The sequence below is a fragment of the Amycolatopsis sp. PS_44_ISF1 genome, from assembly GCF_032335455.1.
Taxonomy (GTDB): Bacteria; Actinomycetota; Actinomycetes; order Mycobacteriales; family Pseudonocardiaceae; genus Amycolatopsis.
Genome location: NZ_JANUXO010000003.1, coordinates 285,034 through 342,704 on the forward strand (window position 1 = coordinate 285,034; position 57,671 = coordinate 342,704).

44 protein-coding genes (2 of these 44 only partly in view) are annotated in these 57,671 nt (G+C 73.5%); 31 read left to right on the forward strand and 13 right to left on the reverse strand.

What is annotated here, in order from left to right:
* On the reverse strand, positions 1-52 hold the start of the coding sequence (locus tag NYF13_RS27650) for a S41 family peptidase (protein ID WP_315660698.1). 869 nt of this gene lie to the left of the window's left edge; only the first 52 of its 921 coding nucleotides appear in the window; its start codon is at positions 50-52; its stop codon lies off the left edge, out of view.
* 56 nt (positions 53-108) lie between these two features.
* On the opposite strand from NYF13_RS27650, the gene NYF13_RS27655 reads away from it, so the two are divergent.
* Positions 109-609: a winged helix-turn-helix domain-containing protein gene (locus tag NYF13_RS27655; protein ID WP_315660699.1), complete on the forward strand. Its 501-nt coding sequence runs from the start codon at positions 109-111 to the stop codon at positions 607-609.
* Between the two features lie 268 nt (positions 610-877).
* On the opposite strand, the gene NYF13_RS27660 is transcribed toward NYF13_RS27655, so the two are convergent.
* The gene (locus tag NYF13_RS27660) at positions 878-1,261 is read right to left on the reverse strand and encodes a peptidase inhibitor family I36 protein (RefSeq protein ID WP_315660700.1); all 384 of its coding nucleotides are present in this window, start codon (positions 1,259-1,261) and stop codon (positions 878-880) included.
* A gap of 58 nt (positions 1,262-1,319) precedes the next feature.
* Positions 1,320-1,793, reverse strand: coding sequence for a hypothetical protein (locus NYF13_RS27665; protein WP_315660701.1), 474 nt, complete (start codon positions 1,791-1,793; stop codon positions 1,320-1,322).
* Positions 1,794-2,037: 244 nt separating this feature from the next.
* On the opposite strand from NYF13_RS27665, the gene NYF13_RS27670 reads away from it, so the two are divergent.
* From NYF13_RS27670 to NYF13_RS27680, 3 genes are all read left to right on the forward strand, one after another.
* Positions 2,038-3,651 (forward strand): helix-turn-helix domain-containing protein, encoded by a 1,614-nt coding sequence (locus NYF13_RS27670; protein ID WP_315660702.1) that lies wholly within the window; start codon positions 2,038-2,040, stop codon positions 3,649-3,651.
* Between the two features lie 206 nt (positions 3,652-3,857).
* Positions 3,858-8,546, forward strand: coding sequence for an RHS repeat-associated core domain-containing protein (locus tag NYF13_RS27675; protein ID WP_315660703.1), 4,689 nt, complete (start codon positions 3,858-3,860; stop codon positions 8,544-8,546).
* Positions 8,543-8,833 carry a hypothetical protein gene (locus NYF13_RS27680; protein WP_315660704.1) on the forward strand — a complete coding sequence of 97 codons (291 nt, stop codon included), beginning with the start codon at positions 8,543-8,545 and terminating at the stop codon, positions 8,831-8,833. Before NYF13_RS27675 ends, NYF13_RS27680 begins: the two co-directional genes overlap by 4 nt.
* Before the next feature lie 114 nt (positions 8,834-8,947).
* Here the strand turns inward: NYF13_RS27680 and NYF13_RS27685 are convergent, their stop codons facing one another.
* The 5 genes from NYF13_RS27685 to NYF13_RS27705 all read right to left on the reverse strand — a co-directional run bounded on the left by NYF13_RS27685 (position 8,948) and on the right by NYF13_RS27705 (position 13,100).
* Positions 8,948-9,979: an alpha/beta hydrolase gene (locus tag NYF13_RS27685; RefSeq protein ID WP_315660705.1), complete on the reverse strand. Its 1,032-nt coding sequence runs from the start codon at positions 9,977-9,979 to the stop codon at positions 8,948-8,950.
* A complete protein-coding gene (locus tag NYF13_RS27690) occupies positions 9,976-10,332 on the reverse strand; it encodes a hypothetical protein (protein WP_315660706.1) in 357 nt (118 codons plus the stop codon). Before NYF13_RS27690 ends, NYF13_RS27685 begins: the two co-directional genes overlap by 4 nt.
* A gap of 1 nt (position 10,333) precedes the next feature.
* Positions 10,334-10,717, reverse strand: a complete 384-nt coding sequence (locus tag NYF13_RS27695; protein WP_315660708.1) for a helix-turn-helix domain-containing protein — start codon at positions 10,715-10,717, stop codon at positions 10,334-10,336.
* A 132-nt stretch (positions 10,718-10,849) separates the two neighbouring features.
* Positions 10,850-12,382 (reverse strand): alpha/beta hydrolase, encoded by a 1,533-nt coding sequence (locus tag NYF13_RS27700; RefSeq protein WP_315660710.1) that lies wholly within the window; start codon positions 12,380-12,382, stop codon positions 10,850-10,852.
* Between the two features lie 64 nt (positions 12,383-12,446).
* Positions 12,447-13,100 carry a DUF3159 domain-containing protein gene (locus tag NYF13_RS27705; RefSeq protein WP_315660712.1) on the reverse strand — a complete coding sequence of 218 codons (654 nt, stop codon included), beginning with the start codon at positions 13,098-13,100 and terminating at the stop codon, positions 12,447-12,449.
* A gap of 137 nt (positions 13,101-13,237) precedes the next feature.
* On the opposite strand from NYF13_RS27705, the gene NYF13_RS27710 reads away from it, so the two are divergent.
* Positions 13,238-13,975 carry a MerR family transcriptional regulator gene (locus tag NYF13_RS27710; protein WP_315660714.1) on the forward strand — a complete coding sequence of 246 codons (738 nt, stop codon included), beginning with the start codon at positions 13,238-13,240 and terminating at the stop codon, positions 13,973-13,975.
* 152 nt (positions 13,976-14,127) lie between these two features.
* On the opposite strand, the gene NYF13_RS27715 is transcribed toward NYF13_RS27710, so the two are convergent.
* Positions 14,128-15,324, reverse strand: a complete 1,197-nt coding sequence (locus NYF13_RS27715) for a cytochrome P450 (RefSeq protein WP_315660716.1) — start codon at positions 15,322-15,324, stop codon at positions 14,128-14,130.
* 570 nt (positions 15,325-15,894) lie between these two features.
* Here NYF13_RS27715 and NYF13_RS27720 point away from each other — a divergent pair.
* Genes NYF13_RS27720 through asnB form a run of 8 tightly spaced genes read left to right on the forward strand, consistent with a single transcriptional unit; the run spans position 15,895 to position 28,841 of the window.
* Entirely contained in the window at positions 15,895-19,797 is a 3,903-nt protein-coding gene (locus NYF13_RS27720) for an amino acid adenylation domain-containing protein (protein WP_315660717.1), read from the forward strand.
* 28 nt (positions 19,798-19,825) lie between these two features.
* Positions 19,826-21,121, forward strand: coding sequence for a SidA/IucD/PvdA family monooxygenase (locus NYF13_RS27725; protein ID WP_315660718.1), 1,296 nt, complete (start codon positions 19,826-19,828; stop codon positions 21,119-21,121).
* Entirely contained in the window at positions 21,108-21,776 is a 669-nt protein-coding gene (locus NYF13_RS27730; RefSeq protein ID WP_315660720.1) for an FMN-binding negative transcriptional regulator, read from the forward strand. Before NYF13_RS27725 ends, NYF13_RS27730 begins: the two co-directional genes overlap by 14 nt.
* Positions 21,773-23,623 carry a non-ribosomal peptide synthetase gene (locus tag NYF13_RS27735; protein ID WP_315660721.1) on the forward strand — a complete coding sequence of 617 codons (1,851 nt, stop codon included), beginning with the start codon at positions 21,773-21,775 and terminating at the stop codon, positions 23,621-23,623. Before NYF13_RS27730 ends, NYF13_RS27735 begins: the two co-directional genes overlap by 4 nt.
* Positions 23,614-24,546: an LLM class flavin-dependent oxidoreductase gene (locus tag NYF13_RS27740; RefSeq protein WP_315660722.1), complete on the forward strand. Its 933-nt coding sequence runs from the start codon at positions 23,614-23,616 to the stop codon at positions 24,544-24,546. The genes NYF13_RS27735 and NYF13_RS27740 overlap by 10 nt, the downstream gene beginning before the upstream one ends.
* Positions 24,547-24,568: 22 nt before the next feature.
* Positions 24,569-25,939, forward strand: coding sequence for a DUF6002 family protein (locus NYF13_RS27745; protein ID WP_315660723.1), 1,371 nt, complete (start codon positions 24,569-24,571; stop codon positions 25,937-25,939).
* Positions 25,936-27,051 (forward strand): GNAT family N-acetyltransferase, encoded by a 1,116-nt coding sequence (locus NYF13_RS27750; RefSeq protein ID WP_315660724.1) that lies wholly within the window; start codon positions 25,936-25,938, stop codon positions 27,049-27,051. Before NYF13_RS27745 ends, NYF13_RS27750 begins: the two co-directional genes overlap by 4 nt.
* On the forward strand, positions 27,027-28,841 hold the full coding sequence (asnB, locus tag NYF13_RS27755) for an asparagine synthase (glutamine-hydrolyzing) (protein WP_315660725.1): 1,815 nt from the start codon (positions 27,027-27,029) through the stop codon (positions 28,839-28,841). Before NYF13_RS27750 ends, asnB begins: the two co-directional genes overlap by 25 nt.
* A gap of 80 nt (positions 28,842-28,921) precedes the next feature.
* Here the strand turns inward: asnB and NYF13_RS27760 are convergent, their stop codons facing one another.
* Entirely contained in the window at positions 28,922-29,644 is a 723-nt protein-coding gene (locus NYF13_RS27760; protein WP_315660726.1) for a hypothetical protein, read from the reverse strand.
* Positions 29,645-29,934: 290 nt separating this feature from the next.
* Between NYF13_RS27760 and NYF13_RS27765 the strand changes: the two genes are divergently transcribed.
* The 11 genes from NYF13_RS27765 to NYF13_RS27815 are packed head-to-tail and all read left to right on the forward strand — an operon-like array spanning position 29,935 to position 49,010.
* Positions 29,935-31,410, forward strand: a complete 1,476-nt coding sequence (locus NYF13_RS27765) for a condensation domain-containing protein (RefSeq protein ID WP_315660727.1) — start codon at positions 29,935-29,937, stop codon at positions 31,408-31,410.
* Positions 31,407-32,645: an MFS transporter gene (locus NYF13_RS27770; protein ID WP_315660728.1), complete on the forward strand. Its 1,239-nt coding sequence runs from the start codon at positions 31,407-31,409 to the stop codon at positions 32,643-32,645. Before NYF13_RS27765 ends, NYF13_RS27770 begins: the two co-directional genes overlap by 4 nt.
* Positions 32,642-32,845: an MbtH family protein gene (locus NYF13_RS27775; RefSeq protein ID WP_315660729.1), complete on the forward strand. Its 204-nt coding sequence runs from the start codon at positions 32,642-32,644 to the stop codon at positions 32,843-32,845. The genes NYF13_RS27770 and NYF13_RS27775 overlap by 4 nt, the downstream gene beginning before the upstream one ends.
* A 14-nt stretch (positions 32,846-32,859) precedes the next feature.
* A complete protein-coding gene (locus tag NYF13_RS27780) occupies positions 32,860-42,267 on the forward strand; it encodes a non-ribosomal peptide synthetase (RefSeq protein ID WP_315660731.1) in 9,408 nt (3,135 codons plus the stop codon).
* Between the two features lie 35 nt (positions 42,268-42,302).
* Complete coding sequence (locus tag NYF13_RS27785) at positions 42,303-43,586, forward strand: DegT/DnrJ/EryC1/StrS family aminotransferase (protein WP_315660732.1); 1,284 nt, start codon at positions 42,303-42,305, stop codon at positions 43,584-43,586.
* A gap of 34 nt (positions 43,587-43,620) precedes the next feature.
* Entirely contained in the window at positions 43,621-44,769 is a 1,149-nt protein-coding gene (locus NYF13_RS27790) for an FAD-dependent oxidoreductase (protein WP_315660734.1), read from the forward strand.
* A 25-nt stretch (positions 44,770-44,794) separates the two neighbouring features.
* A complete protein-coding gene (locus NYF13_RS27795; protein WP_315660735.1) occupies positions 44,795-45,778 on the forward strand; it encodes an ornithine cyclodeaminase family protein in 984 nt (327 codons plus the stop codon).
* A 16-nt stretch (positions 45,779-45,794) separates the two neighbouring features.
* Positions 45,795-46,550 carry an alpha/beta fold hydrolase gene (locus NYF13_RS27800; RefSeq protein ID WP_315660736.1) on the forward strand — a complete coding sequence of 252 codons (756 nt, stop codon included), beginning with the start codon at positions 45,795-45,797 and terminating at the stop codon, positions 46,548-46,550.
* Entirely contained in the window at positions 46,547-47,056 is a 510-nt protein-coding gene (locus tag NYF13_RS27805) for a thiamine pyrophosphate-binding protein (RefSeq protein ID WP_315660737.1), read from the forward strand. Before NYF13_RS27800 ends, NYF13_RS27805 begins: the two co-directional genes overlap by 4 nt.
* A complete protein-coding gene (locus NYF13_RS27810; RefSeq protein ID WP_315660739.1) occupies positions 47,053-47,616 on the forward strand; it encodes a thiamine pyrophosphate-dependent enzyme in 564 nt (187 codons plus the stop codon). The genes NYF13_RS27805 and NYF13_RS27810 overlap by 4 nt, the downstream gene beginning before the upstream one ends.
* Complete coding sequence (locus tag NYF13_RS27815; protein ID WP_315660740.1) at positions 47,613-49,010, forward strand: amino acid adenylation domain-containing protein; 1,398 nt, start codon at positions 47,613-47,615, stop codon at positions 49,008-49,010. The genes NYF13_RS27810 and NYF13_RS27815 overlap by 4 nt, the downstream gene beginning before the upstream one ends.
* 140 nt (positions 49,011-49,150) lie before the next feature.
* Here the strand turns inward: NYF13_RS27815 and NYF13_RS27820 are convergent, their stop codons facing one another.
* Positions 49,151-49,996 (reverse strand): helix-turn-helix transcriptional regulator, encoded by an 846-nt coding sequence (locus NYF13_RS27820; RefSeq protein ID WP_315660742.1) that lies wholly within the window; start codon positions 49,994-49,996, stop codon positions 49,151-49,153.
* An 87-nt stretch (positions 49,997-50,083) separates the two neighbouring features.
* On the opposite strand from NYF13_RS27820, the gene NYF13_RS27825 reads away from it, so the two are divergent.
* Positions 50,084-50,764, forward strand: coding sequence for an SDR family NAD(P)-dependent oxidoreductase (locus NYF13_RS27825; RefSeq protein WP_315660743.1), 681 nt, complete (start codon positions 50,084-50,086; stop codon positions 50,762-50,764).
* On the opposite strand, the gene NYF13_RS27830 is transcribed toward NYF13_RS27825, so the two are convergent.
* Entirely contained in the window at positions 50,761-51,396 is a 636-nt protein-coding gene (locus tag NYF13_RS27830) for a TetR/AcrR family transcriptional regulator (RefSeq protein WP_315660744.1), read from the reverse strand. The two genes, NYF13_RS27825 and NYF13_RS27830, sit on opposite strands and share 4 nt — an antisense overlap.
* A 108-nt stretch (positions 51,397-51,504) precedes the next feature.
* Between NYF13_RS27830 and NYF13_RS27835 the strand changes: the two genes are divergently transcribed.
* From NYF13_RS27835 to NYF13_RS27850, 4 genes are all read left to right on the forward strand, one after another.
* Positions 51,505-52,335, forward strand: coding sequence for an alpha/beta hydrolase (locus tag NYF13_RS27835; RefSeq protein ID WP_315660745.1), 831 nt, complete (start codon positions 51,505-51,507; stop codon positions 52,333-52,335).
* A gap of 160 nt (positions 52,336-52,495) precedes the next feature.
* Positions 52,496-52,963, forward strand: a complete 468-nt coding sequence (locus NYF13_RS27840; RefSeq protein ID WP_315660747.1) for a hypothetical protein — start codon at positions 52,496-52,498, stop codon at positions 52,961-52,963.
* Complete coding sequence (locus tag NYF13_RS27845) at positions 52,963-53,364, forward strand: ester cyclase (RefSeq protein ID WP_315660748.1); 402 nt, start codon at positions 52,963-52,965, stop codon at positions 53,362-53,364. Before NYF13_RS27840 ends, NYF13_RS27845 begins: the two co-directional genes overlap by 1 nt.
* A gap of 198 nt (positions 53,365-53,562) precedes the next feature.
* Complete coding sequence (locus NYF13_RS27850; RefSeq protein WP_315660750.1) at positions 53,563-55,572, forward strand: acyltransferase family protein; 2,010 nt, start codon at positions 53,563-53,565, stop codon at positions 55,570-55,572.
* Between the two features lie 43 nt (positions 55,573-55,615).
* Here the strand turns inward: NYF13_RS27850 and NYF13_RS27855 are convergent, their stop codons facing one another.
* Positions 55,616-56,602 (reverse strand): WYL domain-containing protein, encoded by a 987-nt coding sequence (locus NYF13_RS27855; RefSeq protein WP_315660751.1) that lies wholly within the window; start codon positions 56,600-56,602, stop codon positions 55,616-55,618.
* Between the two features lie 111 nt (positions 56,603-56,713).
* Between NYF13_RS27855 and NYF13_RS27860 the strand changes: the two genes are divergently transcribed.
* Together NYF13_RS27860 and NYF13_RS27865 are read left to right on the forward strand one after the other, a co-directional pair.
* Complete coding sequence (locus NYF13_RS27860; protein ID WP_315660752.1) at positions 56,714-57,181, forward strand: VOC family protein; 468 nt, start codon at positions 56,714-56,716, stop codon at positions 57,179-57,181.
* A gap of 64 nt (positions 57,182-57,245) precedes the next feature.
* Positions 57,246-57,671 carry the 5' portion of an aldo/keto reductase gene (locus NYF13_RS27865; RefSeq protein WP_315660753.1) on the forward strand. Its footprint extends 600 nt past the window's final position, so 426 of the gene's 1,026 nt are visible here — the first part of the coding sequence; the start codon lies at positions 57,246-57,248; the stop codon falls past the right edge of the window.

Here is a 57,671-nt window from a genome sequence, read left to right on the forward strand (position 1 = left end):
TCACCAGTTCTTGCACACGGCCGATCAGGTGTGCAGCGTCGTTTTCGGTCATGGCCGTAGCCAAGCAAATCGCTTGACCAAGCGACAACTGTCCTTGACGCTTGATGGATGACGCGCTCATCCCGGTACGAGGTCATCGACGCCACGAGCCCGGCGCAGGCGCGGGCCTTCGCCCACCCGACCCGGCACCGGCTCCTGCGGGGCCTCGGCGAGGACGGGGCCACCATCAGCCAGCTCGCCCACCGGCTCGGCCTCAACAAGGGCAACGTCGCCCACCACCTCGGTGTGCTGGTGCAGGCCGGGCTGGTCCGCAAAGGTCTCACCCGGACCGTCCGCGGTGGTACCGAGCAGTACTTCGTCAAAACGGCCCGCAGGTACAAGTTCAGCGCGGGCGAGAACGGAGAAGCGACGAAGGCGATGCTCGCGACGGTGGCGGAAGAGATCCCCGTCGACGAAGAGCACCTGCTGGCGCACCGCGTCGTCCGGCTCACCGCCGAGCAGGCCCGGGCGCTGCGGGACCACCTGGAAAGCGTGGTGCACAACCTGGTTCCGGCTCATCCCGGAGAGACGGAGCACGGTGTGCTGGTCGGTGTCTACCGCCGCTCCTGATCCGAAACCGGAGCGAGTCACCCGGTGGCCGTTGCCCGATCGGACGCGGCCGGTCGGGCGCGTCGCTAGCCGGGCTGCGGGCCGTGCTGGTGAGCTGAGCCCGTTCGAGCGGCGGCTGCCCGCAGCCTCGACTTGCTCAGCGCTACCGGACACGGGGGACCGACAACCGTGGCTCCCGAGAGGCCACTGCGGTGCCGTTCGCCGCGCCCGGCGACGCCGATCGAGGTGCGGGCAGCCTTCGTGCGCGGCCCACCGATGCCTGGTGCCGTCAGAACTTCAATGATCGCACCGTGTAGTTACCGGCCAGGTTGCCGCTGTTGCCGGCCGTGGTGCTGCCGATCTTGGTGTTGTAGTTCTGCTCGGTGTAGTAGGTAACCTTCTTCGTGGTGCGGTTGCTGATCGACTTCGGGTTGACCAGCCCCCAGCTGCAGATTTCGTTGGCCTTGGGGTTGTTCTGGGAGTACTGACAGCGCTTTCCCGTGCCGTTGGATCCCTGGTAGAAGCACACGTAACCGGCGGTGCACTCGTAGGCCGCCGGTGCGGCGGGAGCCACGGCGGCGTGCGCCATCACCGGCGTGATCGCCACCCCGGCGCAGGTCAGTGCCGCCACCGCGGTGGCCCGCCCGGACTTGATGATTGCCGATACGACCATGGTTTCTCCTCGTGTTCGGATGGTGCCGGGTATCGCGCCGCCGGGAAGCCCCCGCCGGTCAGCTGCTGAACTTCGTCTCGGTCCAGTACGCGGTTCCCGAGACGCAGGCCCGCAGCCCGACCGCTTGCCCGTCTCCGCCCTGGTTGTGCAGGCAGAGACCGGTCGACACATTGGTGAAGCGCTTCTTCGTCCCGGAGGACGTCCGCCAGTCGGTCGCGTTGACCGTGCAGGAGGTGGTGAACACCGACGATTGGCCGCCGGCCAAGCACAGGCCGGTCCTCTTGTTCTTGAACTTCCCGGGGGCGTAGTTGTCCCACTTCTGGTAGTTGTTCCCGTCCTGGCAGTTGTGGGTGTACACGTCGCCCTGGGTGTTGGAGTCCAGGCAGCGGGCGAAGTTGTCCGCGAACCTGATCCAGTACAGCGATTCGGCCTGCGGTGCCGCGGTGGCGACCGCCGGCGCCGCGGTGAACGCCACCGCCGTGGCCGCGACTGATGCCGCGAGCTGAAGCAGCGTCCTGTTGAACGTCGACACCGGAGTCCTCCTGAGTGATCGATGTGCCTCGACCGGGCCGGAACACGCGGCTCCGGGGGGAAGAGGCAGGGGATGAAATCCGCCGGGTGCGGTCGGGATCAACGATGCCGATGAGCCCCGCGGCCGGGCAACGCTTCGGTGTCCTGGGATGGTCTGACAGACCCTGACCAGGCGATATCCAGGGGCGTGGGATGGCTGTCATACTGGCCTGCGACACCGAAGGCCGGGGGAGGAATGGGTGGGGGTGCCGGAGGATAGGGGTCCGCTTGCGCGCCATCTCACGGCGCTCAAGCAGCGCAGCGGGCTGAGTTACGCGGAGTGGGGCCGGGCTTCGCACGTCAGCGGTTCGACCCTGCACCGGTACTGCTCGGGGGCGACGGTTCCGCCGGATTACCGGACCGTGGTCGCGGTCGCCACGGCGTGTTCGGCGGGTGACGGGGAACTGGTCGAGCTGCTGGCGCAGTGGAAGGCGGCGTCCGGGCAGGCCGTGGGGCCGGACCTGGTGGCCCCGGTTGTTCCGGAGGCCGCGCCCCCGGCGTCGCGCTCGCGGCGGCTGCTTCGTCCGGGCACGCTTTCGGCGGTGTCCGCCGGCTTGGTCCTGGTGCTCGTGCTCGCGCTGGTGACGGCCAGCGGCACGGAGATCGGGACCGTGCCCGCCCGGCAGCAGATCACGGGCCCGGCGTGGCAGCGCGAACAGCCGCTGGCGCCGTCGTTGTTCGGGGTGACGGTGTCCTCGGCGAGTGGGGTGATGCCGTCGTTCCAGGTGGGCAGCCTGCGGTTCTGGGACAGCCGCACGCGGTGGGCGAACCTGCAGCCGCGGCGCGACACCTACGACTGGCACGTTCTCGACCGGCTCGCCGACGGTGCGCGGAAATCCGGGCTGCCCTCGACGCTCGTCCTCGGGGGCACACCGGAATGGGCCGCGCCCGAGGGCCGGAAAGCTCCCTACGCCGACGGTTCCCGCAGCGCGCCACCCGGCGACCTGGCCGGGTGGGAGCAGTTCGTCCGCGCGCTGGCGACCCGGTACCGGGGCCGCATCGACGCCTACGAGGTGTGGGCCCACGCCAACGACCAGCGCTACTTCTCCGGTTCGATCGAGACCCTGGTCGAGATGACCCGGCTGGCCGCCCGCGCGATCAAGGCCGCCGACCCGGAGGCGGTCGTGGTGTGCCCGTCGATCGCCCGGCTGTGGACCGACGAGGGCCGCGCCGTGCTGCGCCGGTTCGCCGGGTTGCGCGGGTACGACCACTGCGACGTCGCGGGCATCAACCTGTCCCAGCAGACGGCGGCCGACCCGCCGGAGACCATGCTCGGCCGCCTGCAGCAGATCGACGGGGCCTTCCACGACGTGGGTGTCCACCCGCGCTTGTGGAACACCGGCGTCACCTACGAATACGTGCGCGACGAGCGGCTGGACGAGCGACGAGCGATCGACTACGCCACGCGGTTCTACCTGGTGGCGATCTACGGTTCCGGCTTCGGCCTGGAACGAGCCTATTTCTACAACTGGGGCAGTGGCAGCCTGCCCATCGCGCTGCAGGCCGTGGGCGGTGCGCCCACCCGGGCCGCGCTCGCGGTGCAGGAACTGCAACGGTGGCTGACCCGCACCAGCACCCGGTCCTGCGGTCACGGGCTCGCCCTCGACCTGCCGGCCGCCGTGTGGCAGTGCGAGTTCACCGCCGACGACGGACGACTGCTCACCATCCGCTGGACCGACGAGGGCACCGCGATGACCCCGGCCCCGGCGCACACCCGGGAACTCCGCGAACTCGACGGCACCGGTCGTCCGCTCCACGCCGGCGACACCGTCACCGTCTCCGGAACACCGGTCCTCATCGTCGGGCAGCCGGGAAGCTGAAGCCGCAGGAGGTGCCGGCCGGCGTGGCGCGGGAGCGCGCCGCCGGGGAGGTGGCCGCCCGGTAGCCGAGGACCGCGGTGCTGGGCCGGGCCGGGCACAACTGTGCGCCATTTCGGGCAAGCCCGGGCTCCGGAGTCCGGCCGCGCGCTTATCCTGTCGGTCGCATCAGGAGAGGTCTCCGGATCCGATCATGGGGGATGGTGGGTTTGAGCAATCCGCTGGTTGCGCCGGTGAAGGATTCGACGACGGCGGCGTCGGGGGTGCCGTTGCTGGAGGATGCGACGGGGTTGAAGTCGGCGATCGAGAGCAAGAATTGGGCGGCGGTCGCGATTGGTGCGGTTGGTACTGCGCTGGATGTGCTGACTGCGGTGCTGGACCCGTTCGGGGCGATTTTCGCGGCGGGGGTGGGCTGGCTGATGGAGCACGTCGGTCCGTTGAAGGAGGCGTTGGACGCGCTGACCGGTAATGCGGATGAGATCGAGGCGCACGCTGAGACCTGGGCCAATGTGGCGAAGGAGCTCGAGGGTGTGGCCGCGGAGTTGTCCGATGTGGTGAAGAAGGATCTGCAGAGCTGGTCGGGTGACGCGGCGGATGCGTATCGGGCGCAGGCTGATGATGTGTCGAAGTTGATTTCCAGTGCGCAGAAGGGGTGTGAGGGTGCGGGCAGTGGGGTGAAGACGGCGGGGGAGATCGTGGCGGCGGTGCGGTCGCTGGTGCGGGACACGATCGCGGATTTGGTGGGGCATCTGATTTCGTGGGCGTTGCAGGTGGTGTTCACGCTGGGGATCGGGATGGCGTGGGTGGTGCCGCAGGTGGTGACGGCGGTGGCGAAGACGGCGTCGAAGATCACCAGTGTCACGACCAAGCTGGTGAAGGCGATGAAGGCGTTGATGCCGCTGCTGAAGAAGGCCGGCTCGCTGTTCGAGGACGCCGGGAAGGCGTTGAAGGGCCTCAAGGGCGGCAAGGTCAAGGCCCCGGAAAAGCCCAAGGACATCAAGAGCGGTTCCCCCGACCCCAAGCCGCACCCCAAGGACGAGGGCACCGAGACCGCCGGGGACAAGGGCGGCGGCAGCGGCCCGGGCGGCCCGAACCAGGACACCCACGCTTCCGGCGCCGGCGGCAAGAACGAGAACGACCACAACGGCGGCGGCTCGAACGGCGATCATCACCAGGACGGCGATCACACCTCCACCAGCGGCTCGGAGACCGGCGGCCCCGGCGGAAAGGGGCCCACCGACCCGAAGCGGACGGCGGAGGACCCGGACAACCGCCCGTGCCTCACCGACCCGGTCGACCTCTCCAGCGGTGAGGTCATCTTCGAGGCCATCGACCTCGACCTGCCGGAGCTGCTGGTGGAGCGGGTGCACCTGTCCTCCTACCGGTCCGGGCACTGGTTCGGCCCGTCCTGGGCCTCGACCCTGGACCAGCGGCTGGAAGCCGACGCGGATGGCGTCCGCTACTTCGGCCCCAACGGCGTGATCCTGGTTTACCCGCGCCCGGCGGTGGGCGCGCCGGTGCTGCCGGTCGAGGGCGCGCGGTGGCCGCTGGCCCAGCACGAGGACGGCAGCTTCACCATCGGCCAGGCATCGCTCGGCCGCACGCTGCGGTTCGCCGGACCGGTGCTGCTGCTGCGGGAGATCGACGACGCCGACGGTTCGCAGACCCGGCTGTCCTACGCCGCGAACGGGGCACCGACCCGGCTGGCGCATTCCAGCGGGCTCCAGGTCGGGTTCCGCACCGACGCCGGCCGGGTGACCGAGCTGCGGATGATCGGCGACGGTGAATCCTCCGACGTGGTGGTGCGCAGCTACCGCTACAACGCCGAAGGCCGGCTCGCCGAGGTGGTCAACTCCTCCGGTAAGCCGCTGCGGTTCGACTACGACCGGCAGGGCCGGCTGACCGGCTGGCAGGACCGCAACGGGGTTTGGTACCGCTACGTCTACGACGCCGAGGGCCGGTGCGTGCGCACGGTGGGCGACCGGGGTTTCTTCGACGGGGCGTTCGAGTACGACCGCGAGGCGCGGATCACCCGCTTCACCGACTCCCTCGGGCACGTCTCGGAGTACGAGTGCAACCCGGAGGGCAAGGTCGTTCGCGAGACCGACCCGCTGGGCCACGTGACTCGGTCGACGTGGGAGCGCTACGGCAAGCTGCTGGCCCGCACCGACCCGCTCGGGCAGACGACCTCGTTCGCCTACGACGAGCGGGGCGTGCTCGAATCCGTGACGCGCCCCGACGGTTCGGTCCTGCGCGTCGCCGAGGACGCCGGTGGTCTGACCATCGAGGCCGACGCGGAAGACGGCACGGTGCTTTCCCGCTTCTACCCGGGCGACGAGGCCCCGGACCCGTTCACCGAGACGCTCGGCATCGCCCGGGCGCTGACTTCCGCGCAGGCCGCGTGGACCCGCGGGCCCGAGGCGCCGGCGCCGGCGGACCGGGACGTGTTCGGGCGGCCCCGGTCGGTGCTCAACCGGTCCCAGCGCGACGTCGTGCTCGGCTGGACCGTGGACGGGAGCGAGCGGTTGCGGGTGCGGCCCTCGGGGGTCCGCGAGACCCGCCGCTACGACGCGGAGGGCAACGAGGTCGAGCACGTCAACGGCGCGGGGCTGGCCGAACGGACCGAATACGGCCCGTTCGACCTGGTCACCGCGACGATCGACCCGTCCGGGGCCAGGACGAGCCACACCTACGACACCGAACTGCGGCCGGTCACGGTCACCAACCCGCTCGGGCAGAGCTGGACCTACCGCTACGACCCGGCGGGGCGGCTGGTCGAGGAGACGGACTTCGACGGCCGCACGCTGCGCTTCGGCTACGACGCGGCGGGCCGGCTCGCCTGGTCGGCCGACGGGGCGGGTGAGCGGACCGAATACGGCTACGACGGGCTCGGCAACGTGGTCGAGCGCCGGTGCCCGGCCGGCACGACCCGGTTCGCCTACGACGCGGTCGGCCGGATGACCGGCGCGGGGGAGGCGGACGTCGAGCTTCGCGTCACCTACGACGGCGAGGGCAACGTCCTCAGCGAGTCCGTGGACGGCCGGACCCTGACCTGCACCCACTCCGACGACGGTACGGTGCGGTGGCGGACACCGTCCGGAGTGGACAGTGTGTGGACCTTCGACGGGAACGGGCGCCCGGCGTCGCTCGTCATCGCCGGGCACACCGTGCGCTTCGAGCACGACGCGGGCGGCCGGGAGATCTCCCGCACCGTCGATGCCGGTTTCGCGCTCACGCAGTCCTTCGACGCCGACGACAACCTGGTCGGCCAGTCCGTGCAAGCCGCGGGGGCGCCGCCGCGGCGCCGCCGGTTCAGCTACCGGCCGGACGGGCTGCTCACCGGGATCGACGACGACGTGACCGGCCCGACCCGGCTCGTGCTCGACGCCGCCGGCCGGGTGGCCGAGGTGCACGGCACGACCGGCCGCGAAACCTACCGGTACGACCCGGCCGGGAACGTGCTGGAGACCCGCGAACCCGGCCACGGGCCGAGCGCGGGGGTGCGCCGGTACGAGAAGAACCGGCTGGTGTCCGCGGGGGCCGTCTCGTTCGAGCACGACGTCTGCGGCCGGGTGGTCACCCGCAGCGAGGGCGGCCGGGTCTGGAAGTACCTGTGGGACGGGCAGGACCGGTTGCTCGCGGTCGTGACCCCCGAGGGCGAGCACTGGCGATACCGGTACGACCCGATCGGCCGCCGGATCGGCAAGCAGCGCGTCGTCACCTCGGCCACCGGCGCCCGCGTGGCCGCCGAGTCCTACGAATTCACCTGGAGCGGTGCGCTGCTGGTGGAGCAGGTCTACGTGGACCCGTCGCAGACCCGGCACGTCACCGTCTGGGCGCACCACCCCGACGACGACCGCCCGGTCGTCCAGGTCGAGCGCTCGGCGACGCTGGACGAGCGGTTCTTCGCGATCGTCACCGATCTGATCGGCCGGCCGACCGACCTGGTCGACGCGGCGGGATCGCCGGTGTGGCACGGGAATGCCGGGCTGTGGGGCGGGGAGACCGGTGCGGCCGCCACCCCGCTGCGGTTCCCCGGGCAGTACGCCGACGCCGAATCGGGGCTGCACTACAACCTCTACCGCTACTACGACCCGTCGACCGGCCGGTACCTCAGCCAGGACCCGCTCGGGCTGGGTCCCGCGCCCAACCCGGCCGCCTACGTCGGCAACCCGCTGGCCGACCGGGACCTGCTCGGCCTGGCCTGCGGGAAGAAGGGGGCCGGCGGCAAGGCCAAGACGAAGGACCGGCCGGGGGGCGGCACCAGCGCGGGCAACATCCCCCGCAAGATCCTCGACTGGTTCCGCAAGCCGTTCAAGAAGAAGAACCCGGACCAGCCGCCGCCCCACACGGACCCGAACCCGCCGCCCCCGCCGAAGTCCGGCAACCAGTACTCCAAGGAGCGGCCGATGCGGGACAACTACGAGCACGAGACGGACCCGGCGAGGGAACCCTTCCCCGGCCAGTCGGTGAAGCGCCTGAACGACCAGCAGCGGGAGGAGCACCGCGTCTACCTCGACAGCTCCGGGAAGATGCGCAACGCCAAGGACGGCACCCTCTTCGACACCAGCAACGCCACCGACATTCACCACGAGTCGGGAGACGGCCGGGCGATCTTCACGATGGACCGCCACGGCAACATCTACGCCTCCAACTACCAGGGAGCCGGCGATTTCCACCACTCGACACTGGCCAACGGCCAGCCCGTCTCGGCCGCGGGCGAGCTGACGGTGAAGAACGGCACCGTGACGCACGTCAACAACAACAGCGGGCACTACCAGCCGCAGCTGGACCAGTCGCAGAACATCTACGACGAGTTCAAGAGCCACGGCATCGACCCGCCCAACTTCGGCTTCGGCGGACACCAGCTCAACGGCCCAGGGGGGATCCTTCGATGACCATCGAGCACCGCGGCGAGCTGGACGCGCTCGTCTACCCGCTGTTCAGCGCGCCCGGCCTCGACCGGGACGAGGCCGCGTCCCTGGTGCGGGCGATGACCCGCGGGGAGTACTTCCCGCACAGCATGGCGGCGTATTCCACGGCCATCGAGCAGGCGCTGGCGCAGCCGGACCCGGTGACCGCGGCCTTGGGACCGCCCTACACCGAGACCCAGGTCCGGGATTTCCTGCGTCTCCTGCACGAGGAACTGGAGAAGGTCAAGCCCTGGCCCGACGCCCCTGGCTGATGCGCGCCGCGTTCGCCGGCGACGCCGCGGGGGCCGCACTGCCGACCGCTGCGACGACTCCGTCGGAGGACGGGTCACCCGCGTGCGGGTGGTGGAGGACGACCGGGCGACCGGTCACCAGTGCAGTTCGCCCAGTGCCCTGGTCAGCTCGGTGGAGAGGGCCCCGTCGGCGGTGGTCATCAGGTGGCCGACGCCGGGCAGGACCACGCGGTGGCCGTGCCGGCTGATGGCGGCGGTGAGCTGGTCGGTGGCGGAGCAGGGCACCTGGGGGTCCAGCGCGCCGCAGGTCAGCAGGACGGGCCGGGGCGGCAGCCGCCGGGCGACGTGCGGCGGGGAGACCGCGTCATCGGTCAGCACGAACCGCCGGTTGGGTCCGGCCAGGGCCTGCCACAGCGTGGCGATCGGCGCCGGCATGGCCGAGGTGTCGACCGGACGGCCGCCGCGCAGGTCCGCCACGGCGACGTCGATCGCCCGGTCGAGGGCTTCGGCCTCCGGCGGGGCGAGCTGCCCGGACCCGACGAGCTGCGCGGTCTGGTCGTGCAGCTGCCCGGCCACCACGTCCAGGAACCGCAACGCCTGGGGCTGCAGCAGGACGAGGGCCGCGGCCCGGCGATGGGGCGGGGCCTGCGCGGCCAGCACCAAGGCGGTCATGGCTCCTTCGCTGTGCCCGATCAGCGCCACCCGGCCCGGTGCCACTTCGGCCCGGTGCCGCAGGTGGTCCCGGGCCGCGGCGGCTTGCCGGACGAAGGCCGGGTAGTCGAGCTCCTGCGGGCGTCCCGCCCACACCCCCCAGCCCGTGCGGCCGGTGCCGTACTTGTCGAACCGCAGGGTCACGACCCGGTCGTGGTCCAGCGCCCCGGCCAGAGCGCGGAGGGTGCCGGGCGTGAGCCCGGGCGGCTGGTTGCCGTCACGATCGGTGGGGCCGCTGCCCGGCAGCAGCAGGGCGGCGGGCAGGCGCTCGCCGGGGTGCCGCGCCGGTACGTGGAGCGTGCCGTAGGTGGTGGTGCCCTCCACGACGAACGACACCTGCTCGTCGTGCGCGGGCAGCCAGTTCGCTTCGTGTCCAGGCTTGGCCGCCGCCGGGCCCGCGACCGTGACGGTGGCGGCGGAGATCGCCGCGAGCAGGAACGCTAACCGGCCGATCACCGGCCCGTCGCCCGCTCGACCAGGGCCACGGCCGCGCGCGGGTCGTCCACTTCGATCACCAAGCGGGTGAACCGCTCGTCGCCGGTGAGTTCCACGACCACCGCCTTCTGCGCGTCGTGGACCGCCCAGAACACCTTCTCCCCGTCCTGGCGGAAGGTGCCCGCCGTGATCACCCCCGGCAGGTGCGTGCCCGGAGCCCGGATCCCCTTGGGCTCGTCCAGGATGCCGGGGTCCACCGTGGCGCCCCGCACGTGCGCCAGCGGAATGGTCAGCTTGCTCTTCAGGGTCCAGAACTTGTCCAGGCCCACCAGGTCCACGACCAGGTCCTGGCCCTGCACGCTGAGTACTGCCACGTCAGATCTCCTTCGTCGTCATCGGCCGCCGGCGCAGCCAGCGGCCCAGCAGGGCCTCGGTGGCCCGGGGGTCGCCCGTCGCCCGGTCCAGCTCCTCGAAGACCGCGGACACCAGGGCGGCGACCTCGGAATCCTCGGGCGCCCGATCGACCGCGGCCACGAACAGCAGGTCCCACCCCGGCACGTGACCCGGCCGGGCCGCCTCGTCCAGGTGCGGGCGGACCCCGTGCTCGACGTGGTGGCGCAACGCCGCCAGGTACAGGCCGCGCTTGCTGCCGAACACGCCGTAGAGGCTGTTGCGGTGCACGCCGAGCCGGGTGACCAGGTCGTCGACGGAAACCCCGTCGTAGGCCCGGCGGGCGAACAGCTCCGCTGCTGCCGCCACCACCGCGTCCACCTCGAATGACCGTCGCCGTCCCACCCCCGGAACCTAACGCTTTAAGGAACGATCAGTCAAGAACGATCGGTCAGCAAAATGGGTCCGGCCGGAGCTACCGGGTCGCGGCCGCCCCGATCGTCACGAAGAGCAACGCGTGCCGGCCGGGGGAGCCTGCACGGTGGTCAGATAAGCGGCGACCGCGTCGTTGACGCAGGCGTTGGTGCCGGAGGAGGCGAGGGTGTGCCCGTCGCCGTCGACGGCGAGCAGTCGGCCGCCGAGCGCCCGGGCCATCCGTTCGGCCCCGTCGTAGGGCGTGGCGGGGTCATCGGTGAGGGAGATGGTCAGCGTCGGGGGAAGACCGGCGACCCGGTCGGGGAACGGGTACGTGGGTTTCGGCGCGACCGGCCACGCCTCGCAGGCGTCCCTCGCCCCCGCGCTTCCCCGCCCGGGGTCGGCGAAGGGGGCCGCGCGGTGGATCCGGTCCCGGAACCCCGCGGCCTGCTCGGGACTCATCCGTTGCTCGTCCATGCAGGTGATCGCGAGGTTGGCGCTGTCGAAATCGCTGCCCCGGCCGTCCGGCTCACGGCCGCTGTAGAGCTGGTTGATCTGCGCGAAGCGCGCGGGGTTCCCCGACTGCAACTCGGTGAGCCCCTTGGAGATCCCCGGCCAGCTCTCCTTGTGGTAGAGGGCGCCGACGACGGCGTTGATGGCGTCGTCGTAGGTCAGCTGCCGCCCGTTGCCGTAGGGCACCGGCCGGTCCAGCAGCGGCCGTACGATGGTCTGGAAGCGGTCGGTGGCCCGCGCCGGGTCGGGCCCGAGGGCGCAGTCCGGGCGGGCGGCGCAGTCGGCGGCCATCTTCTCGAAGGTGGCCTGGAAACCGGTGTACTGGGCCAGCCGCCGCTCGGCGCCGGCCTGGGGGTCGACCGCGCCGTCGAGCACCATGGCCCGCACGTGCTGCGGGAACGCGGCGGCGTAGAGGGCGCCGATGCGGGTGCCGTAGCTCTGCCCGAGGAAAGTCAGCTTTTCCGGCCCGAGCGCGGCGCGCAGGCGGTCCAGATCGAGCACCGTGTCCCGGGACGCGAAGCTCTTGAGCGCCGGTTCGCCCCCCGAACCGGCAGCGCACTGCCCGGCGAGCCGGCGAGCGTCCTCGGCGCTCCAGCTTCGAGCGGAGAAGAAGAACTCGGTACGGGTATCGCCCGCGAGGTACTGCTGCGTGGTGAAGCAGCGAGCGGCCGGGGTCGAGGCACCCACTCCGCGGGGATCGAAACCGACCAGGTCGAACCGCTCGGTGACCGGGCTGTGCGCCAACGCGGCCGCCGTGGTGGCGGCGAAGTTCATCCCGGTCCCGCCGGGCCCGCCGGAGTTGAGCACCAGTGTGCCCTGCGACCGGCCCCGGGCGGGCACCCGCAGCATCGCGATCTGCCCGGTTCCAGCTTCGGGGTGGTCGTAGTCCAGCGGCACGGTCATCCGGGCGCACTGGTAGGCCGCGCCGGCGGCGAAGAGCTTTTCGTCGGCCGCGGTCTTCGCGTAGCCGCCGCACGAACCGAACTGCAACTGCTGCGTGGCGTTCTGCTGCGGGCCGGGCGCGGGCGCCGCGCACGCGCCGAGCGCGGCGGCGGCGACCAGCGCCGCGGACCCGAACCGGAACAGTCTTGCCGTTGAGGTGGACATGGGCCCACAAGACACCCGGCCGTGGCGGCACACTCAAGTCCACTGTGGTCTCCGCAACAGTGGGTCAGCGGTCTCCGGCGGGCGGCGCCGGGGTCGCGGCGCGCAGGTGCTTCGTGCTGAGGCGGAAGGCCCACACCACGACGAGCGCGGCCAGCACGGTCAGCGGCGTGCCCATCGCGACGCGGGCGATCCCCAGCCCGCCGGTGCTTTCGGCCAGGTAGAGCCACTGCTGGATCACGAACCGCGCGCCGAAGACCAGCGCGGCGGCCAGGGTGGCCAGGTCGTTCGCGCGCAGCACGGCGCGGTCGGCGCGCCAGGGGTGGTGGCCGCCGTGCACCGCGTTCCAGACGACGCCGGTCAACGGGCGGCGTACCAGCAGCGAACCGGCGGTCACCACGAACCCGGCCAGCGACGCCCAGATCCCGAGCACGAAGAAGTCGCGGGCCGAACCCGTCCAGGCCACGATCCCGGCCGCCACCGCCACCCCGATCACGCTGCCGAGGGCGGAGAGCAGGCGTTCCCCTCGCCAGAGCCGGAACACCAGCAGCGCGAGACCGGTCCCGAGCGCGATGCCGATCGTGAGCGGCAGGGACAGGAAAGCGTTGGCCGCCACGAACACCACCACCGGCACGGTGGAGTAGACGAATCCCAGCGGGCCGCCCAGCTGGTCGAGCACGGTCTGCTTCCCGTCTTCACGGCGCTCAGGGGTGGAGCTCATCGATCCTCCGTCGGTCATGGGTGCGAAGGACGATCGAAACGCGTGACGTAGCGGCACACTCAACCCGAAACGCTCGATCTATGTTCCGCATCACTTTTCGTTGACAATGCCGCAACGGCGCAGTGTTGGCTGAGCCGATGAGCTGGAGCACCCGCGAGATCGCCGAACTGGCCGGACTCAGTCTCCGGGCCGTGCGGCACTACCACGAGGTCAACCTGCTGGACGAGCCCGAGCGCCGCGCCAACGGCTACAAGCAGTACGGGGTGGCGCACCTGGTCCGGCTGCTGCGGATCAAGCGCTTGGTCGACCTGGGATTCTCGCTGGACCGGATCGCGGAAACCATCGACGAGAGCGAGCACCCCGGGCAGGCGCTGCGCACGCTCGACGCGGAGCTGGCCGCGACCATAGAGCGGCTGCAACGGGCCCGCCTCGAACTGGCGGCGATGATCGACCGGCGCGCGCCGGCCGATTTGCCGCCGGAGCTGACCCCGGACGTCGACGCGTCGCTGTCGAAGGCCGACCGGTCGCTGGTGCTCGTGATGACCCGCTTGATGGACGAAGGCCAGCTCGAGGCCTACGGGGAGATGCTGCGCACCCTGCCGGCCCATCCGACCAGCCGCGAGTTCGACGAACTGCCCGCCGACGCCCCCGGGGAACTCCGCCGCGATCTGGCCGGGCGCATGGTGCCCTACCTGCGCCGGCTGTACCGGGACCACCCCGATCTGCCGGACCTGTACGCCCACGCCCCCAAGGGGGCGAAGTTCACCCGGCAAACCACCGAAACCGTCATGCGCGAGCTGTACAACCCGGCCCAGCTGGAAGTCATGTACCGAGCCCAGGAAATGCTTTCCGATTCACCGCCTCACCCCGGGTGAGGCCGCCGCCGGTCGCGGGCGTCCGGCTCGATTCGGGGCGTCCGCAGTGGACAGTGCGGTTTTGCTTCATGCGCAACGAATTCTGACGGTGGGCCGGGTGTGGCGGGCGACCGCCGCCCGCCTCCCGGGGGGATTCGGTGCCGGTCACCGCTTCAGCACGGCTCGAACAGCACGGGCACTTCACGGGGGCTGCGCAGCTTGGGACCCAGCGTCCAGGCGAGGTCTTCGGCGGGCTCGGCCAGCCTGAGGTCGGGCAACCGGCGGAACAGCAGCTCCAGTGCCACTTCCCCCTCCAGCCGGGCCAGGGGCGCGCCGACGCAGAGGTGGATCCCGTGGCCGAAGGCCAGGTGCGACCGCCACTGTTCGACGGTGAACCGTTCCGCGTCGGCGAAGCGGGCCGGGTCGCGGTTGGCCGCGGCGAGGGAGATCACCACCGCGTCGCCCTTCTTGATCGTGGTGTCGCCGAACGTGAGGTCTTCGATGGCCCAGCGGTTCACCGACGTCTGCACCGGCGAGTCGTAGCGCAGCGACTCCTCGACCGCGATCTTCCACGGCAGTGAACCGTCCAGGAGCTTCGCCAGCTCGTCCGGGTGCTGGAGCAGGCGCAGCCCCGCCGCCGCGATCAGCGGGCCGGTGCTGACCATGCCCGCGCCCAGCAGGACGTAGAGCATGCCCTCAAGCTCCGCTTCGCTGTGCACGATCCCGCTTTCGCGGCCCTCGATCATGATCGTCGTGACGTCGTCGTCGCGGTGGTGGCGCTTGTACTCGATCAGGTCGCGGACGTAGGCCATCAGCTCGTCGGTGGCCGGGCCCCCGCCGTAGGGGGCTTCGGTGTAGCCGGCCACCAGGAACCGGTCGATGCAGCGGCTGACCTCCAGCCGCTGGTCCTCGGGGATCCCGTAGTAGTCGTGGATCACCGCCCACGGGATCGGCCAGCTGTAGTCGGCCACCAGATCGGCCCGGCCCCGCCCGGCGAAGGCGTCGATCAGCGCGGTGCACGTCTCGATCACCCTCGGGCGCAGGCGTTCGGTCGCCCCCGGGCTGAGGATGGGGCTGACCAGGTGACGGAGCCGGGTGTGGTCCGGCGGGTCCTTGCCCAGCAGGTCACCGTGGTCCTCGGGGCCGTGGCCCGGCCTGCCCGCGTGCCGCCGGTCGTGGCTCAGCCGCCGGTCGGCCAGGCACGCGCGAGCATCGGAGTGGGTGGTGACGAGCCAGACCGTGCCTTCACCGTCCGGGCCCGGCACCGTCGCCACCGGCATGGCTTCGCGCAGCCACGCCAGGTTCTCGTACGGGTCCGGATCACCGGGCCCCTCCCGCGAGACGAAGTCCGGCAACCGGACGTGCGCCATGGCGAATCCTCCCCCGCTGGTTCTGCCCGCATTCGAGTGGTGCTGCCCGGAAAGCCGTCCCGGCTGGAAATGTCGCGCTCGAGCACATCGGTTCGCGGCGAATCTTGTCGGCTTTTCAAGACCTACCAGTGTCTTCCCATCCGGGCAAGGAAGTTGATTCGAACGGCGGAGGAGGATTGTCGGTCCTCGATGAAATTGGCCGGACGTTGGTTGACAGAGCCCGGGTCCTGGGCCACTCTGGGATGAAGTGCGACGGTGGCGATCACCATCGGATAATAAGATTTACGTTGTCGCACAGTGGAAACTGGGGAAGCAGGGGCAGCGGGGATCAGCGGGGGCAGTGGGGTTACCGGGGCGGGGCGATGGGGCTGGGCCGTGCTCGGCCCGTTCACCGAAATGGACCAACCGGCCGTCGGTCGCCGATTGCCTTCCCGGTCACGATCCGCCGGTACCGGTGTTGTCCCGTTATTCGGAAAACGGATTCTACGGTGCGTGCGCATCGGTGGAAGGACAATTCTTTTCGTGGCCGTTTCCGGTCGGGTGGCGACCGGTGAGGGGGAGGGGACTGGGATGACCGCCGGCCAGACCGTGCTGGACCGGTTCGCCGAGCAGGCGGCCGCGCGCCCGTCGGCGCCCGCGGTGGCGTGCGGCGCCGACCGGCTGACCTACGCCGAGCTGGAGACCCGTTCGACCCGGGTGGCCGCGGGGCTGCGGGCCCGCGGCGCCGGCCCGGAGTCCCGGATCGGCCTGTGCCTCGAGCGGACCGCCGACCTCCCGGTCGCGATGCTGGCGATCCTCAAGACCGGCGCGGCCTTCGTCGCGCTCGACCCCGCCCATCCGGCCGATCGGCTGCGCCGGCTGGTCGAGGATTCCGGTGCGGACTGCGTGATCGCCGAGCCGGGGGCCGCGTGGGCCGGGGACACCACCGCGGTGACGGTCGAAGCCCTGGCCCGCACCGAAAACACCGAGAACGGCAGCCCACTGCCGCGCGCTCGCCCGGGCAACGCGATGTACGTGGTGTTCACCTCCGGCTCCACCGGCCGGCCGAAGGCCGTGGTCATGACCCACGGCCCCACCGCGCGGCTGATGAGCTGGGCCGCTCGCCGCTACGACCTCACCGGTCCGGTGCCGCAGTACTTCCCGGTGACCTCGGACGTCTGCGCGTACGAAATCTTCTCCACCTGGTGGGCGGGTGGCTGCGTGGTCGTCGTCGAGGAGGACGATCGCTACGACGCCGCCCGGCTGGCCGGGCTGATCCGCCGCCACGGCGTCGCCACCGCGCTGCTGCCCGGCGCCGTGCTCGCCGACCTGGCCGCGCATAGCGCCGCCGACCCGGACGCGGTCGCGACGCTGCGCCAGCTGGTCACCACCGGCGACCGGCTCACCGTCGGCGACGACCTGCGCCGCCTGTGCCGCGGGGTGACCCTCGACAACCAGTGGGGATCCACCGAGGTCAACGTGGTCACCGCCGGCCGGCTCAGCGGACCGGCCGACGCTTGGCCGGGCACGCCGTCCATCGGCTCCCCCGTGTCGGGCGGGCGGATCCACGTGCTCGACGAGCACCTGAACCGGGTGCCGGTCAACGTCGCCGGCGACCTCTACGTCGGCGGCGATCAGCTCGCCCGCGGCTACCTCGGCCGCGGCGACCTCACCGCCGCCGCGTTCCGGCCCGACCCGTACGCCCCCGCTCCCGGCGCCCGCATGTACCGCACCGGCGACCGGGGCCGCTGGCGGCCGGACGGCACGCTGGAATTCCTGGGGCGCGGCGACTTCCAGGTGAAGGTGCACGGCTACCGGGTCGAACCGGGTGAGATCGAGGGCGTGCTGCGAGCCCATCCCTCGGTCGCCCGCGCCGCGGTCGTGGCCCGGCGGAGCGCCCACGACGTCCGGCTCGTCGCCTACGTCACCCCGCGTGAGTCCGAAGTGGACACCGCCGGGCTGCGCGAGCACCTGCGCGGCGAGTTGCCGCAGCACATGGTGCCGGCGGTCGTGCTGGCGCTGGCGGAAATGCCGCTGACCGCCACCGGCAAGGTGGACCGGGCGCGCCTGCCCGAGGCCGGTGCGGAGCCGGCGCCGGTGCGCACCGAACCACGCGACGACGTCGAACGGCAGATCATCGAGGTCTGGAAGACCGTGCTGAAACGCGAAGGCATCGGCCCGGAGGACGACTTCTTCTCCCTCGGCGGTCATTCGCTGCTGTGCGTGCAGGTCGTCGCCCGCATCGGCCGCGCCTTCGACGTCGAGCTGCCGCTGCGGGCCATGTTCACCCACCGCACCCCGGCCGAGTTCGCCGAAGTGGTGGCCGGGGCCCGCGCCGGCGGGCAGCCGAAGCTCACCCGGCAGCCGGCCGGGAGCCCCCGGGTGCTGTCGTTCGCGCAGCAGCGGCTGTGGTTCCTCGACCAGTTGCAGCCGGGCATGACCGCCTACAACCTGCCCCGCGCGCACCGCCTCCGCGGTCCGCTGGACGCCGGGGCGCTGCGGCGGGCGTTCGAAACCATCCTCACCCGGCATTCGACGCTGCGCTCGCACTTCGAGGAGGTCGACGGCGAACCCGCGATCGTGCTCGCCGCCCCGGGCGGCATCGCCGTCGAGAGCATCGACCTCTCCGGCGAGCCGGAGCCCGAGCGGGCCGCGCTGGAACTGCTCCGCGGCCGCGCGGAAACCCCGTTCGACCTGGCGGCGGGCCCGCTGGTGCGGGTCGCGCTGGTCCGGCTCGCCGACGAGGACCACATCCTGCAGACCGTCATCCACCACGCCGTCTACGACGGCCTGTCGCAGCAGATCCTCAGCGAGGAGCTGTCCCGCGCCTACCGGGCGGAACTGGCCGGCGAACCGCACGAGCTGCCCGAGCCGGCCGTGGCGTACACCGACTACGCGGCCTGGCAGCGCGCCCTGCTCTCCGGGGACGCGAGCGCCGACCAGGCGGGCTACTGGCGGACCAAGCTCGGCGGCGCGCCCGCGGTGCTGGAGCTGCCCGCCGACCGGCCACGCCCGCCGGTGCCGACCTACCTGGGCGCCGCGGTGCCGTTCTCGGTCCCCGCCGAGGTGGTGGGGCGGCTGCGGGAGATCGCCAACGAGCGGCAGGCCACCACGTTCATGCTCACGCTGGCCGCGTTCCAGGTGCTGCTGGCCCGGTACGCCCGGACCGACGACCTGATCGTCGGCTGCCCGGTCTCCGGCCGCAGCGAACCCGAGCTGGAGGACCTGGTCGGCTTCTTCGTCAACTCGATCGCCCTGCGGGCCCGGGTGTCCGGCGCGCAGCCGTTCACCGGGCTGCTGGACCAGGTGCGGGAGACCACCCTCGACGCCTTCGCCCACCAGGACCTGCCCTTCGAACAGCTCGTGCAGGTGCTGGCGCCGCCGCGGGACCTGAGCCGCAACCCGGTGATCCAGGTGTGGTTCCAGCTGTTCGAAGCCGAGTCGCTGGACCGGTTCGACCTCTCGGGGCTGTCGGTGTCGGAGTTCCTCGACCTCGACACGGCCACCACCACCCGCTTCGACCTCGAGCTACAGCTCCAGGTGGCCGCCGGCGGCGGGCTGAACGGCCAGGTCGTCTACGCCACCGGCCTGTTCGACGAGGCCACCGTCCGCCGCTTCGCCGAGCACTACACCACCCTCCTCGCCGCCGTCGCTGCCGATCCCGCGGCCCGCGTCGAAGAACTGGCCGTGGCGACCGCCGGTGAACGCGAACAGGTGCTGGGGAAGTGGAGCGAGCGCGCGGGCGGTGTGCTCGTGCTCGACGACCGGCTCGAACCGGCGCCCGTCAACGTCCCCGGCGACCTCTACACCGCGGCCGAGACGGACGCGGAACCCGTTGCGGTGCGCGGGAAGTCCTACTACCCGGCCGGGGAGCTGGCCCGGTGGCGGGCGGACGGGTCGCTGGAGCGGCTCGGCCGGCCCGGCCGGCTGCTGCGGGTCCGCGGCTACCGGCTCGACCTGGCCGAGGTGGAAGCCGTGCTGCTGGAGCACCCGGCGATCGCCGCCGCGGCCGTCACCGCGCACGACACCGAGGTGGGCGTCCGCCTGGCCGCCCACCTGGTGGCCGCGGCGGGCGAGACCGTGCCCGAGCCCGCGCCGCTGCGCGACTGGCTGCGCCAGAGCCTGCTCGACCAGTTCGTCCCGCAGGCGTTCACCGTGCTCGACGAGCTGCCGCTCACCGCCTCCGGCGCGGTCGACCTGGCCGCGCTGCCGGAACCGGACCTCGACGTGGCGCACGTGGCGCCGCGCGACGACACCGACCGCGAGATCCTGGCGCTGTGGTGCGAACTGCTCGGCCACACCGACATCGGCATCCACGACAACTTCTTCGACGTCGGCGGCCATTCGCTGCTGGTGCCGCCGGTCGTGCACCGCATCAACAAGGCGTTCGGCACCGCGCTGCCGATGCGGGCGCTGTTCGACGCCCAGACGGTGATGACCCTGGCCGACCGGGTGCGCCTGGGCGTGGCCGGCCGGCACCTCGACCACGCCTGAAACGAAGCCACCGAACCGGGGGGAGCACATGGACGACACCGACGACATCGTGGCGGTCGGCTTCGGGCCCGCCAACCTGGCCCTGGCCATCGCCGTGCACGAGCACAACGCCGCCGCGGCACCGGGCCGGCGGCTGCGGGCGGCGTTCCTGGAGCGCCAGCCGCGCTTCGGCTGGCACCGCGGGATGCTGCTGGCCGACGCCACCATGCAGATCAGCTTCCTCAAGGACCTGGCCACCCTGCGCAACCCGGCCAGCCGGTTCACCTTCCTGACCTACCTGCACCAACGGTCCCGGCTGGTGGACTTCATCAACCACAAGACGCTGTTCCCCACCCGCCTGGAGTTCCACGACTACCTCGAATGGGCCGCGGCCGAGTTCACCGGGCAGGTCGCCTACGGCACGACCGTGACCGGGGTCCGGCCGGTGGTCGACGGTGAGCGGGTCGTCGCGCTGGACGTCGTCGCGGACGGACCGGCCGGCGAAACCGTCCGCCGGGCGCGCAACGTGGTGATCGGCACCGGCATCGAGCCGGTGCTGCCGCCCGGGGTCACCCGTTCGGCGCGGGTGTGGCACAGCAGCGAACTGCTGGGCAACCTGGCCGGGCCGGAGGGCCGCGCCGCCGCCCGCTTCGCGGTGATCGGCGCCGGGCAGAGCAGCGCCGAAGTGACCGCGTACCTGCACCAGCAGGTCCCGGACGCGCAGGTGCACGCCGTGTTCTCCCGCTTCGGCTACAGCCCGGCCGACGACACCCCGTTCGCCAACGGGGTGTTCGACCCGGCCGCGGTCGACGAGTTCTTCGTCGCGCCGGAGTCGGTGAAGGAGAAGTTCCGGTACTACCACGGCAACACCAACTACTCGGTGGTGGACATCGAGCTGATCGAGGACCTCTACCGCCGGGTGTACCGGGAGCGCGTGGCCGGCCGGCCACGGCTGCACCTGCACCACCTGTCCCAGGTGGCCCGGGTGGACGAACGCGACCGGAGCGTGGTGCTGCAGGTGCGGGCGATGGCCGAGGAGACCGTGCACGAGCTGGAAGCCGACGTCGTCGTCTACGCCACCGGCTACCGGCCGATGCAACCGGGCGCGGTGCTCGGCGAAGCGGCCGAGCTGTGCAAGCGCGCCGGGTCCGGGCAGTTCCGGATCGAGCGGGACTACCGGATCACCACCGGCGACAACGTCCACTGTGGAATCTACCTGCAGGGCGGCACCGAGCACTCGCACGGGCTTTCTTCGTCGCTGCTGTCCACCTCCGCCGTGCGGGCCGGGGAGATCGTGGATTCGGTCGCGGCCGGGCGGAAGGAGCGGGCCGGTGTTCGTTCCTGAGATCTACCGGGCGCCGGACCCGGCGTGGCTGATCGAGCTGGTGCGGGCGCACCCGCTGGCGATCCTGGTCACCCCCGGCCCGGCGGGCCCGCTGGCCACCCACCTGCCCATCGTGTTCGCCGCCGACGTCGACGGGACCGAGCCGCCGGGCACCCTCGCGGGGGCCACCCTGTACGGCCACCTCAACCGGGCCAACCCGCACTGGCCCGCGCTGGCCGGCGGCGCGGACGCGCTCGTCGTCTTCCACGGCCCCCACGGGTACGTGTCCCCGGCGGTCTACGGGACCACCCCGGCTTCGCCGACCTGGGACTTCACCGCCGTGCACGTCCGCGGCGCGCTGCGCCCGCTGACCGGCTCCGCCCACACCATGCGGATCGTCCGGGCGACCGCCCGGGTCCTCGAAGACCGCTTCGGCGCGGGCTGGGACCAGACTTCCTCACGGGGCTATTTCGGCACGCTGCTGCCCGGGGTGGGGGCGTTCGAGGTGGCGGTCACCACCGCGGACGGCATGTTCAAGCTCAGCCAGGAACAGGAGCCGGAGGTCTGCGACCGCGTCGTGGAGTCCTTCGCCGGCAGCGACCACGGCCTGCACCGCCGGCTGGCCGCGCTGATCGCCCGGGCCGCCCGCGCACGGATCGGGGTGGGCCGGCGATGACCGCCCTCGGCGTCCGCTTCGCCGCCCGGGTGGCGTCGGCCCCGGACGCGATCGCCGTCGTGGACGGCGCGACGAGGATCACCTACGGCGAGCTCGCGTCCCGAGCCGCCCGCCTCGCCCGCCGCCTCGCCGGGCTGGGCGTCGGCCCGGAGGTGGTCGTGGGGGTGGGCCTGGCCCGCGGGATCCCGGCCATCACCGCGCTGCTGGCCGTCCTCGAAGCCGGCGGGGTCTACCTGCCCCTGGACCCGGCCCACCCGGACGCGCGGCTGAGGAGGATGCTCGCCACCGCGGGGGCCCGGCTGGTCGTCGGCCGCTCGCCCGATCCGCGGCTGCCGACGCTCGACGTTCCCGACGGGTCCGACGGGTCCGACGGGTCCGACGGGTCTGGTGCGTCCGATGTGGACGGTACGGGGGGTGGCCCACGTCCGGCGCACCGGGACGGCCTCGCGTGCGTCCTGTTCACCTCCGGCTCGACCGGAGCGCCCAAGGGGGTCGGGCTCGGTTCGCGGCCGATCGAAAACGTCGCCGACTGGGCGATCGCCGGCTCGGCCGGACCCCTGGTGTGCGCGCACCTGTGCTCACTCGGGTTCGACATGTCGCTGCAGGAGATCTTCGGCACCCTGCTCGGCGGGGGACGGCTGGTGGTCGTCGACGAAGACCGGCGCCGGGACCCCTACCTCCTGATGGACCTCGTCGCGGCCGAGGGCGTCGAACGGCTCTACCTCTCGCCCGGATTCCTGCAGCAGTTCGCGAGCGCCTACCTCGCCCGCGAGCGCACACCCGACCTCGGCTCCCTGCGGCACGTCGTCGCGGCCGGCGAGCGGCTGTGCGTCACCGAGGAGGTGCGGCGATTCTGCGCCGCCACCGGCGCCCGCCTGGAGAACCAGTACGGCCCCACCGAAACCCACCAGGCCACGGCCCACCCGCTCCCGGGCGCGCCGGCGGACTGGCCGGGCGAGCCGCCGCTCGGCCGGCCGATCCCCGCCACCGCGGTGCACCTGCTCGACGAGCACCTGAACCCGGTGCCGGACGGGGAACCGGGCGAGGTGTACATCGGTGGCCGCGGCGTGGCCCGGGGCTACCTCGGCCGGCCGCGGCTGACCGCGGCGAAGTTCCGGCCCGACCCGTTCGACGGCGCGCCCGGCGCCCGCATGTACCGCACCGGCGACCGCGCCCGCCGTGACCGCGGCGGCCGGCTCGAATTCCTGGGCCGGTTCGACAGCCAGGTCAAGGTCCGGGGCTTCCGCGTGGAGCCCGGCGACGCCGAAGCCGTGCTCGCGGCCTGCCCCGGGGTCGCGCAGGCGGTCGTGGTGCCCCGCGAGGACGCCGGGGGGTCCGTACGGCTCGACGGCTACCTGCTGCCCGCCGGGCCCACCCCCGACCTCGCCGCGGTCCGGGCCTTCGCCGCGCACCGGTTGCCGGACTACCTCGTCCCGGCGACGCTGCAGGTCCTGGACGTCCTGCCGCTCAACCGCAACGGCAAGCTCGACCGGGAGGCGCTGCCGCGGCCCGTGGCCGGGCGCCGTCCGGCCACGCCGTACGTCCCGCCGGTCAGCGACCAGGAAGCCGTGCTGTGCCGCCTGATCGCCGAGGTGCTCGGCGCCGGCCGGGTCGGAGCGGTCGACGACTTCCTGGAACTGGGCGGCAACTCGCTGCTCGCGACCCGGCTCGTCACCGCGCTCGTCGGCGAGTTCGGGGTCGAGATCGAAGTCCGGTCCGTGTTCGACGGGCGTACCCCGCGGGCCCTCGCGGCCGTCGTCGAGGACGCGCTCGTCGCCCGCGTGCGGGCGCTCAGCGCCGCTGAGCTGAGCACCGCGCTGGCCACCGGGGAGGGTCCGTGCGAGTAGGGCTGCTCATCCTGCCCGCCCAGCCGTGGCGCGAAACCGCCCGGCTGTGGCGCACCGCCGAAGACCTCGGCTTCGACCACGCCTGGGTGCACGACCACCTCTCCTGGCGCGACCTGGCCGGCCGGCCGTGGTTCGCGGCCGTCCCGACCCTGGCCGCGGCGGCCGCGGTCACCACCCGGATCCGCCTGGGCACCCTCGTGTGCACGCCGAACTACCGCCATCCCGTGCCGCTGGCCCAGGAAGCCGTCGCGCTCGACGACATCTCCGGCGGCCGCCTCGTGCTGGGTCTCGGCGCCGGGGTCGACGGACCCGACAGCCGCGTGCTCGGGCGGCCCCGGCCCGGCCGGGACGAGCGAGCGGCCCGGTTCGCCGAGTTCACCGCCCTCACCGACCGGCTGCTGCGCCAGGACGTCACCGACTTCACCGGCGAGCACTACCGGGCCGTGGAAGCGCGGCTGACACCGGGCTGCACGCAACGGCCGCGAGTGCCGCTGGCCGTCGCGGCACCGAGCCCCCGCACCATGCGCGTCGCCGCGCGCCACGCCGACACCTGGATCACCAACGGCCACACCCCCGAGCCGGGGCTGCGCGCCGCGGTCGTGGACGTCGAGACCGTGCGGGAGCAGTCCGAACGCTTCACCGACGCCTGCCTCGCCGAGGGCCGCGATCCCGCCGAGCCCGCCCGCCTGGTGTTCCACGCCGACCGGACGCGCTCCGCGCTGGCCTCGGCGGGCGAGTTCGCCGAGCTGGCCGCGGCCTACGCCGAAGCGGGCCTGAGCGACCTGGTCGTGCCCTACCCGAGAACCGGGCCACCCCACGTGGCCGACCCGGCGGTGCTCGAACGCGTCGCCGCCGACGTCCTGCCGGACCTGCGGCGCCGAACGGAAAACGGTGAACGGAAAGCGTCGAACGCGAAGCGCTGAGCAGAAAGGGTGCAATCCCGCCATGTCCGTGGAGAACCAGACGACCGACACCCGGATACCCCGGGCGCTCGTCCGCTACTACGCCGGCGTCCGGACGGCCATGCGCCGGGCCGCGGCCCGCCGCGCCGGACGGGACACCCCCGCGGTGGCGCTGGACCTGCCCGAGCACCCCAGCGAGGACTTCCGCCGCTTCGCCGACGTCACCGACATCGGCCTGACCGAGGTCGATCCCGGCCTGCACCTGCTGGACCTGATGCGCAACCCCGGTACCCGCACCACGAAGTCCGTGGCGTCGCTGACCATGGTCGCCCGCGCGGTGCACCACATCCGCACCACCGGCGAACGGCTCGTGCTGCTCACCCCCACCTCGGGCAACAAGGGCACGGCCCTGCGCGACGCGGTGGCCAGGGCCTACGCCAGCGGGCTCGCCACCCCCGACGAGCTGCGGCTGGTAGTGGTGGTGCCGGCCGCCTCGCGGGCCAAGCTGCGCGGCGGGCCGCTGTCGGCGGACCCGCAGCTGCGCGCGGCGAACCCGGTGGTGGTCGCGGCGGTCGAGCGGCCCGCCGGGGTCAAACGGCTGGCCACCGACGTCCTCGCGCAGGTGTCGCCGTGGCTGGCCGGCAAGACCGGTTTCACCTGCTGGTACACCCTGGACCTGGACAACTACCGGGCCGCCGACGTCGTCCGCGCGTTCGTCGAGGCCGAGCTGGCGCCGATCACCCCGGACTCCCCGCCCCGCTGGCACGCCCACGCCGTCTCCAGCGGCTACGGCCTGCTGGGCTACCACTTCGGGCACGAGCTGCTCACCTCCCGCGAGTACCCCGAGTTCGCCGAACCCGCGCGCCACCCGGGGTTCCTGCTGGTGCAGCAGCTGGCCACGGCCGACATGGTGGTCAGCGCCCTCGGCCGCGAACCCCGCCCGTACGCCCCCGGCCCCGGCGGCACCTGGCGGCAGGAGGAGCCGGCCGACCCGGCCTTCCCCGCCGTCACCGACGACCCCGGCGAGGTGCTCGACGCGACGTTCTACACGAAGAACCCGCCGACCTCGGCCGAGATCGACCCGCTCATCGCCCGTCACGGCGGCGGCGGGATCGTGGTGTCCCGCCGGGAATGCCTGGACCGGTTCGGTGAGGTCCGCTCGCTCGCCGCGAACGCCGGGATCGGCATCACCGCCGACCCGGCCCTGATCCGGGAGTGGTCGCTGGTCAAGGTCCTCACCGGCGTGCTCCTCGCCCGCGAGCGCGGCCTCGTCCCGGCGGGCACCGAAATCATCGCCCACGCCTCGGGTTACTACACCGACGAGCTGGTGCCGCCGCTCGACCCCGCCCACACGACCCCCGCGGCGAACGCCGCGGACCTGGCCGAAGCGCTGACCGCGGCGGTACTGGCATGACCGCTGCCCTGCGTGAAGCTCGCTACCGGTGGCACAACAGCACCGATCCGCGGGTCGGCGACTGGCACCGGCGCCTCGACCGGCTGGCCAGCGCGCGTCCCCGGGTGACGGTCTCGTACCCGGCCGGCGACGGACCGGTGCTGGCCTACGCGGGCATCGACGACGGGCTGCGGCACGTCCTGCCCTACGCGGAACAACGGCGGGGGGAGACCCGGCGCCGGCGCCGGCACCGGAGCACGTGGGCGCGGTTGGACGCAGCGGAGGCCGACCTCCTGTTCGTCGGGTACCTGGCCGGGAGCCCGCCCGCCCCGGCCGGGCGGGCGCAGGTCGACCTGCCGTTCCGGGTGCACCTGGTGGTGCGCCCCGGGAACGACCCCGCCGCGGTGCCGGCGCGGCTGTCGCGCAAGGCCCGCCAGCAGTACCAGCGCGAGCAGCGGAGCCGGGACCGCAGCCTGGAGGTCGCGACCGGACGCGCCGACTTCGAGTACTTCTACCACCGGATGCACGTGCCGACCATGCGCCGCCGCCACGGCGACGCGGCCCGCTCGGAGCCCTTCGCCCTCGCCCGGCACAGCCTGTTCGGCCGGGGGGTGCTGTTCTTCCTGCGCGAGCACGGCGAACGCGTCGCCGGGATGCTGTGCCGGCGCGAGCCGGGCGCGCTGGTGCTGAGGCTGGCCGGCGTGCTCGGCGGCGGCGCGGACGCCTACCGCACCGGGACCTACCTCGGGTTGTACGTGGCCATCCTGGCCTGGGCGGCGGACAACGCCGTGCCGGAGGTCGACCTGTCGGGCACGGAACCCTTCCTCAGCAAGGGGATCTTCCAGTTCAAGCGCAAGCTGCACCCGCTGGTCCGGCTGCCGGCCAACCACTTCGCGGGCAAGCGGCTGCGGTTGTGCGTGCGCCGCGACACCCCGGCCGTGCGCGATTTCCTCGTCGCCAACCCGGTCCTGGTGCCCGCGGGCCGCGGGTTCGAGGCGTGGTACTTCCGCGACGCCGGCCGCGCGCCCCGGCTCGACCTGCAGTGGCGGACCGAAGGCGTGCACGGGCACCGGATCGTCGACCTCGGCGGGTTCCTGGGAGGTGCGCCGTGTGCGGCATCGCCGGCTGGATAGCGTTCGACCGGGACCTGACCCGCGAACGGGACACCGTCGCGGCGATGACCCGCACCCTGCACCGCCGCGGTCCCGACGGCGAGGGCGTGTGGCTGTCCCCGCACGCCGCGCTCGGCCACCGCAGGCTCGCCGTGCTCGACCTCGAAGGCGGCGCCCAGCCGATGGTGGCCGCCGGGCCCGCCGGGCGGCCGGTCGTGCTGGTCTACAGCGGCGAGCTGTACAACTTCCGCGAACTGCGCGCGCGGCTGCGCGGGCTCGGGCACCGGTTCACCACGACGTCCGACACCGAGGTGGTGCTGCGGGCCTACCTGGAGTGGGGCCTCGGGTGCGTGGACCGGCTCGCCGGGATGTACGCCTTCGGCGTCTGGGACGTCCACCGCGAGGAACTGCTGCTGGTGCGGGACCGGCTGGGGGTCAAGCCGCTGTACTACCACCCGCGCCCGGACGGCGTGCTGTTCGCGTCCGAGCCCAAGGCGATCCTGGCGAACCCGGGGTTCCGCCCGCGGACCCGGCTCGAAGACCTGCCGATCCTGTTCAACCCCCGCCTCGCCCTGCCCGGTGAGACGCCGCTGACCGGCCTGCACCAGCTTCCGCCCGGTCACCTCGCGCGGATCGACCGGACCGGGACGCACGTGCTGCCGTACTGGCACCTGGTCAGCCACGAGCACCCCGACGACCTCGACACGACCATCGGCACCGTCCGGGAGCTGCTGGAGCAGATCGTCGCCGAACAACTCGTCGCCGACGTGCCGCGCTGCCTGCTGCTGTCCGGCGGCCTGGACTCCACGGCGGTGGCCGCGCTCGCCGCCGCCCGGCAGCCGGAGCGGCTCAGCACGTACTCGGTGGACTTCGCCGGCTCGGCCGGGGACTTCCGGCCCACCCCGCTGCGGCCCGAGCGCGACAGCCCGTTCGCCCTCGCCGCGGCCGCGCACCTGGGCACCGACCACACCGACGTCGTCCTGGACCCGGAGCTGCTGCCGGGGGCGGTGCCCGACGCGCTGGCCGCCCGCGACCTGCCCACCCTCGGGCAGTTCGACACGTCGATGTACCTGCTGTTCCGGCAGGTGCGGGAGCGGTTCACCGTGGCGCTTTCGGGCGAGGGCGCCGACGAGGTGTTCGGCGGGTACCCGTGGTTCCTCGACCCGAAGACCGTCGGCGCGGACACCTTTCCCTGGCTGGGCAACGGCCCCCGGCTCACCGGCTGCCTGGCGCCGGACGTGCTGGCCCGGGTCCGGCCCGCCGAGGACGAGGCGGACCGCTACGCCACCCTGCTCGCCCGCGTCCCCCGCCTGACCGGCGAAACCGGGCTGGCCGCGCGGATGCGCGAAGTGCTCTACCTGAGCCTGCAGGGGCCGCTGACCTACCTGCTCGACCGCAAGGACCGGATGAGCATGGCGGTCGGGCTCGAGGTACGAGTCCCGTTCTGCGACCACCGGCTGCTGTCGTACGTGTGGAACGTGCCGTGGAAGATGAAGACCTTCGACGGCCAGGAGAAGAGCCTGCTGCGTGCGGCCGTGGCCGATCTGCTGCCCGAACCGGTGCTGCGGCGACGCAAGAGCGCCTACCCGTCGACGTTCGCCCCCGCCTACGGCGAGGCCGTGCGCCGCGAGCTCGACGCGCTGCTCGCCGACCCGGATTCGCCACTGACCCCGTTGCTGGACAAGGAGAAGGTGTACGCCCTGCGAGACCGCCGTGGTCCGCTGATGGCCGTCGCCGACACCTTGCACCTGCTGCTGCCACTGCTGGAGGTGGATCGATGGCTGCGTGCCTACGACGTCGCGCTCGGCTGAACGGCGGGCCGATCGGCCGCTCTCGCCTGGCCCCCGAAGCAGCTCTGGCCCCGGCCGGGAGCGGCGGCGAAGACGACGGCTTACGCCCAGGCCACCGGCCTCGCGGCCGGAGCCGGGGCGTCGTCGAACCGCCCTGGGGTGCGCACCAGTTCTTCGTGGTGGAACGCGATTCCCCCGTTCGGGGTGGGTTCGAGGCCGGGGCGGCGGGCCGGGTTGCCGTGGCGGGCGCCGAAGGCAAGCTGCTCGACGTGCACGCCTTCGTGACCGGGACCCAGCCGCCGGCCGAGCGCATCGGACGGCCGAAAGCGCGGCCAGTCTTCGACGGGCTCGGGAACGTACCGGACGCCCGCGTCCCGTTCGCCGAGCACGCCCGGCCGCTCCCGGCCGGTCCGGAACTCCCGCACGGAGGTGAGGCCGTGGCGCGGCCGCTCGATCTGCTCGGCGACCGGAACGCACTGCGGCAGCCGATCCCGAAAGCACCGTCGCAGCACGGCTTTCCCGGTGATCGACCGGGTTCCCCCGGGCCGGGCCGGCTCGAGAATCGGCCCGGCCGGGTCCGGCCCCAGAGCGCCGCGGTGCCGCCGGAACCGCAGGGCGGCGGGGCCGAACGGCGACATCGGGGCGAGCCGGTCGCGGTGTTCCGGCGGCTGCCGTCCCACCCCGGCGAGCGCGTCGACGGCCTTGGCGGTGGCGCGGGCGAAACCGGGCCGGGGATGGCCCGGGAGGCACGAATCGGCCCGCGCCACGACCAGTGCACCGCCCATCTGCGCCGGAGCGGAGAGCATCACTTCGGCGGCGGGCACCGACGAGTGACGGGACCGGCCGACCACGCGCACCGCCACCGGTCCGGCCCGGAGGCCGAGCGCCGCGGGCCGGGTGCGGAAGGCGTGGAGGGCTTCCCGCCGTACCCGGACCGCACCGGCCGGCCCGCCGGCTACCGGGCCCGGGGGTCGCGGCGCCCCCGGCGGTTCGTCGACCGAGCTGGGCTGCGCGCGGCCGTGCCAGGTGTAGACCTCGGCGGCCGGCCCGGCGGCGGACCCGGTCGGGCTTCCTTCCCCTCCGAACTCTCTCTCACGCAGTGGGGTGATCCGCGATGACCAGCGGCATGTCGGGCGAGCGCGAAGAGCTGCTGCGGCGGCGGCTGGCCGGGGCCCGGTCCCGGCCGGACGGACCGGCCGCCGGGGCCCGGGCCGGCCGGCCGGTGCTGTCGCACGGCCAGCGCCGCATCTGGTTCATCGACCGGCTCCAGCCGGGCAGTCCCGGCTACACCATCCCGATCGCCTACCGCCTGCGCGGCGCCCTGCACGTCGGTGCCCTGCACGGTGCGCTGGCCGCGGTGACCCACCGGCACGAAGTGCTGCGGACCCGGTTCCCGGTCGAAGGCGACGAGCCGTACCAGGACATCGCGCCGGACTGGCCCGGTCTGGCGCTCGACGACCTCAGCGGCTCCGGCGACCCGGTGGCCCGGGCCCGGGAGGTGGTGGCCGAAGCGGCGTACAGCACCTTCGACCTGGCCGCCGGACCGCTGCTGCGGGCCAAGCTGCTGCGGCTGGCCGCCACCGACCACGTCCTGCTGATCACCGTGCACCACAGCGTCTTCGACGGCGCCTCCCTGAGCGTGTTCTCCGGCGAGCTGGCCGAGGCGTACTCTGCGATCGCCGGCGGCGGGCGGCCGGAGCTGGGGGAGGAGCCGGTGCAGTACGCGGACTTCGCGGCTTGGCAGCACCGGTACCTCACCGACGAACGCGTGGCCGAAGACCTGGCTTACTGGCGGGAGCGGCTCGACGGCCTCGCCCCCGTCCTCGCCCTGCCCACCGACCGGCCCCGGCCGAAGATCGCGTCCGCCCGCGGCGGCGCCGCCGGGTTCACCGTGCCCGCCGCGACCACCACCGCGCTGCGCGAGCTGGCCCGCGCCCGTTCGGCCAGCCTGTTCCTGGTCACCTTCACCGCGTTCCACGCGGTGATCGGCCGCTACGCCGGCACCACCGACGTGGTGCTGGGCGTGCCGGTCGCCGGGCGCGACCGGCGCGAGCTGGAGAACATGATCGGCTTCTTCGCCCAGACCCTGCCCGTGCGGGTGGACTGCGGCGGCGAGCCGACCTTCGCCGCATTGCTCGACCGGGTCCGCGACCGCTTCTCCGAAGCCACCGCGCACCAGCGCCTGCCGTTCGACCGGCTCGTGGAGCACCTGGCCGATCGCCGGGACCTCTCGCACAACCCGATCGTGCAAGTGCTGTTCAACGTGCTCGGCGCGGGAACCGGGGCCGGCGTGCCCCGGCTGCCCGGGATCGAGGCGGCCGAGTTCGGCGCCGCCGCCGCGACCACCCGCTTCGACCTCGAACTGCACCTGGTCGACGAGGGCGACCGGCTCGACGGACGCGTGGTGTTCGCCGCCGACCTCTTCGACGACCGGACGATGTCCTGGTTCACCGGGCACTTCCTGGCCATGCTGACCGCGGTCGCGGCCGACCCCGGGGTCCGGGTCGGCCGGGTCCCCCTGATCACCCCCGAAGAGCTCGCGCTCATCGAGGCGTGCAATGACCGGTCCGTAGAGAGCGAGTATGCGTGAGCAAGTCCGGAACCACCGAACACCCGCCCACGATGGGAGACCTGTTCCGCGAACCGCGGGCCCGGGCGTACTTCCTCGGGGTGGGGGTGTCCCTGTTCGGGGACAACGTGCTGACCCTCGCCGCCGGCGTCTGGGTCAAGACGCTCACCGGCAACGACGGCGCGGGCGGGCTCGTGTCGTTCTTCCTGCTGCTGCCGACGCTGTTCTCGCCGTTGTTCGGGGTGCTGGCCGACCGGGTGCGCAAGCGGTCGCTGATGATCGCCACCAACGCGTGCCTGGCGGTGATCGTGCCGTCGCTGCTGTTCGTGCACGCCGCGAACGACGTCTGGCTCGTCTACCTCGTGATGCTGGCTTCGGGCGTGGCCATCGCGGTGCTCGCGGCCGCGCAGAGCGGCCTGTTCGTCACGATGCTGCCCGAACGGCTGCTGGGCACGGCCAACAGCACCTACACCTCCATGCAGGAGGGGATGAAGGTGCTCGCGCCCGCCGCCGGGGCCGCCCTGTTCGTCTGGGTCGGCGGTGGCCTGATCGGCCTGCTCGACGGGCTGACGTTCCTGGTCGCGTGCGCGGTGCTGTGGAAGATCAAGGTGCCCGAACCGGCGCCGAAGCCCCGGCACGCCAAGCTGCGCGCCGAACTCACCGAAGGGTTCCGGCACCTGGCGAAGGTCGCCGAGCTGCGCGTGGTCGTCGGCGCCGCCGCGGTGATCATGCTGACCGCCGGGTTCGTCACCACCGCGCTGTTCGGCGTGGTCAGCACCGGTCTCGGCCGGGCTCCGGCGTTCCTCGGCGTGGTGACCAGCATGCAGGGCATCGGCTCGGTCGTCGGCGGGCTGCTCGCGCCGCGGCTGATCGCGAAGCTCGGGGAGGCGCGCACGGTCGGCTGCGCGGCGGTGCTCAACGCCGCCGGCACCGCGCTGCTGGCCGTCCCGTCCGTCGCGGTGGTGCTGCCCGGCAACGCCTTGCGGGGGGTCGGGCTGGCCTGGATGCTGATCGGCGCCATCACGCTGATGCAGCGGCGGACCCCCGGCGAGCTGATGGGCCGGGCCGCCTCCGGGCTCTACATGCTGCTGTTCGGCCCCTCGGTGCTCGCCCTGCTCACCGGGGCGGGACTGACCAATGTGGCCGGTCATCTCACCCTCGTCGTCGTCGCCGCGGTCCTGGCCGCGGTGGCGGGCGCCGCCGTGCTGCTGCGGCGCGATCGTCCGGATCGGATGTCCACAAAGGAGGAATCGTGAACGGGGAAACGCGGTACCGGGTCGTGGTGAACCACGAAGACCAGCACTCGATCTGGCCGGCCGATCGGGACAACCCGCCCGGCTGGTCCGACGAAGGCTTCAGCGGGCCCCAGGACGACTGCCTCGCGCACATCGCCGAGGTGTGGACCGACATCACCCCGCGCAGCGTCCGGGAGGCGCTGGCGCGTCCGCAGTCCTGACCCGAGGAGAGCGCATGTCGACGCGACGCCCGGACCTGTCGGACGAGCAGAACGCCCTGCTCGCCCGGCTGCTGCGCGGCTCGAAGGCGGGCCTGGACCGGCCCACCGGCCCCGCGCTGGAACCGCGCCCGGCCGGATCGGCGCCGGTGTTGTCGTTCGCGCAGCAGCGGCTGTGGTTCCTCGACCGGCTGCAACCCGGCGCGGTCGCCTACGTCATGCCCGAGGCGACGTACCGGATCACCGGTCCCCTCGATCCGGCCGCGCTGGAAACCGCGCTGCGGCTGGTGTTCGACCGGCACCCGGTGCTGCGGTCGCGGTTCCCCGAGGCCGAGGGCGGACCCCGCGTGGAGCACGTGGACGGCATTCCGCTGCGCCGGGTCGACCTCACCGGCGCCCCCGACCCGGTGGCCGCGGCGGCGGAGTTCACCCGCGCCGAAGGGGGCACGCCGTTCGAACTGGCCACCGGCCCGCTGGTGCGCACGACGCTGCTGCGGCTGGGCGCCGAGGACCACGTCCTGCAGACCACCGCGCACCACAGCGTCTTCGACGGCTGGTCGATGGACGTCTACGGCCGCGACCTCGGTCTCGCCTACCGCGCGGTGCTCGGCGGCACGGAACCGGACTGGCCGGATCTGCCCGTGAGCTACGCGGATTTCGCGGCCTGGCAACGAGAAGTGCTTTCCGGGGCCGCCACCGAAGCCGCCTCGCGGCACTGGCGGGAGGTGCTGGCCGGGGCGCCCCCGGTGCTGGAGCTGCTCGCCGACCGGCCTCGTCCGCCGGTGCCTTCACAGCGCGGCGGGACGATCGGGTTCACGGTCCCGGCCGCGACCGCCGAGGCGCTGCGGGCGTTGTCGCGGGAGCACGGCGCGTCGCTGTTCATGACGACGCTCGCCGCGTACCAGGTGCTGCTGGGCCGCTACGGGCAGACTTCGGACGTGGTGGTCGGCATCCCCACCGCCGGCCGTACCCGCCCGGAGCTGGAAGACCTGATCGGCTTCTTCGTGAACTCGCTGCCCCTGCGCGCGGACGTGCGCCGCGAGCGGCGGTTCACCGAACTGCTCGCTTCGACGCGCGAAGCCGTGCTGGACGCGTTCGCCCACCAGGACCTGCCGTTCGACAAACTGGTCGAGGACCTGGCCCCGGAACGCGATCTCAGCCGCAACCCCCTCGTGCAGACCTGGTTCGACCTGTTCACCCCGCGCACCACCCTGCACGTCGACGGCGCCGTCACCGAGCGGTTCGCGCCGCCCTGGACCACCACCCGGTTCGACCTGGAGCTGCACCTGCACGACCAGCCCGACGGCACGCTCGCCGGGCAGCTCGTCTACGCGGTCGACCTGTTCGAGCGCGCTACAGCCGAACGGTTCGCCCGCCACTACCGCACCCTGCTCGAAGCCGTGGCGGCCGAGCCCGGGCTGGCGTTGCGCGACGTCGTCCTTTCCGACCAGGGCGAACGCCACCGGCTGCGGTACCTGGGGAACGGCCCGGACCCCGGCGCACGAACCGCGAGCACGGCACCCGGCGGCACGGTCACCGACGCCTTCGAACACCAGGCCGCGGCGACGCCGGACGCGCTCGCCCTGGTCAGCGGCGGCGAGCGCGTCACCTTCGGCGAGCTGAACGCCCGCGCCAACCGGATCGCGTGGGCCCTGCGCGAGCACGGCGTCGGACCGGACGACGTGGTCGGGCTGCTGCTGCCGCGGGGCCCGGCCCTGATCGTCGCCCTGCTGGGCGTGCTCAAGGCGGGCGGCGCCTACCTGCCGCTGGACCGGGAGCTGCCCGACGAGCGCCTGCACTACATGCTCGGCAACGCCGGCACGACGCTGGCGGTCACGAACGAGGAGCTGGCCGCCCGCCTCCCCGGCGGAGTCCGCCCGGTCCTGGGCGGCGGCGCCCCGACCGGCAACCCGCCCCGGGTCACCACCGCCGACCACCTGATCTACGTCATCTACACCTCCGGTTCGACCGGCCGCCCCAAGGGCGTGGCCATGGCCCACCGGCCGCTGCGCAACCTCATCGCCTGGCAGCTCGGCCGGTGCGGGGTGGCGGGCCCGACCCTGCAGTTCTCCGCGATCAACTTCGACATCTCGTTCCAGGAGCTGTTCACCAGCTGGCTCGGCGGCGAGTCCGTCGCACTGGTCACCGAGGAGCAGCGCCGCGACGGCGGCCAGCTGCTCGACGCCATGATCGAGGCGGGGACCCGCCGGCTGTTCTGCCCGCCGATGGTGCTGGAGCAGATCGCCCAGGCGGCCGCCGACCGGGACGTGCTGCCGCCGCTGCGCGAGATCCAGACCGCCGGTGAGCAGCTCCACCTCGGCGACGAGGTGCTGGACCTGCTCGACCGGCTCCCGGATGTGCGCGTCGACAACCAGTACGGGCCCACCGAGGCGCACGTGATCACCGCGCACCGGCTGACCGGGGACCCGTACGGCTGGCCCGCCGCCCCGCCCGTCGGCACCCCGATCGCCGGCACCCGGGTCCACGTGCTCGACGAGGACCTGCGGCCGGTGCCCGTCGGCCTTCCCGGCGAGGTTTACGTCGGCGGGGTCTGCCTGGCCCGCGGCTACCTCAACCGCAGCGACCTGACCGCCGACCGGTTCCGGCCCGACCCCTTCGGCACCGAGCCCGGGGCGCGGCTCTACCGGACCGGGGACGTGGCGAGCTGGGGCGACGACGGCGCGCTGCGGTTCCACGGCCGGGCCGACGACCAGGTCAAGATCCGCGGGTACCGGATCGAACCCGGCGAGGTCGAGGCCGTGCTGGCCGCGCACCCCCGGGTCCGCGAAGCCGCGGTCGTGCCGGTCGAGCTGGTCCCGGGCGACCTGCGCCTGGCCGCTTATGTCGTGGCCGCCGGGGAAGCACCGCCCGACCACGTGCTGCGCGCCCACCTGGAGCAGCGGTTGCCGGACTACATGGTGCCCGGCTACCTGGTGTTCCTGCCCTCGCTGCCGCTGACCGGACCGGGCAAGCTGGACCGCAAGGCGCTGCCGCGGCCCGACCGGGAAGCCGGTGCGGTCCGCGGGTACACCGCGCCGCGCGACCGGGCCGAGGCCGCGATGGCGGAGATCTGGGCGGCGGTCACCGGACTGCCCCGCGTGGGCGCGCACGACGACTTCTTCGAGCTGGGCGGGCACTCGCTGCTGGCCACCCGGGTGATCGCCCGGGTCAACCGGGAGTTCGGCCTCGAACTGCCGTTGCGTGCCATCTTCAGCCACCGCACGGTCGCCCGGCTCACCGCCGCGGTGCACGGCGGCCCGGCCCCGGCGCCGACCCGCGCGCCGCTGAGGCCTCGCGCCGGGGACGGACCGGCGCTGCCGTCCTTCGCCCAGCAGCGGCTGTGGTTCATCGACCGGCTGCAACCCGGCTCGGTCGCCTACGTCATGCCGGACACCACGTACCGGATCCAGGGGCCGCTGGACCCGGTGGCGCTGGAAACCGCGCTGCACCGCGTGATCGAGCGCCAGGCGGTGCTGCGGTCGCGGTTCGTCGAGGACGGAGGGCAGCCGCGGCTGGTGTTCGACCCCCCGGACGCGATCCCGCTGCGCCACCACGACCTCACCGGCGAGCCGGACCCGGCGGCCGCGGCGCTGGACTTCACCCTGGCCGCCGCCCGCGAACCGTTCACCCTGACGGAGCCGCTGCTGCGGGCGACGCTGCTGCGGCTGGGTGAGGACGACCACGTGCTCCAGCTGACCGTGCACCACAGCGTGTTCGACGGCTGGTCGATGGGCGTGCTCGAAGCGGACCTCAGCGCCGCGCTGCGCGGCCCGGACCCCGGCTGGGCCCCACTGGTCGTCGACTACGCCGATTTCGCGGCGTGGCAACGGGAAACCCTGACCGAGGAGGTCATCGCCGCGCACGCCGCCTACTGGCGCGACCGGCTGGCGGGGGCGCCCCCCGCGCTCGAACTGTGCACCGACAAGCCACGGCCGCCGCTGCCGTCCCACCGCGGCGCCACGGTCCGGTTCACGCTGCCCGCCACCCTGGTGACCCGGCTGCGCGAGCTGGCCCGCCGGCACGACGCCACCCTGTTCATGCTGGCCGTCGCCGCTTACCAGGTGCTGCTGGGCCGGTACGCGGCCAGCGACGACGTCGTCGTCGGCTGCCCGGCCGCGGGCCGGGACCGGCCGGAGCTGGAGCCGCTGGTCGGGTTCTTCGTCAACTCGCTGCCGCTGCGCGCCGACCTGGCCGGCGACCCGTCGTTCACGCGGCTGCTGGACCAGGTGCGCGACACCACCCTGGACGCCTTCGCCCACCAGGAGCTGCCGTTCGAGCGGCTGGTGGAGGAACTGGCCCCGCCGCGCGACCTGAGCCGCAACCCGGTCGTGCAGGCCTGGTTCGACCTGTTCACCCCGTCCTGCGCGCTGGAGGTGGCCGGTGCGGGCACCGAGCGGTTCACCCCGCCCTGGGCCACCACCCGGTTCGACGTCGAACTGCACCTGGCCGAGGACGCCGACGGCGGGCTCACCGGTGACCTGGTCTACGCGCTCGACCTGTTCGACCACGCCACGATGACGGGTTTCGCCGGGCACTACACCACGCTGCTCGCGGCCGTCGCCGACGACCCCGACCGCCCGACGTCCGAGCTCCCGCTCGCCGGACCGTCCGAACTGGACCGCATACGCGGCTGGAACGACGCCGCCGCGCTGCCCGAGCCGGCGACGGAGACCGTCACCGAGCGGTTCGCCCGCGTCGCGCGCCGCACCCCCGACGCGCCCGCGCTGATCGCCGGCGGCACCCGGCTGTCCTATAGCGAAATCGCCGAGCGGGCCGCCCGGCTCGCCGGGGCGCTCGCCGCCCGGGGCGCCGGGCCGGAGACGCTGGTCGCGGTGAGCCTGCGGCGCACCGCGGACCTGCCGGTGACCCTGCTGGCCGTGGCGACGGCGGGCGCCGCTTACGTGGCCCTCGATCCCGCCCACCCCGCCGAGCGGCGGCACGGCCTCACCGCGGACTCCGGCGCGCTGCTGGTGATCGCGGACGAGGACGACGGCTACCCGGCCCCGGTCGTCACCGTCACGGACCTGGAACGGGCGCCGGTCGCGCCGGTCGCGGCGACCGGGCCGGGAAACGCGCTCTACGTCGTCTACACCTCCGGTTCGACCGGGCGTCCCAAGGGCGTGGTCATGCCGCACGGCCCGACCGCGACGCTCATGCGCTGGGCCGAGGACCGGTACCCGCAGGCCCCCGTCGCGTTGCAGTACTTCCCGGTGACCTCGGACGTCTGCAGCTACGAGCTGTGGTCGACGTGGTGGGCGGGCGGCTGCGCGGTGCTCGCCGACGAAACCGACCGGCTCGATCCGGACCGGGTGGCGGCGCTGATCGAGCGGCACGGCGTCACCACCGTCCTGCTGCCCGGCGCGATGCTGGACGAGGTCGCCGCCCGCCGTCCGCGCGGCCTGCGCCAGGTGATCACCACCGGCGACCGGCTGGCGGTCACCGACGCCATCCGCGCGCTCGGCGTACCGGTCGACAACCAGTGGGGCTCCACCGAGGTCAACGTGGTCACCGCCCAGCGGCTCGAGCCGCCGCCGGAGCACTGGCCGGACGCGCCGGGCATCGGCGGGCCGGTGTCCGGGGGCCGGATCCACGTCCTGGACGGGCGGCTGCGGCCGGTGCCGGTGGGCGTCCCCGGTGAGCTGTACGTCGGCGGGCCGCAGCCCGCGCGCGGATACCTCGGCCTCCCCGGCCGCACCGCGGCGGCGTTCCTGCCCGACCCGTTCACCGGCCCCGGGGCCCGCATGTACCGCACCGGCGACCGGGGCCGGTGGCGCCCGGACGGGACCCTGGAGTTCCTGGGCCGCACCGATTTCCAGCTCAAGGTGCACGGCTACCGGGTCGAACCGGGGGAGATCGAGGCCGTGCTGCGCGAGCACCCGGCGGTGCGGCGGTCGGTGGTCGTCGCGCACCGCACCGGCGCCGGGCCACGTCTCGCGGGCTACGTGTCACCGGTGGAGGGACGAAAGGTGGACGACGCCGGGCTGCGCGAGCACCTGCGCCGCCGCCTGCCCGACCAGCTCGTCCCGGACGCCCTGGTCGTCCTGCCCCGGCTGCCGCTCACGAGCACCGGCAAGGTCGATCGCGCCGCCCTGCCCGTGCCCGCGTCCGGGGCGGCCGGGTCCGCGGCCCCGCGTCACGAAACCGACGAGCGGATCCTCGCGGTGTGGCGGGAAGTCCTCGGCCGCGACGACATCGGGGTGCGGGACAGCTTCTTCGACCTCGGCGGCCATTCGCTGCTGTGCGTGCAGGTGCTCAGCCGCGTCAACCGCGAATTCGCGGTCGAGCTGCCGTTGAGCTCGCTGTTCAGCCACCGCACAGTGGCCGGGCTCGCCGACCTGATCGCCACGGCCGAGCCCGCCGCGCGCCCGCTGCGGCCCGCGCCCGCGGACGCCCCGCTGGTGCCCTCGTCGGCGCAGCGGCGCCTGTGGTTCCTCGAGCAACTCCAGCCGGGCACGCCCGCCTACCTCGTGCCCTGCACCTACCGGCTGCACGGACCGGTCGACGCGCCGGCGCTGGCCCGTGCTTTCGGCGAGGTCCAGCGGCGGCACTCGGTGCTGCGCTCGCACCTGCCGGACGAGCAGACCGTGGTCGTCCGCGCCGAGCCGGTGCCGCTGGAGCTGGTGGACCTCTCGGGTGCGCCGGACCCGGCCGCGGCGGCGCGCGAGCGGGCCGCCGAATCCGCGGCGGTCCCGTTCGACCTGGCCACCGGACCGTTGCTGCGGGGCACCCTGTTCCGGCTCGACGCCGAAGACCACGTGCTGCACGTCGTGGTGCACCACGCGGTGTTCGACGGGGTCTCCCGGCAGGTCTTCACCCGCGACCTCGCCGCGGCCTACCGGTCCGAGCCACGACCGGCGCTGCCCGTCCAGTACACCGATTACGCGGCCTGGCAACGGGAGAACCTGGCCGTCGAGGACCGCGTCGCCTACTGGCGGGAGGCGCTGCGCGACGTCCCGCCGGCGATCGAGCTGCCCACCGACCACCCGCGCCCGCCGATGCCGTCCTCGCGCGGCGCCTCGGTCGAGTTCGCCATCCCGGCGGCGACCACCGCCGCCCTGCGCGAGCTGGCCGGGGCGCACCGGGCCACGCTGTTCATGACGACGCTCGCGGCGTTGCAGGCCCTGCTCGGCCGGTACGCGCGCACCGACGACGTGGTGGTCGGCTGCCCGACCGCCAACCGGACCCGGGCCGAGGTCGAAGACCTGGTCGGGTTCTTCGTGAACGTGCTGCCGCTGCGCGCCGACCTGTCCGGGGCGCCGGAGTTCACGAAGCTGCTGGCGCAGGTGCGCGACACGACCCTGGCCGGTTTCGCCCACCAGGACCTGCCGTTCGAGCAGCTCGTCGAAGAGCTCGCACCGCCGCGCGACCTGAGCCGCAACCCGGTCGTCCAGGCGTGGTTCCAGTTGTTCGAGACCGACGGGCTGGACGAGCTGAGGCTGCCCGGCGTGCGCGTGTCGCCGTTCGAGGGGGAAGCGCGGACCACCCGCTTCGACCTCGAACTGCACCTGCTCACCGAGCCGGACGGGACGATCACGGCCGAACTGGTGTACGCGACGGACCTGTTCGAGGCGGACACCGCGCGCCGGTTCGCCGGCCACTACGCCACGCTGCTCGACGAAGTGGCCCGCGACGCCGCCCGCCCGGTGCGGGACATTCCCGTCGCCGGCCCGGCCGAACTGCGCCAGGTGCTCACCGGCTGGAACGACACAGCCGTGCCGCTCGGCGAAGCCACTCTCGCCGAACGCTTCGAGGCACAGGTCCGCCGCACGCCCGACGCGACCGCCGTGTCCGGCGCGCAGCGGCTGACCTACGCCGAGCTGAACGCCGAGGCCGATCTCCTCGCCACCCGGCTGCGGGAACGCGGCGCCCGCCCGGACGACGTGGTGGCCGTCGTGCGGCCGCGCGGCGCCGCGTTCGTGACGGCTCTGCTGGGGGTGGTGAAGGCGGGGGCGGCGTACCTGCCGGTCGATCCGGACCTGCCCGGCGATCGCGTCGCCCACATGGTCGATCGCGCCGGGGTGCGGCTCGCCGTCGACGACGGCGGGGTGACCCCGGTGGGAGGGGACCCGCGCCCGGCCGCCGTCCCGCCACCACCGTCCACACCGGACAATCTGGCGTACGTGCTCTACACCTCCGGGTCCACCGGGCGGCCCAAGGGCGTGGCGGTGGCGATCCGGTCGCTGCTCAACCTGGTCGACTGGCACCTCGGCACCTACCGCCTCGGCCCCGGCGACGTGGTGAGCCAGGTCGCCAGCCCGTCGTTCGACGCCGCCGGCTGGGAGATCTGGCCCGCACTGCTGTCCGGCGCGTGCCTGGACATCCCGCCCCAGGAGACGGCCGAAGTGCCGTCGGCGCTGGCCGGGCATTTCGCCGAGGCCGGCACCACGGTGACGTTCGTGCCCACGCCGCTGGCCGAAGCCCTGCTGGCCGAACCGCTGGGCCCGCCCCTGCGCGCGCTGCTCACCGGCGGCGACGCCCTGCGGCCCCGTCCCGGCGACGATCCCGGCGTACCGGTGGTCAACCACTACGGCCCCACCGAGAACGCGGTGGTCGCGACGGCCACCGGCCCGCTCGGGCCGCCGTGGGGGGTGCCGCCGATCGGGGCGCCGATCGCCAACGTCCGCGCGTACGTCCTGGACGACGGGCTGCGGCCGGTCGGGGCGGGCCTGCCCGGCGAGCTGTGCCTCGGCGGCGCCGGGGTGGCCCGCGGCTACACCGGGGAGCCGGCGATGACGGCGGAGTGGTTCGTGCCCGACCCGTTCGGCGAGCCCGGCGCCCGGCTGTACCGCACCGGAGACCTGGTGCGGTGGCTCCCGTCGGGCACGCTGCAGTTCCTCGGCCGGCTCGACGACCAGCTCCAGGTGCGCGGCTACCGGATCGAGCCGGGCGAGGTGGAGGCCGCGCTGCTGGCGTGTCCCGGGATCACCGCCGCCGCGGTCGCGGTCTCCGGCGACCGGCTCACCGGCTACCTCGTCGGGAACCCTCCGGAGCCGGCGCAACTGCGCACCCGGCTCGCCGAAGTCCTGCCCCGGCCCCTGATCCCGGCCGTGTTCGTCCCGCTGGAGCGGCTGCCGCGCACCCGGTCGGGCAAGCTCGACCGGCGGGCGCTGCCCGCCGCGCCCCGCCCGGCCGGGACGGGGGTGGCGCCCCGCGATCCGGTCGAGGCGGCGATCGCCGGGATCTGGGCCGAGGTACTGGGCCTGGACCGGGTCGCGGTGCACGACGACTTCTTCGACCTGGGCGGGCATTCGCTGCTCGGTACCCGGGTCATCGTCCGGATCGAGGACGCCTTCGGGGTCCGGCTGCCGATGCGGGTGGTGTTCGAGCGGCGGACCGTCGCCGAGCTCGCCGCCGGGGTCGCCGACGCGGTCCGGGCCGAGATCGAGCGGATGCCGGACGAACAGGTCACGACCGAGCTGCGGTGATGGGCCGTGGTGCCGGCTTGTGGTGACGGCTTGTGGTGACGACGAGCGGGGAGGGCGCAGTGGAGGCTGGGGGCGAAGGCGTGGTGACCGAGACGGAGACCGGGCGGTTCGCGGTGCCGTACATGGCCATCGGCACCGTCATCGACGAACGGGAGACCGCGGCGGTGCGGGAGGTGCTGACGTCGGGGCTGCCGTTGTCGCAGGGGGTGTGGCGGCAGCGGTTCGAGGAACGGTTCGCCGAGCACGTGGGCGTGCGGCACGCGGTGTCGGTGACCAGCGGCACGGTCGCGCTGGAACTGGTGATCCGGCTGCTGGACCTGCGGCCGGGGGACGAGGTGATCACCACGCCGCAGACCTACCAGGCCACCATCCAGCCCCTGCTGGACACCGGGGCCGTGGTGCGCTTCGCCGACGTCCGCGCGGACACCGCCAACATCGACCCCGACCGGATCGCCGAGCTGATCACCCCGCGCACCCGGGCGATCGTGCTCGTGCACTACGGCGGCCTGCCCGCCGACATGGCCGAGATCATGCGCCTGGCCGAGGAGCACGGCATCGTCGTGGTCGAGGACGCCGCGCACGCTCTCGGCGCCCGCCACCACGGCCGCGCCGCGGGCGGGCTCGGCCACGTCGGCTGCTTCAGCTTCCACTCCAGCAAGAACATCTCGACGCTGGGCGAGGGCGGCATGATCACCCTGGACCGCGACGACTGGGCGCGGCGGCTGCGGCTGGTCCGCGGCAACCAGGCCGACCTGCTGCTCACCGCGGCCGGGACCGCCTTCGGCGATTCCACCAGCCCGCCACCGGGCGCGCTGTTCCCCGGCGACGCCTACACCCACGAATGCCGGGGCGTGCGGCGGGCGGGCACCAACGCGACGCTGAGCGAGGCCGCCGCCGCGGTGGGCCTGGTGCAACTGGACAAGCTGCCGCGGCTGACCGCCCGGCGGCGGGCGGTCGCCGACCGGCTGACCGCGGAGCTCGCGGAATTCGGCGAGGTCCGCCTCCCGCCCGTCCCGGCCGGGGTGGAGCACGCCTACCACCTGTTCACCTTCTACGTCGACCCGGCGCGGGTCGACCGCGACGAGCTGGTCCGCTGCCTCGCCGACGAGGGCGTGCAGACCTACCTGCGGTACTTCCCGCTGCACCTGCTCCCGGAGTGGCGGGCCCGCGGCCACCGCCTCGGCGAGTGCCCGGTCGCGGAACGCCAGTGGTTCACCGAGCACATGAACCTGCCCTGCCACCCCGGCCTGTCCGACGCGCAGGTCGAGCTGCTGACCACGGCGCTCGGCTGCGCGCTGCGCAAGGTGATCGGCCGCTGAGGCCGGTTTAGAACCCGCAACGAAAGGAGACGGTGTGCCCACCCACCATCACGACGTGATCGTCGTCGGCGGCGGCGCGATCGGGCTCGCGGCGGCGGTTGCCGCCGCCCGCCGCGGTCTCGGCGTGCTCGTCCTCGAACAGTTCGCCCTGCTGCACGAACGCGGCAGCTCCAGCGGCGCCGAACGGCAATGGCGGTTGCAGTACTCCCAGGAGGACCTGGCGCGGCTGACGGTCGCCGCGCTGCCGATGTGGGCGGAGCTGGAGGAGGCGGCCGGACGCCGGCTCGTCCACCGCACCGGCAGCCTCTGGTTCGGCGACACCACCACGGCGACCAACGAAGGGCAGGTGACGGCGGCCGTCGACGTGCTGGACCGGGTCGGCCTGCCCTACGAATGGCTTTCGGCCCGGCAGATCGAGGACCGCTACCGGTTCGCCGGCCTGCCCTCGTCGTACGAAGGGTTCATCCAGCCCGACGGCGGCATGGTCGACGTCCGCGCCACGCTGTGGGTGCTCCACGAGCAGGCGCGGGCTCTGGGCGTGGAGTTCCGCGACCACACCCGGGTCCACGAGCTGGAGCCGGACGACGACGGGGTGACCGTCCACACCGGACACGACCGCCACCGCGCCGGCCACGTGGTGGTCACCGCCGGCGCGTTCACCGGCCCGCTGCTGGAGCCGCTGGGCGTGCGCTTCGACGTCGAGCTGTACGAGATGACCACGACGTACTTCCGGGCGCTGGACCCGGGTTTCGACTACCCGACCTGGTTCGCCTTCCAGCCGCCCACCGAGGACGACACCAACCTGTTCTACGGGTTCGGCCGGCTGCCGTGGGCGGCCGGCGACCTCGTCCGGGTCTCGCCCGATTTCGAGGTCGGCGAGTTCCACGACGCCTACGAGGCCGGCTACACCGCCAACCCCGTCCACCTGTCGCGCACGGCGGAGTACGTCGCCGCGCACCTGCCGTCGCTCGATCCCACCCCGGTGCGGCCCGGTTCCTGCCTGATCGCCCTGCCGAAGGACCCGGACCGGCAGTTCTACTTCGGCCGCCCGCCCGGCGCCGAACGCGTGGTCGTGCACGGCGCGGGCTGGGCCTTCAAGTACGTCCCGCTGCTCGGCCGCGCGTGCGTCGACCTCGTCGTGGACGGCCGGACCGAGCACGACCTGTCCCGCTTCGCCTTCTGAGCTGGCCGACAAGAGAGGAATCCCGATGCTGCGGATCATCAACGGCGAGACCGTCAGGTCGCTGTACTCGATCGAGGACGCCATCCCGGCCATGGAACGGGCCATGGTGTCCTTCAGCGACGGCTCGGCCTACCAGCACCCGCGGATCACCGTGGAGCCGCCGGGCGCGGACGGCGAACGCGGCATGGTGCTGCTGATGCCCGCCGCCGCGTCCGGCTCGCTCGGCCTCAAGCTGCTGAGCATGTTCCCGCGCGCCGCGGAAAAGGGCCTGGCCAGCGTCCAGGGCCTGATCATCCTGGTCGACGCGGTGCACGGCGAACCGCTCGCCGTGATCGACGGCGTCTCGGTCACCGAGATCCGCACCGCCGCGGTGACCGCGCTGGCCACCGATGAGCTGGCCCGTCCGGACGCGGTGAACCTGGGCCTCATCGGCGCGGGTGTCCAGGCCCGCGGGCACCTGCGGGCCCTGGCGGGGCTGCGGCCGTGGAAGTCGGTCCGGCTGTTCTCCCGCAGCCGTGACCGGGCCGAGGACCTGGCCCGCTGGGCCGCCGGCGAGGGCATCGACGGAGTCGAGGTCGCGGCCTCGCCGACCGAGGCGCTGGGCGACGCCGACGTCATCTGCACCGTGACCTCCGCCTGCTCGCCGGTGCTGGCCGATTCCGACGTGGCCGCCGGTGGGGTGCACGTCAACGCGATCGGCGCGTTCGGGCCGCGGTGCCGGGAACTGCCGCCCGAACTGGTGGCCCGCGCGCGGATCTTCGTCGACAGCCGGCAGTCCGCGCTGGCCGAGGCGGGTGACCTGATGCTGCCGCTGGCCGACGGCGTGATCACCGAGGACGCGATCGCCGGGGAGCTCGGCGAGCTGCTGGCCGGGGCGCCGGGGCGGCTGGGCGACGAGCTGACCGTGTTCGAGTCACTGGGCCTGCCGATCCAGGACACCCTGGCCTGCGACGCGATCTACCGCCGGGCGGTCGAGGCCGGCGCGGGCGTGGAGATCGATTTCCCGTGACCGGAAGGGGGACGAGGTGACGATCCGGGTGCTCAACCGGCCGCCGCGCGGCGGGGCGGGGCGGACGCCGTTGCTGTGCGCGCCGTTCGCCGGCGGCGGCGCCAAGGCCTACGACGTCTGGCACGGGCTGCTGCCCCGCGACATCCTGCCGATGACGTTGCGGCTGCCCGGCCGCGAGGGCCGCTTCGACGAGGAACTGCCCACCGATCTGCGCGAGCTGGCCCGGGCGGTCGCCGGTGAGGTGGCCCCCCACCTCACCGGCCCGTTCTCGGTGTTCGGCCACAGCATGGGCGCGGTGCTCGCCTACGAGCTGACTCGCGTCCTGCACACTGAGTACGCGCTCGCGCCGCGTTGCCTGATCGTCTCGGGCGCGCAGCCGCCGGACTCGTTCGCCGCGCACTCGAACTACGCCGGGATGGACGACGACCGGCTGCGCGAGGCGCTGTCGGCGATGGGCGGCAGCGAGCCGGGCGTGCTGGAGGACCGCGAGCTGTGGGCGCTGTTCGCGCCGATCATCCGCTCGGACCTGGTGCTGTGCGAGACCTACGAGTTCGACCCGGGCGAGCCGCTGCCGTGCCCACTGGTGGCCTACGGCTCCCGCGAGGACCCGGACCTGGACCAGGAGCGGCTGGCGGGCTGGGCGCGGTTCACCACCGGCCCGTTCGAGTCGCGGATGTTCCCCGGGGACCACTTCTACTTCCGACACTGGCCGGAGGCGTTCGCCATGGACCTGATCAACCGGTTGCACCGCCACGCGGGCGCGCCGCGGTGACGGCCCCGCGGCTGGACGCGGTCGCCACCGCCGACCGCGTCGCCGGCGCGCTGATCGGAGCCGGCTTCGCGCCGTTCTTCGGCACGCCCTGCGGCATCCTCGCCCCGCTCTACGCGGCGCTGCCCGAACTGCTCACGGTGGCCCGGGAGGACAACGCGGTCGGCGTGGCGGCGGGCGCGGCGCTGGCCGGGCACGTCCCGGCCGTGCTGATGCAGAACTCCGGCCTGGGCCAGTCGGTGAACGCGCTGGCGTCGCTGGCGGTCCCGTACCGGATCCCGATGCTGCTGGTGGTGAGCCTGCGCGGGGCCGAAGGCGATCCGACCCCGGAGAACCGGTTGATGGGCGAGCTCACCGAGCCGCTGCTGGCCGGTCTGGAGGTGCCGGCGGAGGTCCTGGCCGCCGACGGCGACGCCTTCGAAGCGCAGGCGGGGCGGTTGCGGCGGGTCGTGGGCGACGGTCCCGCCGCGCTGCTGGTGCCCCCGGCCGCCCTGGGGTGGCGGGCATGAACAAGACGACGGCGATCGCGGCCGTGCTGGCGGTGACCCCGGGCCGCCCGGTCGTGTTCACCACCGGCTACGCCTGCCGCGTCGCGCGCCACCTGGCCGACCGGCCGGGCCACTTCTACATGACCGGGTCGATGGGACTGGCTTCGTCGATCGGCGTCGGGCTCGCCCGGGCCACCGGGCGTCCCGCGGTCGTGGTCGACGGCGACGGCGCGTTCCTGATGAACCCGGTCGGCCCGCTGACCGCCGGGACGGTCCCGGGCCTGCCGCTGGTCCACGTCCTGCTCGACGACGGCAGCTACGCCTCCACGGGTGGCCAGGCGACTCCGCGCGCCGACCTGCCGGCGCTGGCCCGGGCCTGCGGGTACCACCAGGTTATGTCCACAGTGGACGCGGCGGGGCTGCGCTCCGCCGTGGGAACGGCGCTGGCCGGGGGAGGGGGCCCGGTGTTCGTGCACGCGGTGCTGGCCGGGCCGGACGAGCCGGTGCCGCCGCGGGTGGAGCTCGACCTGGGGGGCCACGCCCGGGGGTTCCGCGAATTCGTGGTGGGAGGCCGCCGGTGAACGCGACGGTGTGGGACGTGGTCGAGGCCCAGGCCGCGCGGACCCCGGAGGCCGTGGCGGTGGTTCCGTGGACCTACGCCGAAGTGGCCGAGCGGGTCGGCGCGCTGGCGGGCACGATCGCCGGGTTCTGCGGCCCCGGCCGATTCGTGGCGATCGACGTGAACACCGCGGCGGCCGGGCTGGTGGCGTTCCTGGCCGTCGTCCGCGCCGGGGGTACGGCACTGCCCCTGAGCGCCGAAAGCCCGCCGCCGCATCGTGCGCTGGTGCTGGCGGACGCGCGGCCGGCCCTCGTCGTCACCGAGGAGGACGGCGGCTGCGTGGTGCGCCCGACCGAATACTTCGGTTTCCCCGCCGAGGACGCCGCGCCGAGCGAGACCGCATACGTGATGTACACGTCGGGTTCCACCGGCCGGCCGAAGGGGGTGCTCGTCCCGCACACCGCGCTCGTCTCGCGGCTCGCCGGGCTGGCGCGCGTGCCGGGGCTGGCCGCGGGGGAGTCGATGCTGGCGATGACGGCGTTGTCCTTCGACATCTCGCTCGCGGAGCTCCTGCTCCCGGTCACGGTGGGGGCCACGGTGATCCCCGCCCCGCCCGCCGCCCGCCTCGATCCGGAGGTGTTCGCCGGGGTCGCCGCTTCGATGAACCCGGCCGTTCTGCAGGCCACCCCCAGTTTCTGGCGGCTGGCCCTGGCGTGGGGCTGGCCGGGGGCCCCGGCCGGACGCATCTGGTGCGGTGGCGAAGCGCTCACCCCGGGTTTGGCGGCGAAGCTGCGGCCGCGGTGCGCGCGGCTGTGGAACGTCTACGGCCCCACCGAAGCGACGATCTGGGCCACGGCGGCCGACATCACGGACCCGTCGTCGGTGTCCCTGGGCACGGCCCTGCCGGGAACGCAGGTCCGGCTGCTCGCCGCCGACGGCACCGAAATCACGGCACCGGGCACCCCGGGACACCTGGTCCTCTCCGGCGACGGCCTGGCCTCGGGTTACCTCGGCCTCCCCGAGCTGACGGCGGCCCGCTTCCCGGCGGGCCGGTACCTCACCGGCGATCTGGCCGCCTACCGCGCGGACGGCGCCCTCGAGTACTGGGGCCGGGAGGACGATCAGATCAAGCTGCGTGGCCACCGGATCGAGCTGGGCGAGATCGAGGCGGTCGCGGAAGACTGCCCGGAAACGACCTCGGCGGTGGCGGTCCTCAAAGACGCCGAAACGGCTTCGGCGCACATCGCGCTGTACGTGACCGGCGGGGTGACGGCACGGACGTTGCGGACCTGGTTCGCGCAGCGCCTGCCCCCCGCGATGCGCCCGGCGACGGTCGAAGTGCTGGCGCAGCTGCCGCGAACCTCCGCCGGCAAGGTGGACCGCCAGGCCCTGACGGCGGCCCCGGCGCCGGGCTAGCGCTCGAAGGAGGAACCCCGGACCCGGTTCAGCCGCCCCGGACGCGAAGGGGCGGCGAGGAGATCAGCGGTGGTCGTGCTCTTGCCCATACTGCGGACAGCTGTGCGCGCGCACGGGTGAGCACTGCCGGTCAAGCCCCGTCACGACGTGGACGGAGAGGTCAGGGCCTGGGTGCCGCTCACTCGCAGCAGGTCCAATTTGGACGCGTCCTCGGAGTCCGGCTCCACGGTGTACATCACGATGCGCAGGTCGGTTCCGGGTGCGGTGAGGACGTCGCAGTCGATCGTGATCGGGCCCGCGGGGGTGGTGGTCGCGGTCTTGGTGCTCGAGCGGTGACGGGCGACGTGGGCTCGGCGCCAGCGGCGCTCGAAGTCCGGCGAGCCCGCGCGCAGGCGGGCGACCAGGTCTTCGAGCGCGGTGTCGGCGGGGTAGCGGCCGAGGGCTTCGCGCAGGTCCGCCGCCAGGTCGTCGGAGAACTCCTGCGCGTGGGCGTGGTCGAAGTCCATCGCGCTCGGGGCGTTCATGAAGTGGCGCCAGGCGATGTTGCGGTCCAGGCCCCGGTCCGGGGACGGGTCACCGGTCAGCGCGGCCCACAGCGGGTTCCACCACAGCAGGTCCCACGCCGCGGAGAACACGCCCATCGGCACGTCGCCGAGCCGGTCGAGCATGCGCTGCACCCCCGGTCCGATGTGCTGCGGCACCACCTCCGGCGACGGCGGGGCGGCCCCGGCCACCCGGAACAGGTGATCGCGCTCCTCGTCGGTCAGGCGCAACGCCCGGGCCAGCGCGCCGAGCAACGGGGGCGAGGGGTTGCGCGCCCGGCCCTGTTCGAGCCGCACCAGGTACTCCACGCTCACCCCGGCCAGCCCGGCCAGCTCCTCGCGGCGCAGCCCGGCCGCCCGCCGACGGGGGCCCGGGGGCAGGCCGACCGCCTGCGGGCTCAACCGGTCCCGCCACGCCCTCAGCGCCTCCGCGAACTCCTGCACCCCGCCAGTATGCCGCGCCGGAGCGGGCCGAGGCTGGTACCGGCAGGGCCTACCCTGGCCCACCGGCCGGACCGCAGGGTGGGGGACATGACCATCACGCTGATCACCGGGGCCAACCGCAGCCTCGGTCTCGAGACCACCCGCCGGCTCATCGACGCCGGCCACACCGTCCACGCCGGGATGCGCGATCCCGCCGACGGGGACGCGGCCCGCGCGCTCGGCGCGCACGTCCTCCAGTTGGACGTCACCGATTCCGCCTCGGTCGAAGCCGCGTTCGCCCGGTTGCCCGGACTGGACGTCCTGGTCAACAACGCCGGCATCCTCGGCACCGCCTTCGGCGTCGACGACCTCGACGTGGCGGACCTGTCCTCCGTGCTGGAAACCAACGTGCTCGGGGTCGTGCGGGTGACCCAGGCCGCACTGCCGCTGCTGCGCCGTTCGGCCGGCGCGGTGATCGTCAACGTGGCTTCGGGCGTGGGCTGGCCGCGGTACCTGGTGGACGAGACGCACGACGAGTACCCGGTGAAAGCCGTGCCCTACGCCGCGTCGAAGGCGGCGCTCATCGCGCTGACCGTCCAGTACGCCAAGAACCTGCCGGACATGCGGGTGAACGCGTCCGACCCCGGCTACACCGCCACCGACTTCAACCGCCACAGCGGCCACCAGACCGTCACCGAGGGCACGGACGCGACCGTGGCCCTGGCGACCATCGGCCGAGACGGACCGACCGGCGAATTCCACGACCGCAAGGGCCGCATCGAGTTCTAGCGGTGGCGGCCCGTGCCGTCGGTGACCCGCCCGGAGGGAGCGGCCCGTCCGTGCCGCCCTGCTCCACCCCGGGCCTCGCCGGCGGGCTGGATGGCGTCGAGGACCCGGTCCAGGCCGAAGTCCCAGGCCTGGTCGACGTCACCGCCCAGGCGGAAGGCCCCCGCCAGCTCCATGGTGATGAAGCCGTGGCTCCAGGCCACGATCGTGCGCGCCGAGGGCAGCGCCTGCTGCGGGCCGACCAGGTCGGTGACCAGCCGCAGCAGGGTGACCGAGGTCCGCTGGTACCGGCCGGTCGCACCGGGCACGGCCTGCGGGGCCCACAGGAGGGTGTAGGCGATCGGGTTCGCGTGGGCGAACCCCCGGTAGGCGTGCCACAGGGCCCGCAGGCCGGCCGCGGGATCGCCGGTGCCGGCGGCCGCGTCGACGACCGCGGTCAGCTCGTCGGCCAGGTCCTCCAGGATGAGTTCGAGCAGTTCCGAGCGCCCGCTCACCCGCTTGTAGAGCGACGGGGTGCGCACTCCGACCGCCTGGGCGACGTCCCGCATGGTCAGCGCCTCGAGGCCGACCTCCTCGAGGAGTCGGCGGGCCGCGGCCACGATCGCGGCGTTCGAGGTGTGCGCGTGGGCGGGCAACGGGCCTCCTGGGACTGGGCCGCCCGATCCTACTTGCCGAACGCCCGAAGGCTAACTAGAGTCACCCTTAAAGGCTAATTTGAGTAGCCTTCGAGTGATGAGGGTGGCATGACCGAACATCTGTCCGTCGACGGTGGAACGCTGGCCTACGAGGTGACCGGCGGCCCCGGTCCGCTCGTGCTGCTCGCGCACGGGATCGGCAACAGCCGCGACGCGTACCGCTTCGTCGCGCCGGCGCTGGCCGGTGCCGGGTACCGCGTCGCCGCGGTCGACCTGCGCGGCTGCGGTGAGTCCAGTGTGGACTGGAAGTCCTACGGCCAGGCGGAGGTCGCCGGGGACCTGATGGCCCTGATCCGCCACCTGGGCGGCCCGGCCGTGCTGGTCGGGCACTCCCTCTCGGGCGGCGCGGCCACGATCGTCGCGGCCCGGGCGCCGGAGCTGGTGAGCGCGGTGGTCGAGCTGGGCCCGTTCACCCGCAAGCTGGCCTTCTCCCTCGGCGACCTGCGCAACGCGGCTTATCGCCGGGGCGCGCTCACCATGGCCGGCACGGAGCTCGGCAGCGTCGGGGCCTGGAAGAAGTACCTGGAGAACGCGTATCCGGGCCCGAAGCCGGCGGACTGGGAGCAGAGCCTGGAGCGCACCACGGCGATACTGCGCGAGCCGGGCCGGATGAAGGCCCTGCGGGCGATGGGCCGGTCGGGGACCGCGGACTCCGGGCCCGCGCTGTCCGGCGTCCGCTGCCCGGCGCTGGTGGTCATGGGCACGCTCGACCCCGACTGGGCGTCCCCGCAGGCCGAGGGCGAGGCCATCGTGGCCGCGATGCCGCCCGGAGTGGGCCGGCTCGAGCTGATCCCCGGCGCGGGCCACTACCCGCACGTGCAGTTCCCCGCCGAGACCGTCGCCCTGATCCAGGCCTTCCTCGGCTCGGTTCAGGTCTAGGGCGCATTCCGGCGCGGTGTCCGGCCGGGTCCGGAGACCGCAGCGTCGTGCGGCACCTGGCGCACGCCGCGCCGCCGCCGGTCCTCAAGCACGACCACGGCTTCGGCTTCCCGCACTGGGGGGCCGGCCGCGATCACCAAGTCACCTCGGGAGTCGGTAAGTGGAGTGGTTCGGTTTCGTCGGGGCCTGGCTGCTGGTCGCCGGCTCGGCGTTCCAGGCGGCGCTGGAGCTGCGCAAGCAGGAGCACCTGCGTGCGGAGGTCGCGCAGGTGCTCGAGGACCGGCCGGCGCCGCCGCCGGTCTCGCCCTGGTGGTGGCTGCTGCCGCCGATGCGCTACCTGCGGGAACGCCGCCGGTGGAAGGACCGGCGGCAGGCGATGATGGCGGCGCTCGACCCGGTCCGGCGCGGCGAGCTGATGCGGTACGTGCACAAGACCACCGGATGGTCGTTCGTGGGCTCCGGCGGATTTCTGCTCGCCGTGAAGGAAACCTGGGCGCTGCACGAGACCTGCGCGTGGCCGGTCTGGGTCTTCGTGGTGCTGGTGGTGGCCGCCGGGGTCTTCTGCCTCTCGTTCGCCGCTGTCCGGCTGGAACGGGAGGACCGGGCCGAACGCCTTAGGATCGGGTGATGACCGAAGAGATCGGCAACGTGGCCCGCACGCGGGAGTTCGTCCGGCTGGTGCAGGAGCAGGGGCGGGTGGAACGGTTCGACGAGTTCGTGCACCCGGAGTTCCGCAACCACAGCGCCGAGCCCGGCCTGGCCGGGGGCCGCGACGGGGCCCGGGCCACGATGACCCTGCTGCACCGGGCTTTGGCGGACGTGCGGGTGGAGGTCGTGCACTGCTTCGAGCACGACGGGGTCGTCGCGACCAACAAGATCATCCGCGGGCGCCACGTGGGCGACTGGCTGGGGCAGGCCGCCACCGGCAGCCGCGTGGCGCTGCACGTGATGGACTTCCTGCGCTTCGAGGACGGCCGGATCATCGAGCACTGGAGCACGGCCCGGCCGCTTCGGCCGATCGCCGATTGAACGCGGCTTTCCCGGAAACGAGGGTGCGGGGGAGGTGGCGGTACCCCGGGGTACACGGCCACGGATCCGGCGGGGCCGCCCCGGCCGCACCGACGGCGGGCTGAGCCGCACCGGTGACGGTACGGGGGAGGCGCTGGTTATCCTGGGCCGGCCGGTGCGACCCTCCGTGCCGACCGGTCCGCCACCCGAGGAACGACGATGACTGCCCAGCACCCCGCCGACCGCCCGGCGCCGGCCGGGCCGGTGCGCCGCGAGCACCGGCCCGAACTGCAGGGGCTGCGCGCCCTGGCGGTCGGGCTGGTGGTCGTCTACCACGTCTGGCTGGGCCGCATCTCCGGCGGCGTCGACGCCCTCTTCCTCCTCTCCGGGTTCCTGGTCACCGGACGGCTGGCCGGCGCGGCCCAGGGAGGCCGGATCGAGCTGGGGCCGTTGTGGGGGCGCAGCATCAGGCGGCTGTTCCCCGCCGCCCTGACCGTCCTGCTCGCCGTGACGGGGCTGAGCATCCTGCTGCTGCCCGTGGACCGGTGGCCGCGGACCGGCCAGGACGTGTTCGCCGCCCTGTTCTCCGTCGAGAACTGGCGTCCGGCCGCCGGCTACTTCGCCCAGGACGACACCGCGAGCGTGGTCCAGCACTACTGGTCGCTTTCCGTGCTGGGCCAGTTCCTCCTGGTCTGGCCCCTGCTCGCCGCCGGGGTGGCCTTCGTCGCCGCGCGGATCCGCCGGCCGGTGCGCGCCTCCCTGGCCGTCGTGCTGGCCGTGGTGTTCGCCGGTTCGCTGGCGTACTCGGTCCACCTGACCTCCGCCGACCAGCCCGCGGCCTACTTCGACTCCCTGGCCCGGGGGTGGGAGTTCGCGCTCGGCGGGTTGCTCGCCCTGGCGATCGACGCGGTGAGCCGGCCCCGCGGGCTGCGGATCGTGGCGGGCTGGGCCGGGGTTGCCGGGCTGGTCTCCTGCGGGCTGGTGCTCGACGCCGGCCGCGTCTTCCCCGGTGGAGCCGCGCTGTGGCCGACGCTGTCGGCCGCGCTGGTCATCTTCGCGGGCGCCACGGGCAGCCGGCTCGGCGCCGACCGCGTCCTCGGCTCCCGACCGGCGGCCTACCTCGGCGACCTCAGCTACCCGTTGTACCTGTGGCACTGGCCGGTGCTGGTGTTCTACCTCCTCGTCCGCCACCGCGAGCAGGTCGGGCCGCTCGGCGGCCTGGTGGTCGCCGGTGCTTCGGTGGTCCTGGCGGTGCTGACCCGCCACCTGGTGGAGAACCCGATCCGGCGCTCGGCCCTCGGGACCACGACGAGGTGGGGCACCCCCCGGTTCGCGCTCGTGCTGATGCTGCCGGTGCTGCTGGTCGCCGGAACCTGGCAGGTGGTCGACCTGCGGAAGGCGGACCTCGCGACCGGCCCCACCGCCACCGCAGCGCCCGCCACAGCACCGACCACAGGGCCCACTGCAGGGTCCGCCGGCGGGCCGTCGGTGATCGCGGTCCCGGACGACTGGGCCCGCATCGCCGACGCCGACTGCGTCCGGTCGGCGCTGGACGCCGAGCTCGAAATGTGCTCCAGCCGGACTACCGGACCCCCGGCGAAACGGATCGTCGTGGTCGGCGATTCCCACATCCAGCAGTACCTCGCCGCGCTCGGGCCGATCGCGGCGAAGCACGACTACCAGATCACGTTCATGCTCAAGGGCGCCTGCCCGTTCTCCACCACCGCCGACGCCATGCCCGGCGACCCCGCCTGCATCGCCTGGAACGCCGCGGCCGAGCGGGAGATCACCGACCGGCACCCCGACGCCGTGCTCACCCTCGCCAGCCGTGACGTCCGCCCCGGCCTGACCGAGCAGACCCCGCCGGGTTTCGTCGACCAGTGGAAGAAGCTCGACCAGGCGGGCATCCCGGTCTTCGCCGTCCGCGACAACCCCCGCCTCGGCTTCTCCCCGCCGGAGTGCATCCGCGCCCACGGCAGCGAATCCAGCCGGTGCGGCGTCCCCCGCGATCAGCTCCTGGCCGGCACACCCCCGTACGACAAGATCGCCGGAATTCCCGCGAACGTGACGTTCTTCGACCTCAGCGACTACTTCTGCGGACGGCTGGAGTGCCGCGCGGTGGTCGGGAACGTCCTGGTCTACATGGACGACAACCACGTCACGGGTACCTTCATGGCCACGCTCGCACCGGTTCTGGAGCGGGCGATGACCGCGGCGCTCGGGTGGTGAAAGCCGGCTCGGGCCGCCGGCGTCGACACCCCCGGGGGACCGGTCAGTCCCGCGCGCTGCGGGCGGCGCGGCGGGACAGCTCGGCGAACGCCGTCCGCAGCTCGGGCGGGCCGAGCACTTCGATCTCCGTGTCGAAGCGGGCCAGTGAGGCGGCGAGGGCGGGCCAGGACCAGGCCCCGGTGGTCAGCTTGGTCCGGGTGGCGCCGACCGGCTCGACCACGCCGTCTCCGGCGAAGGGCGCCACCTCGGCCGCGGGCCGGTCGAGGATCACCTCACCGAGGCAGGGCCAGGCGTCCGTGTGGTCCGAGCCCTTGAACCGGGCCGAGAGGAAAGCGGCCACGTCGCCGCCCGGCACCTCCCGCGGCGGGAACCGCGGGCCGTTCGGGACCCGCGGGGTGATCCGGTCGGCGCGGAAGATCCGCCAGTCCTCACGGCCGGGATCCCAGCCGACCAGGTACCAGCGCCCGGTCCGGACCACCAGGTGGTGCGGTTGCACCCGCCGGGGCGGGTGCGGCCCGGTGTCCGCCGGACGGCCCGGGGCGCGGTAGTCGAAGCGCAGCTCCTCACCGGCGCGGATGGCGGCGCTCAGCGCGAGCAGGACACCGGTGTCGGCCTGGGGCTCGGCGCCGCGCCCGGCCGCGCTGACCTCCAGCGCGTCGACGCGCCGGCGCAACCGGGACGGCAGAACCTGCCGCACGGTGGCCAGGGCCCGCGCGGCCGCCTCCTCGATGCCCGCGCCCGTCCCGACGGCGATCCGCAGCGCCACCGCCAGCGCGACCGCCTGGTCCTCGTCGAACAGCAGCGGCGGCACCTGGCTGCCCGCTTCGAGCCGGTAACCGCCGTCGGGGCCCTTGACCGCCTGGACCGGGTAGCCCAGCTCGCGCAGCCGGTCGACGTCTCGGCGCACGGTCCGCTCGCTGACCCCCAGCCGCCGGGCGAGCAGGCCGCCCGGCCAGTCGCGGCGGGCCTGCAGCATCGAGAGCAGGGACAGCAGCCGGCTGGAGGTCGTCGTCGCGGAGGCGAGGGGCATGTCTTCAGAATGCCACGAGTAGCGGACGTTCCCTGACCGCTACGGCTGGCACCGTGGTCTTCGCCGCCGGAAGTCGCCGGTGGCGGAAACCCTCGTGAAGGACCGGAATCCATGTCGCTCAACGCGGTCACCCACCTGAACTTCGCCGGCCAGGCCCGGGAAGCTCTCGAGTTCTACCAGTCGGTGTTCGGCGGTCGGCTCAGCATCGCCACCTACGCCGACTTCGGCCGGCCCGCGGACCAGCCCGGGGCCGCGAACGTGGTGTTCGGCCACCTGGTCGCGGACAACGGCTTCCAGGTGATGGCCTACGACGTGCCCGGCCCGGGCGCGCCGGCCGCGCCGGGCACCCCCACCACGCGCCGGGAAAACGGCACCACGATCACCGAGGAGCGCTTCTTCCTGTCCGTGAGCGGGGAAAGCGTCGAAGAGACCACCCCGGTGTGGGAGGGCCTGGCCCAGGGCGCGACCGTGATCGAGCCGTTCGGCCCGGCGCAGTGGGCGCCCGCCTTCGGCCTGCTGGCCGACCGGTTCGGCGTCACCTGGATCGTCAACGTCCCGGCCGCGTACGAACCGGCCTGACCTCTCACCCCGAAGGGCGCGGCCGGTCCCGGTCGCGCCCTTCCCCGACCCAGGAGGAACCCCGGTGCGAACCCGCCCGCTCGGCCGGACCGGCATCCAGGTCAGCGTCTACGCGCTGGGCACGATGATGTTCGGGCCGTACGGCAACCCCGATCCGGACGCGTGCGCGCGCATCGTCCACCGCGCCCTCGACGGCGGCATCAACGTCATCGACTCCGCCGACGTCTACGGCGACGGCGAGTCGGAGCGGGTCCTCGGCCGGGCCCTGCGCGGCCGGCGCGACGACGTGGTCCTCGCCACCAAGTTCAACGGCCCCATGGGTTCCGACCCCAACCGGCAGGGCTGCTCCCGGCGCTGGATCGTGTCCGCCGTGGAGGGTTCGCTGCGCCGCCTCGGCGTCGACCACATCGACCTCTACCAGGCCCACCACCCCGAGCCCGGCACCGACGTCGAGGAGACCCTCGGCGCGCTGACCGAACTGCTCCGCTCG

Bases quoted from the DNA above. Each gene is read 5' to 3' on its own strand.
- NYF13_RS27810 (WP_315660739.1), top strand. From the start codon at position 47,053: ATGAACAAGACGACGGCGATCGCGGCCGTGCTGGCGGTGACCCCGGGC.
- NYF13_RS27860 (WP_315660752.1), top strand. From the start codon at position 56,714: ATGTCGCTCAACGCGGTCACCCACCTGAACTTCGCCGGCCAGGCCCGG.
- NYF13_RS27655 (WP_315660699.1), top strand. From the start codon at position 109: ATGACGCGCTCATCCCGGTACGAGGTCATCGACGCCACGAGCCCGGCG.
- NYF13_RS27705 (WP_315660712.1), bottom strand. From the start codon at position 13,100: ATGAGCTCCACCCCTGAGCGCCGTGAAGACGGGAAGCAGACCGTGCTC.
- NYF13_RS27725 (WP_315660718.1), top strand. From the start codon at position 19,826: ATGGACGACACCGACGACATCGTGGCGGTCGGCTTCGGGCCCGCCAAC.
- NYF13_RS27720 (WP_315660717.1), top strand. From the start codon at position 15,895: ATGACCGCCGGCCAGACCGTGCTGGACCGGTTCGCCGAGCAGGCGGCC.
- NYF13_RS27855 (WP_315660751.1), bottom strand. From the start codon at position 56,602: ATGCCCCTCGCCTCCGCGACGACGACCTCCAGCCGGCTGCTGTCCCTG.
- NYF13_RS27765 (WP_315660727.1), top strand. From the start codon at position 29,935: ATGACCAGCGGCATGTCGGGCGAGCGCGAAGAGCTGCTGCGGCGGCGG.
- NYF13_RS27780 (WP_315660731.1), top strand. From the start codon at position 32,860: ATGTCGACGCGACGCCCGGACCTGTCGGACGAGCAGAACGCCCTGCTC.
- NYF13_RS27825 (WP_315660743.1), top strand. From the start codon at position 50,084: ATGACCATCACGCTGATCACCGGGGCCAACCGCAGCCTCGGTCTCGAG.
- NYF13_RS27850 (WP_315660750.1), top strand. From the start codon at position 53,563: ATGACTGCCCAGCACCCCGCCGACCGCCCGGCGCCGGCCGGGCCGGTG.
- NYF13_RS27745 (WP_315660723.1), top strand. From the start codon at position 24,569: ATGTCCGTGGAGAACCAGACGACCGACACCCGGATACCCCGGGCGCTC.
- NYF13_RS27715 (WP_315660716.1), bottom strand. From the start codon at position 15,324: ATGGCGCACGTCCGGTTGCCGGACTTCGTCTCGCGGGAGGGGCCCGGT.
- NYF13_RS27660 (WP_315660700.1), bottom strand. From the start codon at position 1,261: ATGGTCGTATCGGCAATCATCAAGTCCGGGCGGGCCACCGCGGTGGCG.
- NYF13_RS27680 (WP_315660704.1), top strand. From the start codon at position 8,543: ATGACCATCGAGCACCGCGGCGAGCTGGACGCGCTCGTCTACCCGCTG.
- NYF13_RS27710 (WP_315660714.1), top strand. From the start codon at position 13,238: ATGAGCTGGAGCACCCGCGAGATCGCCGAACTGGCCGGACTCAGTCTC.
- NYF13_RS27795 (WP_315660735.1), top strand. From the start codon at position 44,795: ATGCTGCGGATCATCAACGGCGAGACCGTCAGGTCGCTGTACTCGATC.
- NYF13_RS27735 (WP_315660721.1), top strand. From the start codon at position 21,773: ATGACCGCCCTCGGCGTCCGCTTCGCCGCCCGGGTGGCGTCGGCCCCG.
- NYF13_RS27700 (WP_315660710.1), bottom strand. From the start codon at position 12,382: ATGTCCACCTCAACGGCAAGACTGTTCCGGTTCGGGTCCGCGGCGCTG.
- NYF13_RS27845 (WP_315660748.1), top strand. From the start codon at position 52,963: ATGACCGAAGAGATCGGCAACGTGGCCCGCACGCGGGAGTTCGTCCGG.
- NYF13_RS27835 (WP_315660745.1), top strand. From the start codon at position 51,505: ATGACCGAACATCTGTCCGTCGACGGTGGAACGCTGGCCTACGAGGTG.
- NYF13_RS27750 (WP_315660724.1), top strand. From the start codon at position 25,936: ATGACCGCTGCCCTGCGTGAAGCTCGCTACCGGTGGCACAACAGCACC.